The following is a 57,671-nucleotide window of genomic DNA, read 5'->3' on the forward strand; positions in this document are numbered from 1 at the left end:
CCGCCTGCCCCGCCAGCTGTCCGGCGTGGTCCTGCACCCACTTGACCCCTTGGTCGATCCACGCCGCGGTCTGCGCGTTGGTGACCTGGAACGGCAGCCGGCCGCTCTGCAGGAAGTCGATGATCTGCTGGATGCCGGTGCCGAACTGCTTCGACAGCTGCTGCCACTGGTTGGCGACGGAGTACACGACGTACGTCAGCATCCCGACGAACACCAGGATGCCCGTCAGCAGCGAGAGCGCCGTCGCCAGGCCGCGCGGCATGATGCGCGACATCGCGCTGACCAGCGGCCGCAGCACCGCGGTGAACACGAAGGCCAGGAACAGCGCGATGAACACGAGCTGCACCTTGGAGGTCGCGAAGAACACGACGGCGATGGCCGCGACGAGCACGAGCAGCCGCCACGACACCCCGGCGGCCTTCTGCAGCCAGCGCGGCGCGGTCTCGTCGTCACCCGTGACGTGCGGGTTGTGCCGGCCTCCCGCGACGCGCCGCGCAACGGGGTTGACCTGGGACGGCGCGATCCGCGGCCCTCGGTCGCCGGTGCTCGTGCTGTCCGTCATGAACCCCCCTGGAGGTGCGCCGACGCTCTGCGCGACCGGCGGCGATGCCGCAAGTCTGCACCGCCGGCCGGATGCGGGGGCGGCAGACGCTCCGTGCTATCTTTACCGCCGCACCCGGGCGCCGAGCGCTCGAGGTGTCCACCTGTCCGGGTGGCGGAATGGCAGACGCGCTAGCTTGAGGTGCTAGTGCCCGTATAGGGCGTGGGGGTTCAAGTCCCCCTCCGGACACTCGTTGAGACAGCGACCATCAAGGGCCTGAACCGCGCCACGTGCCGGTCCAGGCCCTTCGTGGTCTCCCGGTGAGCTCGGGGGCACGTCGCCCACCGCGCCGGCGGCCGTGCCGCCCGCGCGCCGCCAGGTGTTCACCTCCCGCCTGTTCACTTCTCCCCGTTTCGGTGCGACCGTGGGCGGCGTCGTGTGCAGTAACGGCCCCTCTTGCTGGATGAGGAGACACCTGTGACTCGCGTCTCGAAGCATCGGATCGTCTCGGCCGCCATGGCGGCGGCCGCTGGGCTGGCGCTCGTCGCGCCGGTCACCTCGGCGTCGGCGGCACCGCCCGCCCCGGCCGACGAGCGGCGCCCCGCCGTCGCGTCGGGCTGCGACCTGGGCAACGGCGTGAAGCACGTCGTGAGCCTGGTCTTCGACAACGTGCACCTGGCGCGGGACAACCCGGACGTCCCCTCGGACCTCGAGCAGATGCCGCACCTGATGGCCTTCCTGCAGGGCAACGGCACGCTGATGTCGAACGTGCACACCCCCCTGATCGCCCACACGGCCGACGACTCGTTGTCGATCTACACCGGTCTGTACGGGGACCGCCACGGGCAGCCGGTGACCAACTCGTACCGGACGTACAACCCGGACGGCAGCAGTGACCCGGCGGGCTCCTTCGCCTACTGGACCAGCCCCGTGTACGACACGGCTGCGACCCCGTCGCCGGGCCACGACACCACTCCGACGATGGTGTACTCCGACACCCCGGGCTCGACCGGCACCAGCCGGCAGACACCCGCCCCGTGGGCGGCGTTCACCAAGGCCGGCTGCTCCGTCGGCGACTTCTCGACGGCGAACATGGTCCTGGAGAACACCAAGCTGGACCTGCCGACGGTCTTCGGTGCCGGTTCGCCCGAGGTCGCGCAGTTCACCGCGAACCCCGACAGCTACAAGAACCAGGAGACGGCGGACTACGTCGGCGTCGCCCTGCACTGCGCAGCGGGCGACCGCCTGTGCGCGGACGCGACGGCCGTGAAGTACGGCCAGACGGCACCGTCCCCGAGCGCCGTCGCCGACTCGCTGCCGACCGAGCCCGGCGGGTACGCCGGCTTCAGCGCGCTGTTCGGCCACAAGTACGTGGCGCCGGTGCTCGGTGGGGGCACGGCGAACCTGACCAGCCACGGCTACCCCGTCACGGACTCGCAGGGCCGTCTGACCGACCTGGACGGCAACGCCCTGATCAACCAGTACTCCCACACGCCGGGGTTCCCCGGCTTCAACCCGACGGCCACCCAGTCGCTGGCCTACATGGCCGACATGCTCGAGGCGGGCGTCCCGGTCACCTACGGCTACATCTCGGACCTGCACGAGCGGAAGCCGGGGACCACCGGCTGCACCACCGCGACCGCGACGGCTGCCGGCAAGCCCGTCGGACCGGGTGACGCCTGCTACGTGGCCAACGCCAAGGCGTACGACGCGGCGTTCGCGAAGTTCTTCGACAGGCTGACCAAGGACGGCATCACCAAGGACAACACGCTGTTCCTGATCAGCTCGGAGGAGAACGACCAGTTCGCCGGCGCCAACGTGGGGCGCGCGACGGTCCCGACGCCCGCCGGGTGCGACGGCGTCACTGTCCCGTGCACGTACGCAGCGGGTCAGATCGGCGAGCTGCAGACCAACATCAAGGCCCTGCTCTCGACGACCGCCAGCGCCGGCACGCCGTTCCAGATCGAGCCGCAGGGTGCGTCGATCTACGTCGACGGCCGCCCGTCGCCCTCCGCGCCGGCCGTCCGGCAGCTGCAGCGGGACACCGCCGCGATGACGGCGGACAACCCGTACAGCGGTGCGACCGGTCAGAAGATCGTCACGTACCAGGCCGGCGCCGTGGAGCAGCGGATCCTGCACATGCAGACCGCCGACACGCTGCGCACGCCGACCTACTCGTTGTTCCCCGTGCCGGACTACTACTTCTCCACCTCCGGACCGGCGGTCAGCATCAACCCGAGCTACGCCTACGACCACGGCTACTACTCGCCGAACATCGACATCACGTGGGCCGGCCTGGTCGGGCCCGGCGTCGCGGCGAAGGGTCTGGACGGCCCGGCGCCGGCCGACGGCAACCAGGCGCACGACCCGAACTCCACCCGGACCGTGCCGGAGGCGAGCACGGTGGGCACCTGGGTCGAGGAGGTGGACCTGCGTCCCACCCTGATGTATCTCGCCGGCCTGCACGACGCCTACACCAGCGACGGCCGGGTGATCTCCGAGCTGCTCTCGCACCCGAGCCCGGCGCTCGTGGCGACGCAGGGGCTGGCGTCCGCCTACCACGCGATCAACTCGTCGGTCGGCCCGCTCGCCACCCTCACGCTGAAGGCGGACTCGGCCGCGCTGGCGAGCGGCTCCGCGACCGACGACGCCCGCTACCAGGCGACGGAGGCGGCGCTCAGCCGGATCCTGCGGGAGCGTGACGCACTGGCGACGCAGATGAAGGCGATCCTGGACGCGGCGGCGCGGGGGGACGACCGTGCCCGGGGGCCCGAGCCGGTGTTCGGCACGTCACGAAGCCTCACGGTCCGGGCGGACAACCTGCTGCGGGAGGCGGACCGGCTCGGCTGAGACGGTCCGGGCGGCGCGGCGGGTTCAGGCGGTCGGCTTGAACCCGTCGACCGTCGACCCGAGCCACGTCAGCGCCGTCGGCACCGCATCGGCCCACACGCTGATGCGGTGCCCGGCGCTGATGTCCACCTGGGACTGGATCGACAGCGGCGCGTGGGCGGCCTTCAGCATCGCCGCGCTGCTCGAGTAGGACAGCGAGTCCGCCTTGCTGGTCTGCAGCCACAGCGCCACCGGCGGGGGTGCCGTGGTGGCCAGCGACACGAGCTGGTACCGCTTCGCCGCGGGGTCGTTCGAGTGGAACGGGACGTAGCTGTTGCCGAAGATCGGCGCGAAGTACCCGCCGAGGATCACGCCGGCGCCGAAGACGTCCGGGTGCAGCATCGACGTCATCGCGGCGCACCAGCCGCCCGAGGAGAAGCCGAGCGTCGCCCAACCCGTGCGGTCGCGGGAGACCCGGAGCACGGAGGCGAGGTGCTGAGGCACGTCGTTCGCCAACCACGTCTCGACCTGGGGCTGGCCCGAACCGCCGTTGACGCACTCCGTGTCGGCTCCGGCCGGGAACTCGAGCTGCGGCGCGACGACGATGACGTCCGAGATCTTGTGCTGGCCCGAGAGCGAGTCGAGGGACGGCACGAGGTTGACCCCCTGCATCCACACGTCAGGCGCGCCCGGGTAGCCGTGGAACGCCATGACGACCGGGTACGTCTTGCGGGCGTTGGCCGGGTCCTCGTAGCCGACGGGCAGGCTGACCATCACCCGGCCGCTGAGGCCGCTGCGTGATCCGGTGAACGTGAACGTCTGGACGCGCTGCCCGGGCGAGGGCAGCGGCGGCAGGCTCGCGACCGGCACCGGGCTGCCGAGGCCGGGCCCCTTGGGCTTGTCCTGCAGGGCGGCCTCCGCACTCGTGCCGCCCGAGCTCTGCCGCACCGTCGACGTCCCGCCGGTCCCGAAGAGGTCGCCCCAGCTTGCGTACCACCCGTTCTGGTTGTTCATCACCACGGCGACGGACAGCAGCACGAGCGCGCTCACCCCCAGCTGCGCGAGCAGGCGGGTCAGGACGGTGGCGACGGTGCGTCGGCGCGCCGGCAGGCGGACGGCACCCCAGACGAGAGCGGCCACCGTCAGCACGAGGACAACCAGGAGGAACGGCAGACCAGTCAACGACATCAGCGAGTCCCGAGCAGGAAGGGCGTGAGGGCACGAGCGGCACGAGCGGCGGTCCGGACGGGCGACCTCCGGAAGGCTACGGGTCGGAGCCCGTCCCCGAGGCTCTCGCCGGCGCGCGCCGGGTGAGGACTCGGTGGACGCTCGGTGAAGTGCAGACGTCCAGGTCGGGCCGCCTCGCACGGCGAGACCTGTCGCCGCTGTGCGACGAAGGTCCTCGGACCGGCCGGTGACCAGGCGCTGCCCGGCGCGAGATCGGTCGGCGGCAGGGCAGCGCGGCGGCCGGACGACTCAGGGCCGACGCGCGTCGGCCGATCGAGTGGGTGATGCCGCCGCAGGGGAGGCCTCGAGCACCTGCAAGGGAGCACCATGTCGTCCACCGCGTCCGCGTCCTCGTCCCGTCTGCACGGCGCCCTGCGGTGGTGGACGGATCGCGGTGTCAGCACCCGCATCCTGACCGCCGTGCTGGTCGCCGCGCTGGTCGCGCTCGCGGTGGGCGTCGTGGGCATCGTCTCGATGGCGCGCAGCAACGCCGCGACGGCCGAGCTGTTCCAGAACCACGTCCAGGGCGTCGAGCAGGCCTCCACCCTTCGCCGCGCCATGGTGCAGATGCGCCTGGACGTCAGCAACCAGGCTCTGGCGCTGGGGGCGACGGAGAAGAAGGAGGACGAGCGGGCGGTCGCGGACGACGAGAAGGAGGCGACCGACGCCCTGGCGGCCCTGAAGGCCCTGGACCTGTCGAGCACCCAACGTGGGTACGTCGCCGACGTCGAGCAGCAGCTCGCCGCGTACGTCGCCGTCCGGGACGGCAAGCTCCTGCCGGCGGGCCGAGCCAACGACATCGCCACGTGGACCAACACGAGCAACGACCAGGCGACGGCGATCGTGATGGCGATGAACGCCGCGGTCACCAACCTGGTGGCGGACGAGAAGACCGCGGCGCAGGCGGCGACGGATGCCGTGGCGGCCGAGTACCGGACCAGTCGGCTGCTCATGCTCGGTGCGCTGGTGATCGGCCTGAGCGCTGCCATCGCCCTGGGGCTGTTCGTCGCCCGCGGGATCGTGCGCGGCCTCGGCCGGGTGAAGGCGGTGTGCACCGCGCTCGAGCGCGCCGACCTGACGGTGACGACGGGGCTGACCTCGCACGACGAGGTCGGGCGGATGGGTCATGCGCTGGACGCCGCGATCGCCACTCTGCGGATGACCGTCGGGACGATCGACGCGTCCTCCACCTCGCTGGCGAACGCGACGGAGCAGATGGCGGCGTCCGGCGAGCAGATCGGCTCCAGCGCCGACGAGACGGCGGCGCAGGCGGGCGTGGTCTCCGCGTCGGCCGGCGAGGTGTCGCGCAACGTGCAGGCGGTGGCAGCCGGGTCCGAGCAGATGGGTGCCTCGATCCTCGAGATCGCGCAGAACGCGACCGAGGCGGCGCGGGTGGCCGGCGAGGCGGTCGCGGCGGCTGCCGCGACCACGGAGACGGTGAGCCGGTTGGGCGACTCCTCCCGGGAGATCGGCAACGTGGTGAAGCTGATCACGTCGATCGCGGAGCAGACCAACCTGCTGGCCCTCAACGCGACCATCGAGGCGGCGCGCGCCGGTGAGGCCGGCAAGGGGTTCGCGGTCGTCGCCGGTGAGGTCAAGGACCTCGCCCGCGAGACGGCCAGGGCGACGGAGGACATCGCCCGTCGCGTGGAGGCGATCCAGGCGGACACCGACGGGGCGGTGACCGCGATCGAGGAGATCACCGCGGTGATCGGCGCGATCAACGACTACCAGACCACCATCGCCGCCGCCGTGGAGGAGCAGACCGCCACGACCAACGAGATGAACCGGGGCGTCACCAAGGCAGCCACCGGGGCTGAGGCGATCGCCGCCACGATCTCCGGCGTCGCCGACGCGGCCGAGCTGACGACGCAGAACGTCACGCAGGCTCAGCAGTCGGTGACGGACATCGCCCGCATGTCGGTGGAGCTGCGCGAGCTGGTCGGACGGTTCACCGTCTGACGTGCGCCTCTGATGCGCGGGGTGCCGGTTCAGGCTCCTGCCGTCGGCGCGCCGCCCGACGGCGGCTCGCCGGAAGGCGCCTTGCCGGAGGGGACCTCGTCGGACCGCACCTCCTCGGACCGCACCTCCTCGGACCGCACCTCCTCGGACGGCGCGCCGTCCGGCTCGGCCTCGCCCGTGGCGTCGTCGTCGCCTGCGCGGCCGTCCCCGGAACGCCACAGCAGCAGGAAGGCCACCGCACCGAGGAAGACGACCAGGCTGGTCCAGTCGTTCAGGCGCAGCCCCAGGAAGTGGTTCGCGTGGTCCACCCGCAGCGCCTCGACCCACGCGCGACCGACCGTGTAGGCCGCGACGTACAGCGCGAAGAGGCGCCCGCTGCGCAGCGTGAAGCGCCGGCCGGCCCAGACGAGCAGCACCGCGACGCCGACGTCCCACAGCGACTCGTACAGGAACGTCGGCTGGTAGGTCGCGACGTCGGGGGTGTCCGCCGGGCGGTGGGCCGGGTCGATCAGCAGTCCCCAGGGCAGCGTGGTCGGGCCGCCGAACAGCTCCTGGTTGAAGTAGTTGCCCCATCGGCCGATCGCCTGGGCCAGCACGAGCCCGGGAGCAACCGCATCGGCGAAGTCCGCGAGCCGGACCCCGTGCTTGCGGCACCCGATCCACGCGCCGACTGCGCCCAGCGCAACCGCGCCCCAGATGCCGAGCCCGCCGTCCCAGATGTACAGCGCCCGGATCGGCTGCCGCCCCGGCGCGAAGTACAGCTCGGGGTCGGTGATCACGTGGTAGAGCCGGCCGCCGACGATGCCGAACGGCACCGCCCAGAACACGATGTCGAGCACCTGCTCGGGGTCACGGCCCCGAGCCGCCCAACGTCGCTGGGTCCACAGCGTCGCGATGACGATGCCGAGCAGGATGCAGAGGGCGTAGGCCCTGATCGGCACGGGACCGAGGTACCAGACGCCCTGCGACGGGCTGGGGATGTACGTCGGTCGCATCGTTCCTCACCACGCTGAGCCTCGACCGTCGGGTCCGTCGGTCACCGGATGCTCGCACACCGACCTGCGAGCCCGAAACGCCGTCGGTCAGGGCAGCAGCGACCGGAGCGTGATGAAGGAGTAGCCGCGCTCGCGCAGCCCCTCGATCACGGAGCCGAGTGCTGCGGCGTCGAGGGTGCTGCCGTCGTCCGGGTTGGCACCGACGTGCATCAGGACGATCTCGCCTGGCTGCGCCGCGTCGAGCACCCGGGCCCGCACCGACTCCACCGACTGCCCACCGCTCGTGCCCTTCCAGCCCAGCGTGTCCACCGTCCAGCGGAACGGGACGTACCCGGCGTCGTTGACCACGTGGATGTCCTCCGCGGTCCGGGCGCCGTACGGGAAGCGGAACAGCGGCTTGGCGGCGTGCCCGGTCGCGGCACGGATCGACGCCTCCGCGGCCGCGAGCTGACGCTGGATCTCCACGGTCGTGGTCTGCGTGAAGTCCGGGTGCGAGTCGCTGTGGTTCCCGACGGGGTAGCCGGCGGCGCTGACGGCCCGGACGTCCGCCGGGTAGCGCCGGGCGAACTGACCGGTGACGAAGAACGTGGCCGGCACGTCGTAGCGGGCCAGCGTCGCCAGCACGGAGGCGACCCCCGCGTTCGACGATCCGGCGTCGAACGTCAGCGCCACCACGTTCCGGTCGGTGGCGACGCGGCTCACGTCCACACCGCGCCAGGCGGCGGGGACACCGGTCGGAGGCGCCGGGGGAGGGACGGTGGGCGACGCGGGGGGCTGCGGCGGCGGAGCAGGGGGAGCGGGAGGCGAGGGCGACGGCGGGACGGGTGTCGGGGACGCCGGCGGCGAGCTGGCGGTCGCTGTCGGCGTCCCTGGTCCGGCGCTCGGGGCGGGTGTCGCGGAGGCGGTCGGCGCCGGGGTTCCGGTCGGAGCCTGCGAGGGCGCCGTCGACGTCGTGCAGCCGGCCCCCAGCAGCACCGTCAGCACCAGCCCGACCAGGGGGAGCCTTCGGCCGCGCCCGCGGGAGGGACCGGCGCCGACGACGCCGGCATCGGCAGACAGGACGACCGTGTCGACGCCCATGACGACCTCCACGTCCAGGGTGTCGCGACCGGCGTGCGCAGTCCAGGGACCTCCGGCCGGTCGCGCGTCGCCGGCTCGACCACGGCGACCCGACGTGGCCGCTCAGAGCAGGACCGGGACCTCGTGGTGACGCAGCTCGGCGATCGCCTCGAACAGCGCGCGGTTGAACGCCGCCGGGGCGTGGCTGTTGACGTCGTGCCCGGCGCCGGGCCCGACCGTCAGGCGGGTGGCGGGACGGGCGCGCAGGGAGCGGCGCTCCGTCGAGCCGCAGGGGGTCGCGGGCGCCGTTGACCAGCCAGACGGGCAGCGTCAGCCGTCGCAGGTCGGCCAGGGGCGAGTAGCCCGCGACCGCGGTCAGCATCTCCGTCACCACGTGCCACGACTCCCCGCCGACGCTCAGCAGCCGGTTGGCGTGGTGCGCCAGCCGCCGGTAGGCCCCGATGGGCTTGCCGCGCAGCTCCGTCGAGCACCCGGCGAGCACCACACCGGCCAGCCGGTGCTCGTGACGACCGGCGTAGGCGAGGGACGTGTACCCGCCCAGCGAGAGCCCGACCAGGAGCGGCGGGGTGAGGCAGGCGGCGACGGCCTCGTCGATCGCCTGGATCGCACCCTCGAGGGTGAACCGCTCGCCCCGGCGTGTCCCGTGCCCGGGGAGGTCGACGGCGACCGTGTGGTGGCCGCGTGCGCGGAGCGCGGCGACCTGGGGGTCCCAGATGGTCGAGGACGTGCGGGTGCCGTGCACGAGCACGATGGGGTGCGAGATGACGTCTCCTGCGAGGTCAGGCGGCGCCGGGGCGGTCCCGGCGGTCACGCTCGGCGGTGAGCGTTCCGTCCACGGTACGTGCGGAACCTGGGAACCACCTTGGGAGGGTGGCTCGGCTCACAGGTGCCCTTGGTCACAGTCCCGGCACGCACGGCCCCGTGCCGAGCCGCGCCAGCCCGGCACGGTCGCCGTCGGCGAGGGAGGTGACGTTCACCGCCGCCGTGGGGTTCATCAGCTGGGTCGGGTCGTTCACGTGCCCCAGCCCCACGAGGTGGGCGAGCTCGTGCGTCACGACGCCCTGGGCGAGCGCGGTGCCGTTCGCTGAGCCGAGCAGCTGGGCGATCGCGGGTCCGTCGAGGACCACGATGCCGCTGACGTAGTGCGCCGTCCCGTGCAGCGTCACGGAGGAGGAGCCGGCGCTCCCGGCGACGTCGCCGGCGAGCTCCGGGGTCTCCGCCGGGGTCGACCAGGCGATCAGGACAGGTGCCCAGCGGCGCCCGTAGCGCTCGGGCTGGTACACCGGCCGGTGCTGCGTGGGCGCCTCGGTGGTGGTGCCGTCCGCGACGAACTGCAGCCCGGTCGCCTCGGAGATGCGGGCCAGCCCGGTGGCGATCAGCACGTCGCCGCCGGCCGGTGCGCCGTCGGTGCGCACGACGTAGTGGAGGGGTCGGCACGGGTCGTAGGTGACGGGAGCGACCCCGTCGGCCTGCGTCTGCAGGAAGCTGTAGGGCCCGGTGGTGGGCGCGCCGAGCGGCGGGCTGCCCAGCGGCACGGCCGCCTCCTCCCGTCCGGGCGGGGGCGCGTTGCGGGCTGCGGCGGCGGAGCCGAGCCGTCCGCTCAGCCAGACGGTCGTCAGCGCGAGCAGCACCACCAGGACGGCGGCCAGGGACCGGCGACGGCGACGTGGCCGCGTGCCGAGCCGGGCGGCGAGAGCCTCGTCGAGCTGCGCGTCGCTCGACGCTCCGGTCCAGGCCGATGGCGTGGCCTCGAACGACGTGCTCGGCCCGTGCTGCTCGTCGTGCGGCCGGCGCTCGGGCCACCACGGCGGCTCGCTCATCGCTCCTCCGCCCATGGGCCGACGAGGTGGCACAGCTGCTCCCGGTAGCCACCGCCGAACAGCAGCGCGTGCACGCCGACCGGGTACAGCTGGTGCAGCCCCACACGGTGCTGCCAGCCGCGACGCAGCGGATGGACCTCCTGGTACGCCGCGAGCACCAGGTCGAGGTACGGCAGGCCGAACAGCGCCAGCATCGCCAGGTCGGTCTCCCGGTGACCGCCGTGCGCGGCGGGGTCGACCAGCGTCGCGCCCGCGGTGGTCCACACGACGTTGCCGGACCACAGGTCACCGTGCAGGCGGGCCGGGGTGTCGTCGTCGTCCAGCGCACCGCTGCGCAGCCGGCCGGCGACCCGTTCGAGGCCGTCGAGGGTCGCGGCGTCGACCGTCGACGAGCGGCGCAGCTCGGCCGCGAGCGGGAGGAGGCGACACTCCGCGAGGAAGGCGCCCCACGACGCGTGGCGGCCGGACGCCATGGGCAGCGGGTGCTCGAGCGGACCGAAGAACCCGTCCCCGGACCACCCCTCGGGCGGCACCCCGAACGCGTCCGCCCCGGCATCGTGCAGGAGGGCGAGGCCGTGCCCCAGGTCACGTGCCGCGCCCGGCGATGCCGGTGCGGGTTCCAGCCGCACGAGGTCGAGGTGGTCCTCGGCGACGTCGAGCACCTCCACCACCGGCACGGCGTCGGCCGCGCGCAACCACCGCAGTCCCGCCGCCTCGCAGGCGAAGAAGCCGCTCGGCGCGCCCGCACGTTCCTTGCGGTGCACCCGTGCGGTCATCGGGTGTCCGACGGAAGGTGCAGGTGCTCGAACACCAGGCTGGTCTGGGTGTGTGCGACCTCCTGGCGGGTGGACAGGTGCTCCACGACGAAGGTGCGCAGCGCCTGCGAGTCCGCCACGGCCACGTGCACGAGCACGTCGTCCGAACCGCCCAGCAGGTACACGTCCTGGACCTCCGGTCGTTCGGCCAGGGCACGCGCGAACCGGCCGAGCCGCGCCCGGGCGGCCGCCTGCAGCCGGACGGCGATGATCGCCTGCAGCCCGCGGCCCAGCGCCTGAGGGTCCACCTGCGCGGTGAAGCCGCGCAGCACACCGGCCTCCCGCAGGGATCGGACGCGTGCGTGGCACGTGGACGGCGCGATCCCGACGCGGGCGGCGAGGTCCTTGTTGGACTGCCGGCCGTCGCGCTCCAGCTCGTGCAGGATCGCCCTGTCGACGTCGTCCAGGACCGCCGAGGATTCGGTCGACGCCGACCTCCGCGCAGGGCCCGATGACGACGATCCGACCGACATGGCGCGAACCTACCGAAGATCCTGCGGTGGTGACGCGCCGGAAACACGTGAAGTTCACAATCGTGTGTGACGTGAACCACACGGTGCACGTCCGGCCGGGACCACCCGGCCGCAGCCCGGGCGACCAGGAGCACGTCGATGAAGGTGGGCATCCCCCGCGAGGTCAAGAACCGTGAGTACCGCGTCGCCGCCACCCCCGCAGGGGTGCACCGACTCGCCGCCGCGGGCCACGAGGTGCTCGTCGAGGCCGGCGCCGGCCTCGGGTCGGCGATCGACGACGAGCAGTACCGGGCGGCCGGCGCCACCGTCGTGCCGGACGCTGCCGCGGTGTGGACCCAGGCGGACGTCGTCTGCAAGGTGAAGGAGCCGGTGGAGTCCGAGTACGGGTACCTGCGGGACGACCTCGTCCTGTTCACGTACCTGCACCTCGCCGCCGACCGTCCTGCCACGGACGCGCTGCTCGCCGCCGGGACCACGTCGATCGCCTACGAGACCGTGCGCCTCGCCGACGGCTCGCTCCCCCTGCTCGCGCCGATGAGCGAGGTCGCCGGCCGGCTCGCCACCCAGGTGGGCGCCTACCACCTGATGCGGAACGAGGGCGGCCGCGGGGTGCTGCTCGGAGGCGTGCCGGGGGTGGACGGCGCCCGCGTGGTGGTGCTGGGCGGCGGGACCGTCGGCTTCCACGCGGCGACGATCGCGGTCGGCATGCGTGCGCAGGTCACCGTGCTGGACGTGTCCGTGCCGCGGCTGCGGCGCCTCGACGTCGAGCTCGGGGGCGCCGTGCGGACCGTGGCCTCCAGCGCGTGGGCGGTGGAGGAGGCGCTGCTCGAGGCGGACCTGGTGATCGGTGCCGTGCTGGTGCCGGGCGCGCGGGCCCCTCACCTCGTCAGCAACGAGCTGGTGTCGCGGATGCAGCGCGGGTCGGTGCTCGTGGACGTCGCGGTGGACCAGGGTGGGTGCTTCGAGGACACCCGCCCCACCACGCACGACGAGCCGACGTTCGCCGTGCACGGCTCCGTGTTCTACTGCGTCGCCAACATGCCGGGTGCCGTGCCGGTCACGTCGACGCGCGCGCTGACCAACGTGACCATGCCGTACCTCGGCGCCCTGGCCGACGACGGTTGGCGCGCCGCGCTCGCGGCGGACCCGGCGCTCGCGGCCGGCCTGACCACGCACGCGGGCCGCCTGTACAGCGAGCCCGTGGGCCTGGCGCACGGCTACCCGGTGGCCTCGCCCGCCGACGTCCTGCGGAGCACCACGGTCTAGGGCGTCGACGGACGGTCGAGGCAGCACGCACGGCGTCGGCGCCGGCCCGTCGCGGCCGGACCACGGTCCGTGTCGGCCTGCTGCGACGATGGCGTCGTGACCGACGCGCCCCGCCCCACCGCCCACGACGCCGTGCTGGACCCGGCCAACCCGTTCGCGTCGCCGTCGGCGCTGCCCTACGGCCTGCCGGACTACCGCGCCATCCGCGAGGAGCACTACCGGCCGGCCCTCCTGGCGGGCATGGCGCTGCAGCGCGCGGAGCTCGAGGCGATCGCGACGGACGAAGCACCTCCGTCGATCGAGAACACGGTCGTGGCCCTCGAGCGGTCGGGTCAGCTGCTCGACCGGGTGATGGCGGCGTTCGACAACCAGCTCGGGGCCGACTCGACGGAAGCCCTGGAAGAGCTCGAGGAGGAGGTGGCGCCGCTGCTGGCGGCGCACCACGACGCGATGCTCCTCGACCGACGGCTCTACGACCGGGTCCGGACGCTGGCGCAGCAGGTGAACGACGGCCGGCTCGCGGTCGAGCCGGACACGCAGTGGCTGCTGCACCGGCTCGACCTCGACTTCCGCCGGTCCGGAGTCGGACTGGGCGCCGCGGACCGGGAGCGGCTCCGGGCGCTCAACGAGAGGATCAGCGCCCTGGACGCCCGCTTCGGCCGCGAGCTGCTCGCCGCCTCCAACGGCGCCGCGGTGCTGGTGACCGACGAGGCCCAGCTGGCCGGTCTCGCGCCGGACGCGGTGGCCGCCGCCGCGGCCGCAGCGGAGCAGCGGGGGCACGCCGGTGCGTGGCTGCTCGAGCTCGTCCTGCCCACCGCCCAGCCCATGCTGGCGAGCCTGCACGACCGGACGCTGCGCGAACGCGTGCACCGTGCGGCGATGACGCGTGGGCTCGGTCCCGGGCACGACACGCGGCCGATCCTGCTGGAGCTGGCCCGCCTCCGTGCCGAGCGCGCGCGGCTCCTCGGCTACCTGCACCACGCGGACTACGTCGCGCAGGACGGGACGGCCACCACGTCGGAGGCGGTGACGGACCTGCTCACCGGCCTGGCGCCCGCCGCGGTGGCGAACGCGCGGCGGGAGGCGGACGACCTCGCGGCCGCGCTGGCGGCGGACGTGCCGGGCGCCACCTTCGAGGCGTGGGACTGGTCGTACTACGCGGAGGCGGTCCGGCGCCGCCGTCGGTCGCTGGACGAGTCCCTGCTGCGCCCGTACCTCGAGCTCGACCGCGTGCTGGTGGACGGCGTGTTCTGGGCGGCGAACCGGCTGTACGGGCTGACGTTCACGGAGCGGAGGGACCTCACCGGCTACCACCCCGATGTCCGCGTCTTCGAGGTGCTCGACGCCGGTGGAGACGGCATCGGCCTGTTCCTGGCGGACCCGTGGGCCCGGGCGAGCAAGCGCGGCGGCGCCTGGATGAACACCCTCGTCGACCAGTCCCGCCTGCTCGGCCAGCGTTGCGTCGTCGTCAACAACGCCAACATCCCCCGCCCCGCGCCGGGTCAGCCGGCCCTGCTGACCTGGGACCACGTGATCACGCTCTTCCACGAGTTCGGCCACGCGCTGCACGCCCTCGTGTCGGACGTCCACTACCCGTCCCAGTCCGGCACCGCCGTGCCGCGCGACTTCGTCGAGTACCCGTCGCAGGTCAACGAGATGTGGGCGTGGGACCCCTCCGTGCTCCGGCGGTTCGCCGTGCACCACGAGACCGGCGAGCCCATGCCGGCCCAGTGGCTCGACACGCTGCTCGAGGGTCGGCAGGACGGCGAGGGCTTCGCCACCACCGAGTACCTGGCCGCAGCACTGCTCGACCAGGCGTGGCACCGCCTGGCGCCCGACGACGTCCCGGCGGACCCGGCCGACGTCGAGGCGTTCGAGGCCGCCGCGTTGGACGCGGCCGGCGTCGCGCTGCCGACGGTGCCGCCGCGCTACCGCAGCTCCTACTTCAACCACGTGTTCGGGGGCGGCTACGCCGCCGGCTACTACTCCTACCTGTGGTCGGAGGTCCTGGACGCCGACACGGTCGCCTGGTTCACCGCGAACGGCGGTCTGCGGCGCGCCAACGGTGATCGTCTGCGCGCGGCCGTGCTGTCGCGCGGCGGGTCCGTCGACCCGATGCACGCGTTCCGGGAGATGGTCGGCCACGAGCCCCGGCTGGAACCCCTCCTGGCGCGCCGTGGCCTGAACCCCTGACCCTCTGACGGTCCCGCGGAGCCGTGTCGTCGCGCTGACCGGTGCCCGCAGGCGCACCCCGGGGCGATGTCGTGCGTCCCCGGTACCGTGACCTCATGCCCGATCCGACCGCCGGCGACGCCTCCACCACAGCCTCCGGGACCCCGGCGGAGGCCGAGGTCGCCCGGATCTGCGCGGAGCTGATCCGGATCGACACCTCCAACTACGGCGACTCGAGCGGACCGGGGGAGCGGCTGGCCGCCGAGTACGTCGTCGGCCTGCTGGAGGAGGTCGGGCTCGAGCCGGAGCTCTTCGAGAGCACGCCCGGCCGCGCCAACGTGGTGGTGCGACTCGAGGGGCGCGACCAGGACCGTCCCGCGCTGGTGCTGCACGGCCACACGGACGTGGTGCCGGCGCAGGCGGCCGACTGGTCCGTCGACCCGTTCGCGGGCGTCGAGGTCGACGGCGTGCTCTGGGGCCGTGGGGCCGTCGACATGAAGGACATGGACGCGATGGTCCTGGCGGTGGTGCGCCAGATGGTCAGCGAGGGTCGCCGGCCGGCCCGGGACGTCGTGCTCGCGATGTTCGCCGACGAGGAGGCGGGCGGCGTGCACGGCGCCCACTGGGCGGTGGACAACCGGCCCGAGCTGTTCGCCGGCGCCACCGAGGCGATCAGCGAGGTCGGCGGGTTCTCGGTCGAGGTCGGCGGCCACCGCGCCTATCTGCTCCAGACGGCCGAGAAGGGCCTGGCATGGCTCCAGCTCGTCGCCGAGGGGCGTGCCGGCCACGGCAGCCAGGTCAACCCGGACAACGCGGTGACCCACCTCGCGGCGGCGGTCGCCCGGATCGGCGCCTACCGCTGGCCGTACCAGCTGACCCCGACGGTCCGTCGGCTGCTGGAGGGTGTTGCGGACCTCACCGGCCTGCCGTTCGACCCGGAGGACGAGGCGGCCGTCGACGCCCTGGTCGCGGCGCTGGGCCCGGCCTCGCGGTTCGTCGGCGCGACCCTGCGCAGCACCACCAACCCGACGCAGCTCGCCTCGGGCTACAAGGCGAACGTCATCCCCGGCTCGGCACGGGCGACGGTCGACGGTCGGTTCCTGCCCGCGCACGAGGCCGAGTTCGACGCCACGCTGCAGCAGCTCCTCGGTGAGCACGTCCGCATCGAGTCGCAGCACCGTGACATCGGCCCGGAGGCGCCCTTCGACACCGACCTCGTCGGCGCGATGACGGCCGCGGTCCAGGCCGAGGACCCGGGTGCGGTGGTCCTGCCCTACATGCTGTCGGCCGGCACGGACAACAAGTCGCTCGCCCGCCTGGGCATCCACGGCTACGGGTTCGCGCCCCTGCGGCTGCCTGCCGACCTCGACTTCCCGGCGATGTTCCACGGCGTCGACGAGCGTGTGCCGGTGGATGCCCTGCGCTTCGGCACTCGCGTGCTGGACCGCCTGCTGCAGACCTGCTGAGACCGCGCCCTCGACGGGCGTGGCCGCTCAGTCGTGGTCTGCGCGCTCAGTCGAGGTCGGCGCCGAGCGTGCTCTGCACCCGGATGATCTTGCGGCGCAGCAGCACGCGCCGCTCGCCGCCCACGTACATCCGGGTCCGCGCGAGCTCCCAGCGGCCGTACTCCGCCTCGTACGTCAGCATCCGTCGGGCGTCGTTCCCGTCGGTGGTCCGCGGGATCGTCAGGGTGCGGTACTCGTACTGGCCGCCTCGGGACAGGAAGTCGCCCCGGCCGGCCGTCGTTCGTTCGGCCACCCGCTCACCTCGTCTCTCGTCGCGTGGGTCGTACGGCGGTCGACCTCTGCCGGCGCTGCACCCGCGCAACGACCGGCGCGGTGCCATTGTGCCCTGCGCGGCGATACGGTCTACGGCATGACCGTCGACCCCCGCGCTGCGCTCGACCGGCTGATCGCCGCGCTCGAGGCCCACTACCACGCCGTGGAGAGCCGCCACGGCGAGGACGACCCGGCGGTCGACGACGCGTACGACGTCCTCGCCGACGCGTTCGAGGTCTACGACGACGCCCTCGGCACCGTCTTCGGGGAGGCGACCCCGTTCTACCTCGGCGAGGAGGAGGACGAGTCCGAGGAGGACGAGGACGACGACGACGCCGACGACGAGTCGGACGAGGACTGGTCAGCCGAGGACGAGGACGACGAGGCTCCCGTCTCCCGCTGACTCCGTGACGACGCGGCGGGACGTCAGCCGACCGGTCGCTAGCCGGCCGGTCGCTCGGGGTAGCCGACCGGCGGGGTGCTGACCTCGGTCAATGCCCGCACGATCTCGTCCGGCAGCGTCAGGTCGTCGGCAGCCAGGCACGCGCGCAGCTGTGCCGGCGTCCGCGCGCCGAGAACCGCGCACGCCAGTGCGGGACGCGTGCGCAGCCAGGCGAGCGCGACCTCAGCGGGGGAGCGCTGCAACCCGGTCGCCGCGGTCGCGGTCGCCTCGACGACGGCCGACGCCGGACGCGTGAGGTAGGGCTCGACGAAGCCCGCCAGGTGCGCGGACGCCGCGCGCGAGTCGGCGGGCACCGTCCGCCGGTACTTGCCGGTGAGGACGCCGCGTCCCAACGGTGACCAGGCGAGCAGTCCGGCGCCGAGAGCGGCGGCGGCCGGCACCACCTCGCGCTCGACGCCCCGCTGCAGCAGCGAGTACTCGGCCTGCAGCACCCCGAGGCCGACGTCGGGCTCGAGCAGCGTCGCCGCGCGGCCCACCTGCCAGCCGGCGTGGTTGGACAGGCCCACGTACCGAGCCCGTCCCGAGCTCACCGCGAGCCGGAGGGCCGAGCACGTCTCCTCCAGCGGGGTCCGGGGGTCGGGGTTCTGCACCAGCCAGACGTCGACGTGGTCCGTGCCCAGCCGCCGCAGCGACGCGTCCAGGCTGTCGAGCAGCGCGCCACGGGAGGCGTCCACCACCGAACCGTCGGGGGTGCGGCGGACACCCGCCTTGGTGCACAGCTGCACCTCGTCACGGGCGACCGCACCGCGCAGCAGGCTGCCGATCAGCTCCTCGGCGCCGCCGTCGGCGTAGGACGCAGAGGTGTCCAGGAGGGTGCCACCCGCCTCGACGAACTCCCGCAGCAGCTGGGCCGCGTCGTGCTCGTCGGTGTCCCGGCTCCAGGTCATCGTGCCGAGACCCAGCCACGACACGTGCAGGCCGGTACGTCCGACCCGGCGCTGCTCCATGACTGGTCACCCTAACCGCGGGGCGTCGGGGGCCCGGCACGCCGCGCAGGATATGGTGCGCCCCGTGGCGAGCGGCATGGGCGGCGGCGAGGCGATCCTGCTCGGACTGGTGCAGGGCCTGACGGAGTTCCTGCCGGTGTCGTCGAGCGCCCACATCCGGATCATCAGCGAGCTGATCGGCGGGCGGGACGCGGGTGCCGCGTTCACGGCGGTGATCCAGCTCGGCACCGAGTCGGCCGTGCTGCTCTACTTCCGCCGCGACATCGTGCGGATCGTCTCGGCCTGGTGGCGGGCGCTGCGTGGCGACCGCGGCACGGACTGGCGGTCGCGCGCCGGCATGCCCGACGGTGCCCGGCCCGACCACGACGCGCTGATGGCATGGTTCATCGCCATCGGCTCGCTGCCCATCGTCGTCCTCGGCGTGCTGTTCCAGCACTCGATCGAGAACGTGCTGCGCAACCTCTGGATCACGGTGCTCACGCTGGTCGGGTTCGCGCTGCTGCTCGGCTGGGCGGACCGGGTCGGTCGCAAGGAGCGCCCGCTCGACACGCTGACGCCCCGGCACGCGGTCCAGTTCGGCTTCTGGCAGGCACTGGCCCTGATCCCCGGCGTCTCCCGCTCGGGTGGGACGATCACCGGCGGTCTGCTGATGGGCTACACCCGCGAGGCCGCCGCCCGGTACTCGTTCCTCCTGGCGATCCCTGCGGTGTTCGGCTCGGGGCTCTATGAGCTGGTGACCAACCTCGACGGGTTCGGGCACGCCGGGGTACCGGGTCTGGGACTGACCTTGGTCGCGACGATCGTGGCGTTCGTCGTCGGGTACCTCGTCATCATCGTGTTCCTGAAGATCGTCTCGACCTACAGCTACCGGCCCTTCGTGCTGTACCGGATCGGGCTGGCAGCCGTCGTCGTCCTGCTGCTCGTCACTGGCGCGCTGGACCCGAGCGTGCCGGTCACGCCCTGAGCTCCCGCGTCGCGGCGGGAGCGCAGCGCGCCGCCGAGGCCTGGTCGCTACAGCCAGCCGCTGCGCTTGAACGCGCGGTACAACCACAGGCAGACGGCCCCCATCACCACCACCGCGAGCGGGTAGCCGTACGTCCAGCTCAGCTCCGGCATGTGGTGGAAGTTCATGCCGTAGAGCCCGACGATCAGCGTCGGGACCGCGATCATCGCCGCCCACGCGGAGATCTTCCGCATGTCCTCGTTCTGCCGGACCGACACCTGCGACAGGTGCACCTCGAGCATCGCTCCGAGCAGCGAGTCGTGGGCGTCGAGATGGCGGTCCAGACGGTCGACCGACGCCTGCAGCCGGTGCAGCCACTGGCTGGTGCGCGCCGCGTGACGGTCCTCGTCGTCCTCCAGCTCGGGGAGCACCGCCATCAGCGGGCTGAGGCTGCGGCGCGCCTCGGCGATCTCACGCTTCAGGTCGTAGATCCGCTCCACCGGGTCAGAGCTGCCCGAGCTGAACACCAGGCGTTCGGTGTGCGCCACCGCGTCGCCGAGCCCGAGCTCCACCTCGCTGGCGCGCGCGAGGACGGTGAACAGGAGTGCGGCCAGGGCCTCACGCACACCACGGTCCGGGGTGGGGGCGCCCGTGGTCAGCCGCTCGGCCGCGATCTCGTGCACGTGCGCGCTGCCCTGCTCGACGGACAGCATCAGGTCGTCGCAGGCCACGGCCGTCAGGTCGCCGGTGTGCACGTCCCTGGTCGTGTCGTCGTACCACATGGTCGGGATCGACAGCAGGACGTCACCCGTGCGCCCGTGGTCGACGTGCGCGAACAGCGCCGTGCTCGGGCGCCCGGTCTCCAGGCGGCGGACCCGGTGCTCCGCCAACGACACGGTCATCTCGTCCGCGCCCCACGCCCGTGCGGCAGGGGCGAGGTCGGCCAGCCGCTCGAGCACCACCCAGGTCGGTGTGCCGCGGCCCCCGGTGCGGACGACGAGCTGCGGATCCCACGGCACCCGCGTCCATGCCCCGTCCCGCTGCTGGTAGATCGCGAGCGGGACCACGCCGCGTCGCGGGTCGTCGGTGGCGGCCGTCACATGGGCATTCTGACCCGTCCGCCCGCGCGGGCGGCGCCGCCGAGCCGGTTAGGCTTCCGGGCGTGCTCACCTGGCCTGCCCCGCACGTCCCGCGGCTCCCGGGTGAGGGGCCCGTCGTCCGGGTCCACGACAGCTCGACCGGCTTGCTGGTGCCGGCGTCGTCCGGACCGACCGCGACCCTGTACGTCTGCGGCATCACGCCCTACGACGCGACGCACCTGGGGCACGCGGCCACCGCGGTCGCGTTCGACGTCCTCAACCGCGCGTGGCGGGACTCGGGCCTGAGCGTCCGGTTCGCCTCCAACGTCACGGACGTCGACGACCCTCTGCTCGAGCGGGCGGCCGCGACCGGCGTCGACTGGCGCTCGCTCGCCGACGACCAGATCGCCCTCTACGCCGAGGACATGACAGCGCTGGGCGTCATCCCGCCGGACGTCTACCGGGGCGTCGTCGAGGTGCTGCCGGACGTGGTGGTGGCGGTCGAGGCGCTGCTCGAGGCAGGGGCTGCCTACCGTGTGCCCACACCCGACGCGGTGGACGACGGGACCGGCCTGGGCGACGTGTACGCGGACCTCACGGCGGACCACGACTTCGGGGCCGTCGCCGGCCTCGACCGCGACACGATGCTCGCCCTGTCCGCCGAGCGGGGCGGGGATCCCGAGCGGCCCGGCAAGCGGGACCCGCTGGATCCGCTGCTGTGGCGGCGGGAGCGCGCCGGCGAGCCGGCGTGGGACGGCGGGACGCTCGGCAGGGGCCGCCCCGGCTGGCACATCGAGTGCGCGGTGATCGCGCGGGACGGCCTCGGGCTGCCCTTCGACGTCCAGGGTGGGGGGTCCGACCTGCTGTTCCCCCACCACGAGATGAGCACCTCGCACGCGCGGCTGCTGGACGCGGGCCACGGCGCACGGGTCCACGTGCACGCCGGGATGGTCGGTCTGGACGGGGAGAAGATGAGCAAGTCCAGGGGCAACCTGGTGCTCGTCTCCACCCTGCGGGACCAGGGCGAGGACCCGATGGCGATCCGGCTGGCGCTGCTGGCGCACCGGTACCGGCACGACTGGGAGTGGTCGGCGGACCAGCTCGCACAGGCGCGGGCGCGGTTGGCGTCCTGGCGGCGCGCGGTCTCCGGCAACGGCGGACCCGACGCGACCGCGACGCTGAGCGCCGTGCGCGCGGCCGTCGCGGAGGACCTCGACACGCCCATGGCCCTGCACGCGGTCGACGACTGGGCGGCACGTGCGGTGCACGGAGCCGAGGAGCCGGTGGAGGGAGCACCCGGGGTGGTGGCCCGCGCCGTGGACGCCTTGCTGGGCGTGCGCCTCTAGGGCCTGCAGCCGGACCGGCGTCCCTCAGCCGCCGTTGCCGGTGTCGCGCCGACGCAGGTAGCGCTCGAACTCCTGCGCGATCGCCTCACCGCTCGCCTCGGGCAGCTCGGCGGTGTCCTTCGCCTGCTCCAGCTGGCGCACGTAGTCGCCGATCTCGGAGTCCTCGCCCGCCAGCTCGTCGACGCCCGCCTGCCAGGCCGCGGCGTCGTCCGGGAGCTCGCCGAGCGGGATCGACTCCCCGAGAAGCTGCTCGACCCGGTGCAGGATCGCCAGGGACGCCTTCGGCGACGGAGGGTGCGCCACGTAGTGGGGCACGGCCGCCCACAACGACAGGGACTGCATGCCGCGCGCGGCCGCCTCGTGCTGGAGCACCCCCACGATCCCGGTCGGACCCTCGTAGGTGCTCGCCTCCAGGCCGAGGGCGGCGCGGACGGCGGCGTCCTCACTGGTGGCGTTCACCGGGATCGGGCGCGTGTGGGGCACGTCCGCGAGCAGCGCGCCGACGGTGACGACGGTCCGGACGCCCAAGCCCGCGGCGATGTCGAGCAGCTCGTTGCAGTAGCGCCGCCACCGCATCGAGGGCTCGATGCCGTGCACCAGCACCACCTGGCGTCCCGTGCGCGGGCCCCGCGCAACCGCGACGGACGTGCTGGGCCAGCTGATCCGGCGGACGCCGTCCTCGTCCACGGCGATGACCGGACGGTTCACCTGGAAGTCGTGGTACTCCTCGGGGTCCAGCTCGTCGATCTGCTCGGCGTCCCAGGCCTGGTGCAGGTGCGTCAGCGCCTCCGTCGCCGCGGAGCCGGCGTCGTTCCAGCCTTCGAACGCCGCCAGCATGACGGTGTCGTCACCGGGCAGGTCCGCCGTCACGTCGCTCACCCCGACAGCCTAGGCGGGGCGGCCCGGGCGCAGGGGGCCCGTGCGCTCCGGACCTCGACGGGAGGAGGCACGTCGACGGCTCCGTACGATGGTCCGGTGCTCGAGCTGCCCGCCGCCGTCCTCTGGGACATGGACGGCACCCTCATCGACACCGAGCCGTACTGGATGGCCGCGGAGGCCGAGCTGGTCGAGGCGTACTCCGGAGTCTGGACGGCCGCCGACGCGGTGGACATGATCGGGTCGTCGATGGCGGTGTGCGCCGCTGCCCTCCAGGCGCGGGGCGTCACCCTGACCGCGCTCGAGATCGCCGAGGCGCTGAACGCCCGCGTCGGGGCCGCGGTGGCCGCCGGCATCCCGTGGAAGCCGGGTGCGGTCGAGCTGCTCACGGAGCTGAACGCTGCCGATGTGCCGCAGGCCCTGGTCACGTCGTCGCAGGCCGTTCTCGCCGCTCCGTTCGCCGAGGCGGTGGGGCTGTTCGACGTCGTGGTCGCCGGCGACCACGTCGTGAACTCCAAGCCGCACCCGGAGCCGTACCTGACGGCTGCGCGCCTGCTCGGCGTGGAGCCGGGCCTGTGCGTGGCCGTCGAGGACTCGCCGTCCGGCGTGGCAGCGGCCCTCGCCGCGGGCGCCCGGGTGGTCGCCCTGGCGTCGCCGTCGACGGTGCCGCCGGCACCGGAGCTCAGCCGGGTCTCCGGGCTGACCGACCTCGACCTGGCCGCGCTGGCCCGGGTGGGTGCCGGGCACGTGCTCGACCTGCGCGCCGCCTGACCGTCAGGCGACGGCCACCCGTTCGGGCCGTACACCGGTCGCCCGCTCGACCGCGTCGTCCGACACCTCGGGCGTCGTGCCGCCGAAGGCCGGGCAGAGCTGCCGGAACGAGCACCAGTCGCACAGCTTCGAGGTCCGCGGACGCCAGTCTCCGCTGCGCGCCGTCTCCTGCACCCCGGTCCAGATGGACCGCACCCGCGACTCGAGCGTGAGCATCTCCGACTCGGTCGGTTCGTGCCGCAGGACGGTCCCGTCCCCGAGGTACTCCAGCTGCAGCAGGCGGGGGAGCGTGCCGCGCGTGCGCCAGACGACGTAGGCGTAGAACCGCATCTGGAACAGGGCGTCGCCCTCGTATCCCGGGCGGGGGGACCGGCCGGTCTTGTAGTCGACGACCCGCACCCACCCGTTGGGTGCGACGTCGACCCGGTCGATCACCCCACGCAGCTGCGGACCGCCTTCGAGCTCCGCGGTCACCTTCAGCTCGCGGGCGCGCGGTTCGAGGCGGGTCGGGTCCTCGAGCGTGAAGTAGGTACCGAGGAGGCCCTCGGCGGACACCAGCCAGGCGTCGCGGGCCGCGTCGTCGGCGAAGAGCCCGGCGTACGCCTCGGACCGTTCGCACAGCGCCGCCCAGCGCGGCAGCAGCAGCGCCCGGGCGGCGTCCATGGTCCGCTCGGACGCCGGCAGGTCGAAGAGGTGCTCGAGGACCGAGTGCACCAGCGTCCCGCGAGCGGCCGCCTCGGTGGTGGGCTCCGGGAGGCGGTCGACGACGCGGAGGCGGAACAGCAGAGGGCACTGCAGGAAGTCGTGCGCACGAGAGGGTGACAGCCCAGGCGGCACGCGAGACGCCGCCCGGTTCGAGGCGTCGGCCGCGTCCTCGATCGTCTCCTCGACCGCGACGTCCAGGGGGTCGACCGTGCCGTCGAGCTCCGTGATCTGCTCGGGAGCCGTCTCGTCCTGGTCGATGCTCACCCGCCGAGGGTAGGCGGCACCACCGACATCCCTACCTCGGCACGCGGCTCCCGCACGGTGCGCCGCGCCGGGCCACCTACGCTGGGCCGGTGAGCAGCCCGTCGGACCCGCGCCAGTCCCGCCAGCCCGGCTGGGTGATCGGCCACGTGGCCGGCGCGCCCGTGGTGCTGGCCCCCTCGTGGCTGCTCGCCGTGGTGGTGCTGACGGCGGCGTACGCGCCGTCCGTGCAGAACGCCACCCGGCTCGGCGCCGGCGCGTACCTCGTCGCGGCGGTGTTCGTCGTGCTGCTCTTCGCGTCCGTGCTGGTGCACGAGCTGGCGCACGGCATCGTGGCCAAGCGGCGCGGGCAGCAGCCGACGGCGTTCGTGCTGACCCTGTGGGGCGGGCACACCTCGTTCGTCGGCGGCAGCTCGTCGCCCGCGACGTCCGCCCTCGTCGCCGTCGTCGGCCCCCTGGCGAACCTGCTCCTCGCCGGGGCGTTCGCCGGCCTCAGAGTGCTAGCGCCGAGCGGGTCGCTGGCGGAGTACCTCGCGTGGGCCGGTGCGTTCAGCAACGGCTTCGTCGGCCTCTTCAACCTGCTGCCCGGCCTGCCGCTGGACGGTGGCCGCCTGCTCGAGGCCGCCGTCTGGGCCGGGACCCGTGACCGTTCGCGTGGTACGGAGGTCGCCGGCTGGGTCGGGCGAGCCGTCGCCGCAGGCCTGGTGCTGCTCGCCGTCGTGCTTCCCCTGGCGCAGGGCTCCACGCCGTCGGTCTTCACCGTGATCTGGGCTCTCCTGCTCGCGGCCTTCCTCTGGAGCGGCGCGACCGCGACGATCCGCTCCGCACGGCAGCAGCGGGTGGTGCACGGCCTGACCCTGGCGTCGGTCGCTCGGCCGGCGCTGGCCGTCGCGCCCGACGAGACGGTCGCCGTGGCCGGTCAGCACGCCGTCGCGGCCGGCGCGAGCGAGGTGGTGCTCGTCGCCCCGGACGGTCGGCCCGCGGCCTACGTCGACGTCGAGGCGGCGGGCCGTGTCCCGGTTGACGCCGCGGCGACGACCCCGGTGAGCGCCGTGGCGGTCCCGCTGCCCGTCGGGGCGTGGGTGGACGGAGGGCTGGCGGGCGAGGCGCTGCTCCAGGCGCTGTCCGAGGCGTCCCGGTTGTCCCCGGTCGTCGCCGTCCTGGTGGACGGCCGCGTCGCGGGGCTCGTCCGGACGGCGGACGTCGTGGCGATGCTGCGGGTCTAGCACCGGTCCGCCGGTCCGGGACGGTGGGTGCGCCGCCCTAGACTCGGGCGCCGTGACCGACCTCCCTGCACCCGGCGGACCGACGCCGACCGGCGCCACCCGCCACACCGGCCCCTTCCGGTACGGCGACCGCGTGCAGCTGACGGACCCGCGCGGGCACCTGCACACGATCACGCTGACCGAGGGTGGGACGTTCCACACCCACAAGGGCTGGTTCGCGCACGCCGGCCTCGCCGGTCAGCCCGAGGGGTCGGTGGTGCGCTCCTCCGGCGGCGTGGAGTACCTGGCGCTGCGGCCGCTGCTGGCGGACTACGTCGTCTCGATGCCTCGCGGCGCCGCGGTCGTCTACCCCAAGGACGCCGGGCAGGTCGTGGCGATGGCCGACATCTTCCCGGGCGCGCGTGTCGTCGAGGCAGGTGTCGGGTCCGGCGCCCTGACGCTCTTCCTGCTGCGCGCGGTGGGTGACGGCGGGCAGCTGCACTCGATCGAGCGGCGCGAGGACTTCGCGGCCGTCGCCCGGGGCAACGTCGAGGGCTTCTTCGGCGGCCCGCACCCGGCGTGGCGGCTCTCGGTCGGGGACCTCGCCGACGTGCTCCCGCAGGTGGCCGAGCGCGGCACCGTCGACCGGGTCGTGCTCGACATGCTCGCACCCTGGGAGAACATCGAGGTCGTCGCGGACGCACTCGTGCCGGGGGGAGTGCTGGTCTGCTACGTCGCGACGACCACCCAGCTGTCCCGGCTGGCCGAGGACCTGCGCACCGACGGGCGGTTCACCGAGCCCGCCGCCTGGGAGTCGATGGTCCGCACCTGGCACCTCGAGGGTCTGGCCGTGCGTCCGGACCACCGGATGATCGGCCACACCGGCTTCCTGCTGACGGCACGTCGCCTGGCGGACGGCGTGCAGGCCCCGCTGCGGCGCCGCCGCCCCGCCAAGGGCGCCTATCCCGTGGCGGCCGACGGGGCGCCTGTGGCCGACGCCGACCTGTGGACCGCCGAGGAGCTGGGCGAGCAGCCCGTGTCGGACAAGAAGGTCCGGCGGGCGCGTCGGGAGGTCGGTCAGCCCCCGGAGACGCCCGCGGCGCCCTGACGGACGCGGTCGGTCCGGCTGCTGAGACGGACCGGCCTGTGCGACGCGTCACGGGTGCGGTGTCCGGCCGTGTGGTTACTGTTGCCGGACCAGCAGGCACAGCGCCGTGCAGGATGGCTCCGAGCCAGACCAGCGACGTGCGAACGGAGGCCGACATGAGCGACCCGGTTGCTCCTGGACGCGACCTGCCCCGTGAGGTGGCGGTCCTCGCCGCGAAGAACGAGCGGCTGACCGAGGCTCTCGTCGCGGCACGGGAGCAGATCGTCGAGCTCAAGCGGCAGGTGGACGAGCTGGCCAAGCCGCCCGGCACCTATGCGGTGTTCCTCGGTGCCCGCGACGACGGGACGGTGGACATCATCTCCGCCGGCCGCAAGATGCACGTCGGGGCCAGCCCGTCGCTGGACGTCGGTCAGCTGCAGCCCGGCCAGGAGGTCATGCTCAACGAGGCCCTCACCGTCGTCGAGGCGGGTGGGTACGAGAAGGTCGGCGAGCTGGTCACCATCAAGGAGATGCTCGGCGAGGGGCGTGCGCTCGTCGTCGGGCGCGGCGACGAGGAGCGGGTCGTCCGCTTCGCCGGCCAGGTGGCGTCGAGCGGCGTGCGGGTGGGCGACGCGCTGACGATCGACTCGCGCAGCGGGTTCGTCTTCGAGGTGATCCCGCGGGCCGAGGTCGAGGAGCTGGTCCTCGAGGAGGTCCCGGACATCGACTACTCGGACATCGGCGGTCTCGGCGCCCAGATCGAGGCGATCCGCGACGCGGTCGAGCTCCCGTTCCTGCACCCTGAGCTGTTCCGGGAGCACGGGCTGAAGCCGCCCAAGGGTGTCCTGCTCTACGGCCCTCCCGGCTGCGGGAAGACGCTGATCGCGAAGGCGGTGGCTCACTCGCTGGCCGCCACGGCCGCATCGGCACGCGGTGACGACCCCAACGCCGCCCGGTCGTACTTCCTCAACGTCAAGGGCCCCGAGCTGCTGAACAAGTACGTGGGGGAGACGGAGCGGCACATCCGGCTGATCTTCGCCCGCGCCCGCGAGAAGGCGTCGCAGGGGCATCCGGTCGTCGTGTTCTTCGACGAGATGGAGTCGCTGTTCCGCACCCGCGGCACCGGCGTCTCGTCGGACGTCGAGACGACGATCGTGCCGCAGCTCCTCGCCGAGATCGACGGTGTGGAGCGGCTGGAGAACGTCATCGTCATCGGCGCGTCCAACCGCGAGGACATGATCGACCCCGCGATCCTGCGGCCCGGCCGCCTGGACGTGAAGATCAAGATCGAGCGTCCTGACGCGGAGGGTGCCCGCGAGATCTTCGCCAAGTACCTGACCCCCGACCTGCCGATCCACGCGGACGACATCGCCGAGCACGGCGGGTCCGAGGTCGCCGCCGTGGAGGCGATGATCGCGCGGGTCGTCGAGCGGATGTACTCCGAGAGCGACGAGAACCGGTTCCTCGAGGTCACCTACGCGAGCGGCGACAAGGAGGTCCTGTACTTCAAGGACTTCAACTCCGGGGCGATGATCCAGAACATCGTCGACCGGGCGAAGAAGTCGGCGATCAAGGACTTCCTCTCCACGGGACACCGCGGGATCCGGGTCGACCACCTGCTGGCGTCCTGCGTCGAGGAGTTCCGCGAGAACGAGGACCTGCCCAACACGACGAACCCCGACGACTGGGCGCGCATCTCCGGCAAGAAGGGCGAGCGCATCGTCTTCATCCGGACGATCGTGCAGGGCAAGAAGGGTGTCGACACCTCACGCACCATCGAGACGGTGACCAGCACGGGTCAGTACCTCTGAGCCGAGGGGCAGGGCACCGGGCGCTGTCTGCGCACCGGCGGCACCCGGTCGTCCGCGCCCCGCGCCCTAGGGTGAGGACGTGACCGTCCGGCGCATCATGGGGATCGAGACCGAGTACGGCGTCCTGCAGCCCGGGCGTCCGCTCGCCAACCCGATGCTGCTGTCGAGCCACGTCGTCGCGGTGCATGCCGCCGCCCGCGAGGGTGCCCGCGCGAAGGCGCGCTGGGACTACGACGACGAGGACCCGCTGCACGACGCGAGGGGGTTCCGGCTGCAGCGCGCCTCGGCGCACCCGTCGCTGCTGACGGACGACCCGGCCGCTCCGGCGCCGTCGGGCGACGCCCCCCACGCGATGCCGCGGTCGACCGTCGAGGAGTACGAGGACCCCGGCGCCGCGAACGTGATCCTGACCAACGGTGCGCGCCTCTACGTCGACCACGCGCACCCGGAGTACTCGAGCCCCGAGGTGACCAACCCGCTCGACGGCGTGAAGTGGGACCGTGCCGGGGAGCTGGTGATGCTCGCCTCCGTCCGCGCGCTGGCCTCCATGACCGCGATGCCGGACGTCGTCCTGTACAAGAACAACGTCGACGGCAAGGGCGCGACGTACGGGACCCATGAGAACTACCTGGTCGAACGGTCCGTCCCGTTCGCCGATCTCGTCCACCGCCTGACGCCGTTCCTGGTGACGCGCCAGGTGTTCACCGGGGCGGGACGGGTGGGGATCGGGCAGCGCGGCGAGCTGGCGGGCTTCCAGCTCTCGCAGCGGGCCGACTACATCGAGGCCGAGGTCGGGCTCGAGACGACGCTCCGTCGTCCGATCGTCAACACCAGGGACGAGCCGCACGCCGACCCGGCGCGGTGGCGTCGCCTGCACGTGATCATCGGCGACGCGACGATGCTGGAGCCGGCCACCTACCTCCGGCTGGGCACCACCTCCCTGGTCCTGTGGCTGATCGAGCAGGCGTTGGTGGACGGCGGTCCGGGTGCACTGGCCGCCGTGGACCAGCTCGCGCTCGCCGACCCGGTGGGCGCCGTGCACCTGGTCAGTCACGACCTGACCCTCACCGAGCGGTTGGAGCTGGCGGACGGTCGGCGGTTGACCGCCCTGGAGATCCAACGGGTCTACCTCGACTCGGTGCTCCGTGCCCTGGAACCGACGGGCCCGGTCGACCCGCAGACCCGTGACGTGCTGGACCGGTGGTGTTCGCTGCTCGACCGGCTCGGCACGGACCCCGCGTCGTGCGCCCGCGAGGTGGAGTGGCTGGCGAAGCTGCGGCTGCTCGAGGGGATGCGTCGGCGCGACCAGCTCGCGTGGGACCACCCTCGTCTGGCCGCCGTGGACCTGCAGTGGTCGGACGTGCGGCCGGAGCGGGGGCTGTACCACCGGCTCGCCGCCGCCGGCGCGGTCGAGCTCCTCGTGCCCGACGACGACGTCGTGGAGGCGGTGCGGCACGCACCCGAGGACACGCGCGCGTACTTCCGCGGCGAGGCGGTGGCGCGGTACCCGGGGCAGGTGTCGGCGGCGTCATGGGACTCCGTCGTCTTCGACGTCCCGGGATCGCACTCCCTGCAGCGGGTGCCGATGCGAGACCCGGCACGAGGGACGCGCGCCCACGTCGGCGACCTGCTCGACCGCAGCCCGGACGCCGCGACCCTGCTGGCGGCGCTGGGGGCCTGACCTCGCCACCCGCGGCCGCCGACCGACCGGTCAGCGCATCGTCGCCACGAACCGCACCGCCTCACGGGCCTGCGCGAGCCGGCGCTCGTAACGCAGGCCCAGTGCGAGCAGCAGCGTGCCGCAGACGGCCAGGAGCACCCAGCCCTGCGTCTGCACGAGCACCCGGCCTGCCCACGGCCCCACCTGCAGCGCCGTGACCAGGACCAGCGTGGCCGCGCCGACCACGAAGGGCGCCTGCCAGCGCAGGGTGGCGCCCAGCACGGTCGCGGCGACCGCGAGGACGACCACGACGACCGGCCGCCACGCGGCACCGTTCCCCGCGCTGACGAGCGCCGGGAGGACGACCGCCACGAGGAGGCCAGGACCGAGCGTCGGCCACGTACCGGCGGCCGCCTCCTGCGTCGTGCGGAGGAGCCCGAGCGCCATGAGGAGCAGGCCGAACGTGATGATCGGCACGTCCCACGACCACGGACCGACCGCCGCCGCGACGAACGCTGCGGCGCCCGCGACCGCTGTCCCGACGCCCACCCCCCAGCGTGCGTCCTCGGCAGACGACGACGGCCCGGACCGCCGCAGCTGGGCGATGACAGCGAGCGCACCTCCGACGGTCGAGACCGCCGCGAGCCGTACGGTCCCGGACGCGGTCGCGTCGGCCGCCAGCAACGTGGGCAGCGCCGCGAGGCCGAGCGCCGGTGTGGCGAGGGTCAGCCGGGACGGGATCCCGTCCCGCCGCGGCCAGCCCAGCAGGCTGGCGGCCAGCACCAGCACGGCCGCAGGAAGGGCCCAGCGCTCGGGCGGGCTGCTCGTCGGCCCGACCGAGTCCAGCCGGGGCGAGACGACGTACCACCACGGCCCGGCCGCCGCGAGTGCGGAGGCGAGCGCCGCGACGTGCCGCACCGTCGTGGCGCGCCGCTGCTGCGCCCGGACCAGCCATCCCGCCGTCAGGAGCACCGCCGCGACTCCGGTCCAAGCGGCCGGCCGCCATGCCTCCGACCTCGACAGCAGGCTCGGCACCAGCAGCAGAGCGCCGGCCAGCGTCCGGGCGAGGTCGGCCGGCACGGACCAGCTGGGTGGCCGTAGGAAGAGCGTCGTGACCAGCAGGAGGCCGAGTGCCGCCGGCACGACACCGCCGGGCACCGTGGGGAGGGTTCGCACCGCGACCAGAGCGCCCGCGGAGGAGACGAGGATGCCGACCCCCATCAGGTGCCGGGCCCAGGGTTCGTTCGCCCGGACCGCGACCGTGGAGCCTACGACCGCAAGACCTGCACCGACCACGGCGAGGACGCACAGCCGGAGGCGGCCGGCCGGATCCGGCTCGGCCGCGAGCACGCTCGGCAGCACCGCGGCGGTCGTCACGAGCCAGGGCTCGATCGCGCGCACCGGGCCTTGCACGGCACGGGGCGCGTCCGTCCTCGCCGCGCGGCAGGAGGTGAGCAGCAGGACGGCGGCGAGAGCCCCGAGCAGCTCGGGCAGCGCGCCGCTGCCCTTCGTACCGGCGGCGTCGACGGCCGCGCGTGCCGGGCCCAGGACGGTCAGGCAGAGGCCGAGACCGGCGAGCACAGTCGTCACCCCGGCCGGGCGTCGAGCGGAGCGGCGTGCGGCGAGGAGGACCAGGACGACGGCGGCTGCGGTGGTGAGGATGTCACGGTCGGCGTGCAGCCGTGCGGTCAGCGGAACGGCACCGCCCAGGACCGCCGTGGGGAGCAGGCTCAGGGTCAGACCGGCCGCCAGGAGCGTGACGCCGTCCGACCGGCCTCGTCGTGCACGCCGGGCGCCCACCACGGCGACGACCACCGCCGTGGGCGCGGTGAACAGCTCCGGGGTGCCCTGCCCGCTCGCGTGCAGCAGCGTCCACGACGCTGCCGTCGCCAGCGTGAGCGCTCCCCAGCGCAGCCCGGGGCGTCGGCCGCGGGCACCCGTGACCAGCGCCCCGACTGCCGCGACGAGCAGCACCGTGGCCGCGACCTGCGCAGACTGCTGGACTGCCGCGAGGAGCGCCGCCGCGAGCGTCGTCCAGCCTCCCGCTTCTGCGGCGCGACCGGCGCGGGCACCCCGGCGGTCGCGCGCGACGACCGAGAGCATGACCGCGGCCGCACCGCCGCTCGCGGTGACGAGGACGACGCCGTTCGCGGCGTGAGCCGGACGGAGCACGGCGGCCGTGGACAAGGCTGCGAGAGCCAGGACCAGAGGGGCCGCACCCGCGCCGAGCACGGCGCCCCACTCTCCGACGCGCTCGGCGCCTGAGACGAGTGCGAGCGCGACGAGGCCGCACGCCGCCACGACGACGAGGAGGACCGAGCGGTCCCACCACCCCGGCACGACGGCGAGCAGCGACCAGCCGATCCCGGCCGAGCACGCCGCCGCCATGAGGGCGACCTGGCGTTCGTGGCGGGGCCGGTCGGGTGCCACCACGACGAACGAAAGGAGCGCGGCGCCGCCCGTCGCCGCGATCGCGACGGCATCCTTGGCGCCCGCACCCGCGGCGTGCGCCGCCACCCCGATCGCGGCGACGGTCCAGGGCGCCGCTGCAGCGGTCGACCGTGCGGCCCAGGATCGAAGGACGCCCCAGGTGCGAGCCCACACGGCGACGACCGCGCACGCGGCGAGCCCGAGGGCGGTCGCCCAGCCCCCGCCGTGGGCTGCCACCAGCGCGACCAACGGGCTGCAGACCACCGCGACGCGGGCGGCCACGGCACGAGCACCGACGCCCAGGGCGTCGCCCGACCGGCGGTCGACGACTGCGGCCACGACGGTGAGCAGCAGGAGGAGGACGACCCCGAAGGCGTCGCCGGGAACGAGGGCCCCAGCGCCGACCGAGATCAGCAGAGCGGCGGCGGGCAGCAGCGTCACAGCGGGCCGACGGAGGATCGCACCAGCACCGGTCGCCCGGCTCGGTCCGGTGCCGACCGCGGCATCCCCGCGGCCGTCGCCGGACACGGCCGCGACGAGCCCGGACACGCAGCCGGCCGCGACGAGAGCCAGTGCGGCCCCGGTCGCAGGTCGCGCCACGGCGGCGCCCGCGACGACGTCCACGAAGGCTGCGCCGACGAACGCGCACTGCCAGACGATCGCCATCGACTCCTCGTGCCGTGCGGGAGCCGTCGCGCACAGCCAGGCCTGCAGGGCTGCGGCCACGGCCGCTGCACTGAGCAGCACGAGACCGTCCTTCGGTGTGGTGCCGAGCGATGCCAGCGCGATCAGCGTCGCGACGGCCCACGCGAGAACGGCGCCGCCGGAGAGGAGCAGGCTCGCCGTCACCTCTGCGTGGTCGTCCCTGCTCCGGGCGCGGACCTGCGGGACGTGCCGGACCCACCCCATCACGACGCTGCTCAGCAGCGCCCAGACCCAGCTCCGGGCCGACGGTGCCAGGGTCGCCAACGGGAGCGGGGCGATGGACCACAGCACCGCGGCCCCGATCGTTCCGACCCTCAGGCGCGCCGCCCGGCCCCATCCCGCCAGCAGGACGGCGCAGACGAGCGAAGCCACGCTGGCGTAGACACCTGGGGCGCCCGACTCGACGATCCCGGTGCTCCGCAGCGCCCAGGCGTCGAGGAGCAGCAGCACCGCCGCCACCGCCCCCACGGCTTCGGCGCCCTGCTTCAGACCCCGCCGTGCGAGCACCTGGGCGGTGCCGAAGACCACGACGGTCCCGAGCGCCACGATCGCCGCGCGCGCCTGAAGGTTCAGGACCCCCCAGGAGAAGACGAGGAAGACGATCCCGGCCGACGACAGGAGCCCGGCGCCGAGCGCCTGGAGCACCGACTGCACCCGCCATCGTGGGGTGCTGGCGGTGCGGCGCTCGTGCGGGGGAGGACCCCAGGTGGGAGCGGGTCGCGGGGCTCCTGGTGCGGGGTGCGCGATCCCTGCGGTCGGTGGCGCGACACGTCGTGCCGAGGGCGGTGGCGGACGGAGCGGCGAGCGCGAGGTCCCGGCCGGGCCGGACGCGGCGGTGAGCCCGGACGGCTGGCGGAACCGCGCGTCTCGCTCCGCGTAGAGGTCGCGGACCCCGACCTCACGGTTGGCGATGGCCTCCGCGGCCGCGACCGAGAGCCGCAGGACCGTCTGTGCCGCGGGCCCGTCCAGCGGGACGCCGCACCACAGGCAACGCGGCCCGGACAGCGGAGCACCGCAGGCCGGGCACAGCGAGCGGTCGAGCAGGCTGGCACGCACGGCGTCGAACCGGCCGGTCGTCGGAGCGGTCATGCCCGGATCCTCACAGGTCAGGCGACCCGCCGCGGGGCGTTGTGCACACGGGCAAGGGGTGTGTCCGCGGCCCACGGGCGGCGCGCGGCCGTCACCCGGCGCTGTCGGCGCCAGGGCCTAGGGTGGGCACGAGCAGGCCACAGCAGGAGTCCACCCCCGGGAGGTCACCATGGCGGGAACCGAGCACGTCAACCGGCACCAGGACGACGTACCGGGCGACGAGCCCGAGGCCCCCACGCCCGCGGCACCGTCGGCGCAGGCGCGGGACGCGGAGGTCGATGCCCTGCTGGAGGAGATCGACGACGTCCTCGAGTCCAACGCCGAGCAGTTCGTCCGCGGGTTCGTGCAGAAGGGTGGTCAGTGAGCACCGACGCCCATCCGGCCGGGAGGCTGCCGGCGGCGTTCACCACGCCGGGGACATCCTCCTTCGTCGAGTTCCTCGGCGGGTACGCCCCGCAGCTGCTGCCCGCCTCCCGAGCGGTCGATGCGAGCGCTGCCGGCGCCGTCCTGAACGCTCCGCACGGCACCACGATCGTCGCCCTGACCTTCGACGGCGGGGTCGTGATCGCGGGTGACCGCCGCGCGACCATGGGATCGATGATCGCCAGCCGGCACATCGAGAAGGTCTTCCCAGCAGACGAGTACTCCGCCGTGGGCATCGCCGGCACGGCCGGCCTGGCGGTCGAGCTGGTGCGGCTCTTCCAGCTCGAGCTCGAGCACTACGAGAAGATCGAGGGTTCGCTGCTCTCGCTCGACGGCAAGGCGAACCGGCTCGCCACCATCATCCGGGGACAGCTCCCGCTGGCGCTCCAGGGGCTCGCCGTCGTGCCGCTCTTCGCCGGTTTCGACCTCGACCGACGCGTCGGCCGGATCTTCTCCTACGACGTGACGGGCGGTCGGTACGAGGAGCAGGAGCACCACGCCGTCGGGTCCGGGTCCGTCTTCGCACGTGGCTCGCTGAAGAAGCGGTGGCGCTCCCGCATGACGGCGGACGAGGCGGTGCACGTCGCCGTGGAGGCCCTCGTCGACGCGGCGGACGACGACTCGGCGACGGGCGGTCCGGACAGCGACCGCGGGATCTACCCCGTCGTCGCGACGGTCACCGAGGCCGGCTACCTGCGGGTGCCGGACTCGGAGCTGGCGGCGGCGACGGACGAGGTCCGCGCGGCTCGGCGCGAGGGACGAGGAGGACCGGCCCGATGAGCATGCCCTTCTACGTCTCGCCCGAGCAGCTGATGAAGGACCGCGCGGACTACGCCCGCAAGGGCATCGCGCGGGGGCGGTCGGTCGTGGTGCTGCAGTACGACGACGGTGTGGCCTTCGCGACGGAGAACCCGTCCCGCGCGCTGCACAAGGTCTCGGAGATCTACGACCGGATCGCGTTCGCCGCCGTCGGCAAGTACAACGAGTTCGAGAACCTGCGGGTGGCCGGCGTGCGGTACGCGGACCTCCGCGGGTACTCCTACGACCGGGTCGACGTCACGGCGCGGGGCCTCGCTAACGCCTACGCGCAGACGCTGGGAACGGTCTTCACCACCGAGTCGAAGCCGCTCGAGGTCGAGCTCGTCGTCGTGGAGGTCGGTCGCGAGCCGGCGGGGGACCAGATCTACCGCCTCAGCTACGACGGCTCGGTCGCCGACGAGCACGGCTGGGTGGCGATGGGCGGGCAGTCGGACAGGCTGGCCGCGATCATCGGTGAGCACTGGCGGCCCGGCATGAGTCTCGCCGAGGTCCTGGAGCTCGGCGTCCGTGCCCTCGGTGCGCCGGCAGAGGACGGTGCACCGCCCCGAGCTCTCGGCGCGTCGAGCCTCGAGGTCGCGGTGCTCGACCGCACGCGACCGCGACGGGCGTTCCGTCGCCTGACGGGCGCGTTGCTGGAGGACGTCCTGGGTACCGGATCGACCGAGGCGCCCCTGCCGGGGCCGGGCTCGGCCGAGGCCGGCGCGGAGGAGCACCCGCCTGGTCCGGAGGGCGGACCGAGCGCGGAGCAGCCGGAGGACACCGCTCGCTGAGCGGGACGAGCAGTCCGGACCGACGAAGGGAGAGCCGCCGTGGACCGACGGATCTTCGGCCTGGAGACCGAGTACGGCGTCACGTGCGCCGCGGTGGACGGGCGCGGCCTCTCGGCGGACGAGGTGGCGCGCTACCTGTTCCGCAAGGTGGTGGCGTGGGGGCGCTCATCGAACGTGTTCCTTCGCAACGGGTCACGGCTGTACCTCGACGTCGGGTCGCACCCGGAGTACGCGACGGCGGAGTGCGACGACTGGCGGCAGCTGGTCACCCACGACCGCGCAGGGGAGCGGATCCTCGAGGGCCTGGTGCAGGACGCCCAGCAGCGGCTGGAGCACGAGGGGCTGCCCGGCAGCATCCACCTGTTCAAGAACAACACCGACTCCGCGGGCAACTCGTACGGCTGTCACGAGAACTACCTGGTACGCCGGCAGGGCGACTTCGCCCGGCTCTCGGACGTGCTGGTGCCGTTCCTGATCACCCGGCAGATCCTGACCGGGGCCGGGAAGGTGCTGGCCACCCCGCGGGGTGCGGTGTACTGCCTGTCGCAGCGCGCCGACCACATCTGGGAGGCGGTCTCCAGCGCGACGACCCGGTCCCGTCCGATCATCAACACCCGCGACGAGCCGCACGCCGACGCAGAGCACTTCCGCCGCCTGCACGTGATCGTCGGGGACTCGTCGATGGCCGAGACGACGACGATGCTCAAGGTCGGTGCGACCGACATGCTGCTGCGTCTGGTCGAGGCCGGTGTCCCCGTCCGTGACATGGCGCTGGAGAACCCCATCCGGGCAATCCGCGAGATCAGCCACGACATGACCGGGCGGCACCCCATCACGCTGGCGTCGGGCCGGACCGTGACGGCGATCGACCTGCAGGAGGAGTACCTGGCGCGGGTCGCCGACTTCGTCGGTTCGGAGGTGGGTCCCTCTCCCGAGACCAAGCAGGTGCTCGACCTCTGGGAGCGGGGGCTGCGCGCGCTGCGCACCGGCGACCTGTCGCTGGTGGACCGCGAGCTGGACTGGGCGATCAAGTACCGCATGATCGAGCGTTACCGCGCCAAGCACGGCCTGGAGCTGTCCGACGTGCGGGTGCAGCGCCTCGACCTCGCCTACCACGACATCTCTCGCACCGAGGGCCTGTACAACCTGCTCGCCGCCCGAGGCCTCGTCGAGCGGGTGACCACCGACGTGGAGGTGTTCGAGGCGACCGAGCAGCCGCCGCAGACGACGCGGGCCAAGCTTCGTGGCGACTTCGTGCGGGCGGCCCAGGACGCGCGGCGCGACTACACCGTGGACTGGGTGCATCTCAAGCTCAACGACCAGGCGCAGCGGACGGTCCTGTGCAAGGACCCGTTCAGGAGCATCGACGAGCGGGTGGACCGGCTCATCGAGTCGATGTGAGGACCCGTACAGTGGACGGCCGGGCCGCGAGGTGGCCGTGGTCCGCACGGTGGACGAAGGAGGGACGAGGTGCGCCTGCGCGCTGCGCTGCTCGCGCTCCTCGCACTGCTGCTCACGGCGTGCGCCGGACCCGCGTCGTCGGCGCCCGAGGTCTCGGTCTCCGGTGAGCCGGGCAGCAAGCCGATCCTGACCTACGTCGCCCCGCTCGATCCGGGGCGGACCTACCGCTCAACCATCTGGCCCGGTACAGGTCCTGAGCTGCACGACGGCGAGCCGGTGCTGCTCAACTACTGGGTGGAGAACGCCCGGACGGCCACCGTCGTCGCGGAGAGCTACTCGGCGAGCCCCGTGACACGCGAGCTGACCCCTGCCGCGCTCGGCGCAGACCTCTATCGGACGCTCTCCGGCGCGCACATCGGCGCCCGGTTGCTGCAGGTGAGCCCGCCCGGGACCGGGGCCGGCAACGACGTGCCCACCGTCACCGTGGTCGACGTGCTGTCGCTGCGCGCCACCGGCCAGCACGTCGACCCACCGCAGGGCCTTCCCACCGTGAAGCTCGCCGCAGACGGTGCGCCGACGCTGACGCCGACCGGGACGGACCCGCCCACCTCGCTGGTCGCCCAGCCGCTGATCCGTGGCTCCGGTCGCCAGGTGACGCGGAGCGACACCGTGACGGTCCAGTACGTCGGCTTCTCCTGGAAGACGGGCGAGGCGTTCGACTCCACCTGGAGCCGGGGCTCGCCGTCGTCGTTCTCCCTCGTGGACGTCCCGGCGTGGGCCGAGGGCCTGGCCGACCAGCCGGTCGGCTCGCAGCTGCTGCTCGTGGTCCCGCCGACGTACGCGCTCGGTGCGACGCAGAGCCAGGAGCTGTCCGGACAGACGGTCGTGTTCGTCGTCGACATCCTGGCGGTCGCCGCCGGAGGGAGCTCATGAGCCTCGCCCTGCGTGTCATCCCGTGCCTCGACGTGGACGCCGGCCGCGTCGTCAAGGGCGTGAACTTCGAGAACCTCCGCGATGCCGGCGACCCGGTCGAGCTCGCACGCCGCTACGACGCCGAGGGCGCCGACGAAATCACCTTCCTCGACGTGTCGGCGTCGTCGGCGGGGCGCGAGACGACGTACGACGTGGTCCGGCGCACCGCCGAGCAGGTGTTCGTGCCGCTGACCGTGGGCGGTGGGGTGCGCTCGGCGGAGGACGTCGACAGGTTGCTCCGGGCTGGCGCGGACAAGGTCGGCGTCAACACCGCCGCGATCGCCCGACCCGAGCTGATCGCCGAGATCGCGCAGCGCTTCGGCTCGCAGGTGCTCGTCCTGTCCGTGGACGCGCGCCGCTGCACCGGCGAGACGCGGACGCCGTCGGGCTACGAGGTGACCACCCACGGCGGTCGACGCGGAACGGGGATCGACGCGGTCGAGTGGGCCGCCCGCGCCGCCGAGCTCGGTGCCGGCGAGATCCTGCTCAACTCGATGGACGCCGACGGGACGGAGGCCGGGTTCGACCTCCGGATGCTGACCGACGTGCGTGCGACGGTCAGCGTGCCGCTGATCGCGAGCGGCGGGGCCGGCACGCCGGCACACTTCGTCGAGGCGGCGCGGGCGGGCGCTGACGCGGTCCTCGCGGCGAGCGTGTTCCACTTCGGGCAGCTCACGGTCCGCCAGGTCAAGGACGCGCTGCGCGCTGCGGGGGTCACGGTCCGCTGACGCGGGGTCGTCGGACACCCTGCGGATGGACCGGGACCCGGCAGCCCGGCGTCGCCGTGGCAGGATCCTGGGGTGCCCGCTGAGCCCCTCGCTGCCCCGGCCGTCCCTGGTTCCACCGGTCTCGACCCGGCCGTGTCGGCGCGCCTCGCGCACGACGCGGCAGGTCTGGTCGCCGCCGTCATCCAGCAGCACGACACGCACGAGGTGCTGATGCTGGGGTGGATGGACGACGAGGCGTTGCACCGGACGCTCACGACGGGACGCGTGACGTTCTGGAGCCGTTCCAGGCGCGAGTACTGGCGCAAGGGCGACACGTCGGGCCACGTCCAGCTGGTCCGTTCGGTCGAGCTCGACTGCGACGGTGACGCCGTGCTGGTGCAGGTCGAGCAGGTCGGCGCCGCGTGCCACACCGGCGCTCGTTCGTGCTTCGACGCAGGAGGTCCGCTGCCTGCCGTGGTGGGCGAATGAGCGCGCCGGACCCGGTGGTCCCGGGGGAGACGACCCCGGTCGACGCCGTCGAGGTGCCGTGGGGGTCCACCTGGCCGACGCTGGAGGGGTTCCGGGAGCTGGCGCGGGACAACCGTGTGATCCCCGTGGTCCGGAGGCTGCTTGCCGATGCGACGACGCCGGTGGGCCTGTACCGCGCGCTGGCAGGCGGGCGTCCTGGCACGTTCGTGCTGGAGTCGGCCGAGGCGGACGGCACCTGGGGGCGGTGGTCGTTCGTCGGTGTGCGGTCCCGCGCCAGCCTCGGGGTGGTGGAGGGCCGGGCCGTCTGGTCGGGAGACGTCCCGGTCGGCGTGCCGCGGGACGGCGACGTCCTCGACGTGCTGGGCACGACGCTCGAGGTGCTCCGGACGCCGCCCGTACCAGGTCTGCCACCGCTGACCGGTGGGCTCGTGGGTGCCCTGGGCTGGGACGTCGTGCGCCACTGGGAGCCGACCCTGCCGGCGGAGGCGCCCGACGAGCTCGACGTCCCTGAGGTGACGCTGCTGCTCGCCACGGACCTGGCGGCGGTCGACCACCAGGACGGTTCGGTCTGGCTGGTGGCCAACGCGATCAACTTCGACGCGACGGACGACCGAGTCGACGAGGCCTACGCCGACGCGGTCGCCCGCCTCGAGGCGATGCAGGCCGGCCTCGTCGGAGCCGCGGAGCCCGCCGTCGCGGTGCTCGACCCCTCGCTGCCGGAGCCCGAGCTCCGCTTCCGCACCAGCCGGCCCGACTTCGAGGCGGCCGTCCGCACGGGGAAGGACGCCATCAGGGACGGTGAGGTGTTCCAGGTCGTGCTGTCGCAACGCCTCGACCTCGACTGCCCGGCCGAGCCCCTCGACGTCTATCGCGTGCTGCGGACCGTGAACCCGAGCCCCTACATGTACTACCTGCAGCTCCAGGACCCTCGGGGCGACGACTTCGCCGTCGTGGGCTCCAGCCCGGAGACCCTGGTCAAGGTGACCGACGGCCAGGTGGTCACCTTCCCGATCGCCGGGTCGCGTCCCCGAGGGCGGACCCCCGACGAGGACAGGGCCCTGGCGGACGAGGTCCTCGCGGACCCGAAGGAGCGCGCCGAGCACATCATGCTGGTCGACCTGGCGCGCAACGATCTCGCGAAGGTGTGCGAACCGACGTCCGTCGACGTGGTGGACTTCATGTCGGTGCGCCGGTACTCGCACATCATGCACATCTGCTCGACGGTGGTCGGTAGCCTCCGGGCCGGAGCGACGGCGTTGCAGACGTTCGTCGCGACCTTCCCCGCCGGCACCCTCTCCGGTGCGCCGAAGCCCCGTGCGATCGCGCTGATCGACGCGGTGGAACCCGCCCGGCGGGGGATCTACGGCGGCACGGTGGGCTACTTCGACTTCGCCGGAGACATGGACATGGCGATCGCGATCCGCACGGCTCTCCTGCGGGGCGGCACCGCGAGCGTCCAGGCGGGAGCGGGCATCGTGGCGGACTCCGTCCCGGAGGTCGAGTACGCCGAGACCCGGGCCAAGGCCGCCGCCGCCGTCCGAGCGGTGCAGATCGCGGCACGGCTACGTCCGGCGCAGCGGTGACCGCCCGCGCGGGACGCGGGCGGTGGGTGGTAGCGCTGCTGCTCCTCGCCGTCCTCGTCTGGGTCGCCGCCGTCCCCACGTGGGTGAGCGCCGCAGGAACCTCTGTGCTGACGGGCACCGTGCAGGTGCACGTCCCGGGCACGAGGGCCGCACCGGGGATGGTGGGCGCTGCGCTGGCCCTGGCGGCCGCCGGTGCCGCGCTCGCACTGGCCGGTCGGCTCGGCCGGTGGGTCGTCATGGCGGTCGTGCTGCTGTGCGGTGTCGTGGTCGCCTGGTCGGCCGTCGCGCTGCTGGCGGACCCGGGCCCCGTGGCCCGGCAGGCGGTCGCGGCTGCGACCGGTGTGGACCACCTCGTCGGGACGCCCCGGACGACGGCCGCCCCGTGGGTCGCGACGCTGGTCGCCGCCATCGTGGTCGTGTGCGGTATCGCCCTGGGCCGCGCTTCGGCCCGATGGTCCGGGACGAGCGGCCGCCACGAGCCGGCACCTGCGCGTGCGGCGACGCAACGCGAACTCGGGCCGATGCCGCCCGGCGCCGCGGCTGTCGTCCCGCAGAGCCAGGAGCCGACGGCTGCGCCCACCGTCGCCGGCGCGCCGGAGCGCGTGCTGCCACCGTCGCAGGCGGAGCCCGGCCGGCGGTCCGACGCGCCCGGCGAGCGGTCCCACGAGCCGGACGAGCGGGCCGACTGGGATGCTCTGACCCGCGGGGAGGACCCGACGTGATCACCGCCGGCTCCGCCGGTGGGCGTCCCAGCTCTCCGCTACTGTGTCCGACAGCCGAGCACGAAGGGTATGAACCGATGGCAGACCAGCCTCTCGACGACCAGCCGGGCAACCGCATGCTCGGCGCCGGCCGCACCGAGGCGGTCCATCTGCCACCGGCGGCGGCGCCCCGCAACCACGGCCGCACGGTCGCGGCGTGGACGACGACGCTGATCGTGGTGGTGGGTGCCGTGGTGGCAGGCCTTGGAGTCGCTCTCGCGGAGCCCTGGTTGGCGTGGGTGGGCGGCGGGGTGGTCCTCGCCGGGCTGATCGTCGGCAGGGTGCTCCAGATGATGGGCCTGGGCCAGCCGGGCAGCGCTCGGGCCCGCGGCGGCCACTGAGCCACCGCATCGGCGCAGCGGCCGGGGAACGTCCGGCCGAGGACGAGCAGGAGGACGAATGTCCAGCCCCGAGGGACCCGGCGGCACCGCCGGTTCCGACCAGCCGCCCGCGGTGCCGGCCCAGCCCCAGGCGCCCACCTCCGGACCTCAGCACCCCGAGGCCCCAGCGCAGCCACAGCCTGGGTCGTCGGCCCCGTACCCCGGTCAGCACGCGCCGGGATACCCCGGCGAGGCACAGGGTGCGGAGGGCCCCTATGGCGGCGGCTACCCTGCCCCCGGTCAGGCCTACGGGACCGAGCCGTACGCGGCCCAGCCGGCCCAGCCCTACGGGGCTCAGCCGTACCCAGCCCAGCCGTACCCAGCCCAGCCGTACGGTTCGGCCCCCTACGGCGCTCCCTACCCGGGGTACCCGGGCTACGGCCAGGTGTACCCGCGCAACGATCTGGGGATCTGGTCGCTCGTGCTCGCGCTGGCGGGCATCGTCCTCGGCTTCACCCTGCTGACCGGCATCCCCGCCGTGATCCTCGGCAGGCGAGCCCGTCAGGCCGTGGCTCGCGGTGAGGCGAACAACGACGGGATCGCGGTCGCCGGCATCGTGATCGGCTGGATCGCCACGGCGCTCGGGGCGCTCGTCGCCATCCTGGTCATCGGAGCGATCGTCTTCGGCATCTTCGCCTCGACGTCCGGTCGCACGTACTGATCACGCACCCGCCGCACTCGGGCTGACCCGGCTCACCGGCCACGCGGACGCGCCGCCGTGGCCCGCGCGCGCCCCGGCGCCTCGCGGCAATCGTGTGGTCCGCACCGTTCCATCCCATGACCGGCGGACGGGCCCCCGGCGGGCCACCTTTACGATGGCCGCAACCGGACCGACCGGGCGGGAGGGGTGGGGGCCATGACCGTGCTGGACGACATCGTCGCCGGTGTCCGCCAGGACCTGGCCGAGCGCCAGGCGCTGACGTCGCTGGACGAGCTCAAGGAGCGGGCGCAGCGTCGACCCTCAGCGCTCGAGTGCGTCTCTCGGCTGAAGGTCGAGGACGCCGTCACGGTCATCGCCGAGGTGAAGCGCTCGAGCCCGAGCAAGGGTGCGCTCGCCAGCATCGACGACCCGGCAGCGCTGGCCGCCGAGTACGAGAAGGGCGGAGCCGCCGCGATCTCGGTACTCACCGAGCAGCGGCGCTTCCGGGGCTCGCTGGCGGACCTGGACTCGGTGCGGGCACGGGTGGACATCCCCGTGCTGCGCAAGGACTTCATCGTCACGCCGTACCAGGTGTGGGAGGCGCGCGCCCACGGCGCCGACCTGCTGCTGCTCATCGTCGCCGCGCTGGAGCAGACGGTGCTGGAGTCGCTGGTCGACCGGGTGCACTCGTTGGGCATGACGGCGCTCGTCGAGGTGCACGACTCCGAGGAGGCGCGCCGGGCGGTCGACGCCGGCGCCCGCGTGGTCGGGGTGAACGCGCGCGACCTGCGGTCCCTCGAGGTGGACCGCGGCACGTTCGCACGAGTGGCGCCGAGCATCCCGAACCACGTCGTCAAGGTCGCCGAGTCCGGGGTGCGTGGACCGCACGACGTCATGGACTACGCGCGAGCGGGCGCCGACGTCGTGCTCGTGGGGGAGGCCCTGGTGACGGACGACGCCCCCCGCCGGTCGGTGGCGGACCTCGTCGCGGCAGGTGCCCACCCCTCCCTGCGGGCGGTCCGGCAGTGAGCCCGTCCAGCGGCGGCCGCCCGGTTCCCTCGGACGCTCATGGCCCCGCCACCACCGGGCCGCTGTCCACCCATCAGGGCCCGTACTTCGGTCAGTTCGGCGGCCGCTTCGTCCCCGAGGCGCTGATCGCGGCGCTCGACGAGCTGGACACCGCCTACCACAAGGCGCAGGCGGACCCGGCGTTCGCCGCCGCGCTGGCGCGGTTGCACCGCACCTACACCGGGCGGCCGAGCCCCCTCACGGAGGTCGAGCGGTTCGCGCGGCACGTGGGCGGCGGGGCGCGGGTCTTCCTGAAGCGCGAGGACCTCAACCACACCGGGTCCCACAAGATCAACAACGTGCTCGGCCAGGCCCTGCTGGTGAAGCGCATGGGCAAGACCCGGGTGATCGCGGAGACCGGTGCGGGCCAGCACGGCGTCGCCACGGCGACGGCAGCGGCGCTGATGGACCTCGAGTGCACCGTCTACATGGGCGAGGAGGACACGCGCAGGCAGGCGCTGAACGTCGCACGGATGCGCCTGCTCGGGGCCGAGGTCGTGCCGGTCCGCCAGGGCAGCCGGACCTTGAAGGATGCGATCAACGAGGCGCTGCGGGACTGGGTCACCAACGTCGAGACGACGCACTACCTGCTCGGCACGGTGACCGGCCCGCACCCGTTCCCCGAGATGGTGCGCGACTTCCACAAGATCATCGGCGAGGAGGCGCGCGCCCAGCTGTTCGACGAGATCGGGCGGCTGCCGGACGCCGTCGCCGCGTGCGTCGGCGGGGGGTCCAACGCGATGGGCATCTTCAACGCGTTCCTCGACGAGCCGTCGGTCCGGCTGTTCGGCTTCGAGGCCGGCGGTCACGGGATCTCGTCCGGCGAGCACGCCGCCCGGTTCTCCGGTGGTGAGCCCGGCGTGCTGCAGGGAGCGCGGTCGTACCTGCTGCAGGACGACGACGGTCAGACGCGCCCCAGCCACTCGGTCTCAGCGGGGCTGGACTACCCGAGCGTCGGGCCGGAGCACGCGTGGCTGCACGACATCGGGCGGGCCGAGTACCGGCCGGTGGACGACGACCAGGCGATGGAGGCGTTCCGCCTGCTGTGCCGCACGGAGGGGATCATCCCGGCGATCGAGTCGGCGCACGCCCTGGCGGGAGCCCTGCAGCTGGGGCGTGAGGTCGAGCAGTGGGGCGTCGACGAGCCGGTCCTGCTGGTGAACCTCTCCGGGCGTGGGGACAAGGACGTGGCGACGGCGGGTGCGTGGTTCGGGCTGCTGGACGAGGAGCCCACGGTGCTGGCGGACGAGGGAGAGCAGCTGTGACCGGCACGGACGTCGTCTCGTCGACCGGAGCGCTGCTCGACGCGCTGGCGGAGCGGGAGAACCGTGCGGCGCTGGTCGGCTACCTGCCGGTCGGCTACCCGAGCGTGCCGGCGTCGGTCGACGCTGTGCGGACGATGGTCGACGCGGGTGTGGACGTCGTCGAGCTGGGCATGCCCTACTCCGACCCGGTGATGGACGGACCGGTGATCCAGCACGCGGTCGAGGCCGCCCTCGCCCGCGGCACGCGTGTGCGCGACACGCTGCTGGCGGTGGAGCAGGTCGCCGGCCGCGGAGCCCCGATCCTTGTCATGACGTACTGGAACCTGGTGCTGCGGTACGGCGTGGAGGCCTACGCACGTGATCTGGCCGCAGCCGGCGGTGCCGGCCTGATCACCCCCGACCTCGTCCCGGACGAGGCCGGTGAGTGGATCGCGGCGTCGGACCGCCACGGGCTCGACAGGGTGTTCCTCGTCGCACCCAGCTCGACCCCGGAGCGCCTCGCGCTGACCGCCGCGTCGTCTCGCGGGTTCGTCTACGCGGCCTCGACGATGGGTGTGACGGGCGAGCGGTCGACGGTCGGCTCGCGGGCGCAGAAGCTGGTCTCAGACACCCGCGCGGCAGGCGCTCGCCACGTGTGCGTGGGGCTTGGTGTCTCCCGTGCGGAACAGGCGGCCGAGGTCGGCGCCTACGCGGACGGCGTCATCGTCGGCTCGGCCCTCGTCAGGGCCCTGGTCGACGCACCCGACGAGCGGGCCGGGCTCGCGGCGCTGACCGCGGTCACGCAGAGCCTGGCGGCAGGTGTGCGGAGCGCGAGGTGACCCTCGCCGCCGTGACGGCGGCGATCCCCAGCCCGTCGCGCGGCGTGTGGTACCTCGGACCGCTGCCTCTGCGTGCCTACGCGTTCGCCATCCTGCTCGGCATCGTCGTCGGCGTGGTGATCACCCGACGTCGCTGGGTGGAGCGCGGTGATGACGGCGACACCGCCCTCGAGATCGTCTACTGGGCGGTGCCGTTCGGGATCGTCGGAGGTCGGCTGTACCACGTGATCAGCTCTCCCGACGCCTACTTCGGCCGCGGGGGTGACCCGGTCCGCGCCCTGTTCGTCTGGGAAGGTGGCCTCGGGATCTGGGGGGCTGTCGCGCTCGGCGGCCTCGGTGCGTGGATCGGAGCCCACCGGCAGGGGGTCAGGCTCGCGCCGTTCGCCGACGCCCTGGCACCCGGACTGCTCGTCGCGCAGGCGATCGGGCGGCTCGGCAACTGGTTCAACCAGGAGCTGTTCGGCGGTCCGACGACGCTGCCCTGGGGTCTGCGCATCGACGACGCGCACCTGCCCGCCGGCTACCCGTCCGGGACGCTCTTCCACCCGACCTTCCTGTACGAGCTGATCTGGGACCTGCTGGCAGCGGCGCTCCTGGTCTGGCTGGACCGGCGCTACCGGTTCGGCCACGGGCGTGCGTTCTGGCTCTACGTCGCGCTGTACTGCGCGGGCCGGCTGTGGGTCGAGCTGCTCCGGATCGACCCGGCGCACCACGTCCTGGGGCTGCGGCTCAACGTCTGGACGGCCATCGTGGTCGGCCTCGGTGCGCTGGTAGCGTTCGCGGTGGTCGGCCGCCGGCACCCCGGGCGCGACACGACCCTCCTGCTGGCCTCACCGGTGCGGCAGGACGACGAGAGGAACGCGTCGGACCCGACGCGGTGACCGCACCGCACCGTGGGACCACGCCTTGGTGTGCGATGCGGCCGCGGTCCGACCGGTTGGTAGTGTCACCCCACGCATGCGGGCCGACGACGTCCCACACGCACCAGCTGTACGTGCGACCTTGTGAGGACGGTTTGATGTCGACATCGCACGTGACCCCAGGGAGCCTGCGGGCACCCCTGGCCCACGGGCTGTACGACCCCGACGCCGAGCGCGACGCCTGCGGCTTCGCGTTCGTCGCCACGCTGCGCGGCACGCCGGGGCGCGACATCGTCGACGCCGGGCTCACCGCGCTGCTCAACCTCGACCACCGAGGTGCGGTGGGCGCCGAGGAGGACAGCGGCGACGGGGCGGGCATCCTCACGCAGATCCCGGACGCGTTCCTGCGCGACGTGGTGGACGCCGAGCTGCCGCCGGCCGGTCACTACGCGATCGGTCTGGCGTTCCTGCCCGTCGACGCGAACGAGCGCGAGCGCGTCGTCGCCGCGGTCGAGGCGATCGCTGCGGAGGAGAAGCTCGACGTGCTCGCGTGGCGCGACGTCGTGATCACCGCAGACCTCGTCGGCCCCACGGCACGTGCCTCGATGCCGGTGTTCCGTCAGCTCGTCGTCGCGGACCCCGCGCGTGAGCTCTCCGGGATCGACCTCGACCGTCGCACGTTCCGGCTGCGCCGGCGTGCCGAGCGGGAGGCCGGCCTCTACTTCGCCTCGCTGTCCGCCCGCACGCTGACGTACAAGGGCATGCTGACCACCGGGCAGCTGGAGCCGTTCTTCGCGGACCTGTCGGACCCGCGGTACGCCTCGGAGATCGTGCTGGTCCACTCGCGCTTCTCCACCAACACGTTCCCGTCCTGGGAGCTCGCGCAGCCGTTCCGGATGATCGCCCACAACGGTGAGATCAACACGGTGCGGGGCAACCGGAACTGGGTCGCCGCCCGCGAGGGCATGATGCACAGCGACCTGCTGGGCGACCTCGCACCCCTGTTGCCGGTCTGCACGCCCGGCGGTTCGGACTCGGGCAGCTTCGACGAGGTCCTGGAGCTGCTGCACCTCGCCGGCCGGTCGCTGCCGCACGCGATGATGATGATGATCCCCGAGGCGTGGGAGAACCACGCCCAGATGGATCCCGAGCGGCGCGCGTTCTACGCGTACCACTCCACGCTGATCGAGCCGTGGGACGGCCCGGCGGCGATGACGTTCACCGACGGCACGCTGATCGGCTCGATGCAGGACCGCAACGGCCTGCGTCCCGGCCGGTACTGGGTCACCGAGGACGGGCTCGTCGTCTGCGCGAGCGAGGCCGGCGTGCTCGACCTCGACCCGGCGACGGTGGTGGCCAAGGGCCGCCTCGAGCCCGGCAAGATGTTCCTGGTCGACACCCGCCGTGGCCGGATCGTGGCGGACGAGGTGATCAAGGGCGAGCTGGCGGCCCAGCGGCCCTACGCCGAGTGGATGCGGGACAACGCGGTCCACCTCGAGCAGCTGCCCGAGCGCGAGCACGTGGCCCACTCGACCGCCTCCGTGCGTCGCCGCCAGCGGACCTTCGGGTACACCGAGGAAGAGCTGAAGATCATCCTGGCGCCGATGGGCACCAACGCCGCCGAGCCGCTCGGGGCGATGGGGTCGGACACGCCGGTTGCCGTGCTGTCGTCCCGTCCGCGGCTGCTGTTCGACTACTTCACGCAGATGTTCGCGCAGGTGACCAACCCGCCGCTGGACGCGATCCGCGAAGAGCTGGTCACGGCCATCGGTGGGGCCATCGGTCCGGAGCCGAACCTGCTGACCGACGGACCGGAGCACGCGCGCAAGCTGGTGCTGCCGTTCCCCGTGATCGACAACGACCAGCTCGCCAAGATCGTGCACGTCGCACGGCAGCCGGACCTCGGCTTCCGGGCGACGACGATCCGCGGCCTGTACCGGGTCGACGGCGGCGGTGCCGCGCTGCAGGCCCGGCTGGAGGAGATCTTCGCCGAGGTCGACGCGGCGATCGCCGACGGCGTCAGCTTCCTCGTGCTGTCCGACCGCAACTCCGATGCGGACCACGCGCCGATCCCGTCGCTGCTGCTCCTCTCGGCCGTGCACCACCACACGCTGCGCCGGCACACCCGCACGCAGATCTCGCTGGTCGTCGAGGCCGGCGACGTCCGCGAGGTGCACCACGTGGCGCTGCTGATCGGCTACGGCGCCGCTGCGGTGAACCCGTACCTGGCGATGGAGACCGTCGAGGACATGGCGCGCCGCGGCTACCTGCCGGGGGTCGCCCCGGAGAAGGCCGTCGCCAACCTGATCAAGGCGCTGGGCAAGGGCGTGCTCAAGGTGATGTCCAAGATGGGCATCTCCACCATGGCGTCCTACCGCGGCGCGCAGGTGTTCGAGGCGATCGGTCTGTCCCACGCGCTGGTCGAGCGGTACTTCACCGGCACGACCAGCCGGCTGGACGGCGTCGGGCTCGACGTCATCGCGGCGGAGGTCGCCGCACGGCACGCCGACGCCTACCCCGCATCGGGCAACCGGCAGCCGCACCAGTCCCTGGCCGTGGGCGGCGAGTACCAGTGGCGCCGCGGCGGTGAGGAGCACCTGTTCGACCCCGAGACGGTGTTCCGCCTGCAGCACTCGACGCGGACGCGGCAGTACGACGTCTTCCGGCAGTACACCCAGCGGGTCGACGACCAGTCCTCGCGGCTGATGACGCTGCGCGGTCTCCTGCGGTTCAAGGAGGGCGTGCGCCAGCCGGTGCCGATCGACGAGGTCGAGCCGGTCGACTCGATCATCAAGCGGTTCTCGACGGGCGCCATGTCGTACGGCTCCATCTCGGCGGAGGCGCACGAGACGCTCGCGATCGCGATGAACCACCTCGGCGCCCGTTCCAACACCGGTGAGGGCGGCGAGGACCCCGAGCGCCTGCACGACCCGGAGCGTCGCTCCCGCATCAAGCAGGTCGCATCCGGACGTTTCGGCGTGACGAGCGAGTACCTGACCTTCGCGGACGACCTGCAGATCAAGCTCGCCCAGGGTGCCAAGCCCGGCGAGGGCGGTCAGCTGCCGGGTCACAAGGTGTACCCGTGGGTCGCGCAGACGCGGCACTCCACACCCGGTGTGGGCCTGATCTCGCCGCCCCCGCACCACGACATCTACTCGATCGAGGATCTCAAGCAGCTGATCCACGACCTGAAGAACGCCAACCCGAAGGCCCGAGTCCACACCAAGCTCGTCAGCGAGTTCGGCGTCGGCACGGTGGCCGCGGGGTGCGCGAAGGCGCACGCGGACGTGGTGCTCATCTCGGGCCATGACGGCGGCACGGGCGCCTCGCCGCTGACGAGCCTGAAGCACGCGGGTACGCCCTGGGAGATCGGCCTCGCGGAGACGCAGCAGACGCTGGTGCTCAACGACCTGCGCGACCGTGTCGTCGTCCAGGTGGACGGGCAGCTGAAGACGGGTCGCGACGTGGTGATCGGCGCGCTGCTCGGCGCCGAGGAGTTCGGCTTCGCCACCGCGCCGCTGGTCGTCTCGGGCTGCGTCATGATGCGCGTCTGCCACCTCGACACCTGTCCGGTCGGCGTCGCCACGCAGAACCCCGAGCTGCGCGCCCGGTTCACGGGCAAGCCGGAGTTCGTCGAGACGTTCTTCGAGTACATCGCCCAGGAGGTGCGCGAGCACCTCGCGTCGATCGGCTTCCGGTCCATCGAGGAGGCGGTCGGTCACGTCGAGCTGCTCGACACCACGGCGGCGGTCGACCACTGGAAGGCCGCCGGGCTGGACCTCGGCCCGGTGCTGGCGGTCCCCGAGCCGAAGCCGGGGTCCTCGTTGCACCACGTCAAGGACCAGGACCACGGCCTCGAGCGGGCGCTGGACAACCAGCTGATCGCGATGGCAGCCGACGCCCTGGACCACGGTGAGCCCGTCCGCATCGCGCTGCCGGTCCGCAACGTCAACCGCACCGTCGGCACGCTGCTCGGTCACGAGGTGACCCGGCGGTACAGCGGAGCCGGCCTGCCGGACGACACGATCGACGTCACGCTGACCGGGTCGGCGGGTCAGTCCTTCGGCGCGTTCCTGCCCAAGGGTGTGACCCTGCGCCTGTTCGGCGACGCGAACGACTACGTCGGCAAGGGTCTGTCGGGTGGGCGCCTCGTCGTCCGGCCGCACCGCAGCTCGGTGCTGTCGGGCCGGAACAACGTCGTCGCGGGCAACGTCATCGGGTACGGCGCGACGTCGGGCGAGATCTTCCTGCGCGGTCTGGTGGGCGAGCGCTTCGGCGTGCGCAACTCCGGCGCGACGCTCGTAGTCGAAGGCGTGGGCGACCACGCCTGCGAGTACATGACGGGCGGGACCGTCGTCGTCCTCGGCCCGACGGGGCGCAACCTCGCGGCCGGCATGTCGGGCGGTACGGCGTACGTCCTGGACCTGCAGCCGGCCCTGGTGAACACGCAGGCGGTCGCCAGCGGTGAGCTCGCGCTCCAGCCGCTCGACGACTCCGACGTCGTGCTGGTGACGGGCCTGCTCCGCCGGCACCTCGACGAGACCGGTTCGCCGGTGGCTGCGCAGCTGCTCGAGGACCCCGAGGCGGTGCGCGCACGGTTCACCCGGCTGCTGCCGACCGAGTACGCACGTGTCCGCGAAGCCTTGTCCAAGGCGGCGGCCGAGGGGCTCGACCCGACGGCCCCGGGCGTGTGGGAGCGGATCCTGGAGGTGGCGCATGGCTGACCCGCGGGGGTTCCTCAAGGTGCGCGACCGTCAGCTGCCACCGAACCGGCCGGTCGAGGTCCGGATCCAGGACTGGAAGGACGTCCACGAGCAGCTGCCGGAGGGTCAGCCGTTCCTGCGTGCCCAGGCGGGTCGCTGCATGGACTGCGGCATCCCGTTCTGCCACAACGGCTGCCCGTTGGGGAACCTGATCCCCGAGTGGAACGACCTGGTGTGGCGAGGTCAGTGGGCGGACGCGATCGAGCGCCTGCACGCGACCAACAACTTCCCGGAGTTCACGGGTCGCATCTGCCCGGCCCCCTGCGAGTCGTCCTGCGTGCTGGGCATCAGCCAGCCGCCGGTCACCATCAAGAACGTCGAGGTCTCGATCATCGACGAGGCGTTCGAGCGCGGCTACGTCACCCCGCAGGTGCCCCAGCGCCTCACCGGCCACACGGTCGCGGTGGTCGGCTCCGGGCCGGCCGGCCTCGCCGCCGCCCAGCAGCTGACGCGCGCCGGCCACACCGTGGCCGTGTACGAGCGCGACGACGCGATCGGCGGCCTCCTGCGCTACGGGGTGCCGGACTTCAAGCTCGAGAAGCGGCACATCGACCGCCGGCTCACCCAGATGACCGCGGAGGGCACCCGGTTCCGGCCCAACGTCGAGATCGGTCGCGACATCACCTGGGACGACCTGCGCGCGCGGTACGACGCGGTGGTCGTGGCCACGGGCGCGACGGTGCCCCGCGACCTGCCGCTGCCGGGCCGTGAGCTCGACGGCATCCACGTCGCGATGGACTACCTGCACCAGGCCAACGTCGTGGCCGCCGGTGGGACCGTGCCGGACCAGATCACCGCCGCGGGCAAGCACGTGGTGATCATCGGCGGTGGCGACACCGGCTCCGACTGCCTCGGCACGGCCCTGCGGCAGGGCGCCGCCTCCGTCACGACGCTGGCCATCGGCAAGCGTCCGCCGACGCACCGGACCGTCGACCAGCCGTGGCCGACGGATCCGGTCCTGTTCGAGGTCTCCTCGTCGCACGAGGAGGGCGGCGAGCGCGCCTACCTGGCCTCGACCGTCGCCTTCATCGGCGGCGAGGGTGACGACGCCGGCGCCGTCCGTCACCTGCGCCTGGCCCGTACCGAGTACCTGCCGGACGGGACCCGCGCTCCGACCCCGGGGACCGAGCAGGACGTGCCGGCAGACCTGGTGCTCATCTGCATGGGGTTCTCCGGTCCGGAGACGGGTGCGCTCGTCGACCAGATCGGCGTGCGGGTGACGCGGCGGTCCACGGTCCAGCGGTCCGCCGACTTCGCCGTCGGCGTACCGGGCGTGTTCGTCGCCGGCGACGCCGGCCGGGGGCAGTCGCTCGTGGTGTGGGCGATCGCCGAGGGCAGGGCCGCAGCGGCGTCGGTGGACGCCTACCTCAACGGCCTGTCGGAGCTGCCGGCACCGATCGAGGCGAGCACCCAAGCACTGCGTCCTTGACCAGCAGACGAACGCCGCACGACCAGCAAGTGACACATCGCACCCGCGACCGCGGATAACCCCTGCCCACAAGGCGGGGCCAGGACGTTCGGCTGCGGCCCGAAATCCGAGAGGGAATAGGCTCGAACCATGCGTAGAGCGAAGATCGTCTGCACCATCGGCCCCGCGACGGAGTCGCCCGAGCAGATCCAGGCACTGGTCGACGCGGGTATGGACGTGGCGCGACTGAACCGCAGCCACGGTGAGACCGAGGTGCACCAGCGGGTCTACAACAACGTGCGCGCCGCGGCGAAGGCCTCGGGCCGCTCGGTGGCGGTGCTGGTCGACCTCCAGGGGCCGAAGATCCGCCTCGGCCGGTTCGTCGAGGGCAAGCACTTCCTCGAGGTCGGTGACGTGTTCACCATCACCACCGAGGACGTGGAGGGCACCAAGGACCTGGTCTCCACCACGTTCAAGGGCCTGCCCGGGGACGTGAAGCCCGGTGACCCGATCCTCATCGACGACGGCAAGGTGCTGGTCCGCGTCACCGAGGTCGACGGCCCGCGCGTCGTGACCCGTGTCGAGGTCCCCGGCCCCGTGTCGAACAACAAGGGCCTGAACCTCCCCGGCGTGGCGGTCTCCGTCCCGGCGCTGAGCGACAAGGACGAGGAGGACCTGCGCTGGGCGGTTCGCGTCGGTGCCGACCTCATCGCGCTGTCCTTCGTCCGCAACGCCCGCGACTACGACGACGTGCGCCGGATCATGGAGGAGGAGGGCCGGGTCGTCCCGGTCATCGCCAAGATCGAGAAGCCGCAGGCCGTCGAGAACCTCAACGAGATCGTGCAGACGTTCGACGGCATCATGGTCGCCCGCGGCGACCTGGGCGTCGAGCTGCCGCTCGAGCAGGTGCCGCTGGTCCAGAAGCGGGCCGTCGAGCTGGCGCGCCGCAACGCCAAGCCGGTGATCGTCGCGACGCAGGTCCTCGAGTCGATGATCACCAGCCCCCGGCCGACGCGCGCCGAGGCCTCCGACTGCGCCAACGCGGTGCTCGACGGTGCTGACGCGGTGATGCTGTCCGGCGAGACGAGCGTCGGTGAGTACCCGATCGAGGCGGTCCGCACGATGGCTCGCATCATCGAGGTCACCGAGGAGCTGGGCCGCGAGCGCATCGCACCGCTCGGCTCGACGCCCCAGACTCGCGGCGGCGCCATCACCCGGGCCGCCGCTGAGGTCGGCGACGCGCTCGGCGTCAAGTACCTGGTGACCTTCACGCAGTCCGGTGACTCCGCCCGGCGGATGTCGCGCCTGCGGTCGGCGATCCCGCTGCTCGCCTTCACCCCGCTGGAGGCCGTCCGGAACGTGCTGTCCCTGAGCTGGGGCGTGCAGACGTACCTCGTGCCCAAGGTGGAGAGCACGGACGTGATGGTCTACCAGGTGGACCAGACGCTGCGGGCCCAGGGTCTCGCCGAGATCGGCGACGTGGTCGTGGTCGTGGCGGGTACGCCGGTCGGCGTGACCGGGTCCACCAACTCCGTGGTGGTGCACCGCATCGGCGGCGAGGAGCCGGAGCGCCTGCGCGTCCTGTGACGTCGGCGTCCTCCGACGCACCCACAGCAACGAGAAGAGCTCGCCGCACGGCCCCGGACGGGGCGCGTGCGGCGAGCTCTTCTGGTTCAGCGTCCGCTGAGAGCGACCGGGCGGTGGGCGTCGATCGACACGCAGTACTCGCACCGCGGGCGTTCGTCCGTGCCCAGCTGCTTGTTCCACCAGGGGATCTCGCGGCCCGCAGGGCACTCGTCGTCGTCGTGGAAGACCTGGGGGTCGGACGGGTGTGCCGAGTGGTACGCCTTGACCTTCATCGCGCCGGCCTCCTTGCCGTCGAGACGTCTGACCTGCACGGCCAGTGGATGGGACGACGTTAGGGCCCTCTGTGGAGCCGGGCTGAGACTTAGGGCCCTGGTCCGGTGGACGGCCCGCGCGGGGGAGGTCGGGTCGCCGCACGGCGGGCATGCCGAGAGGATCTCGGCATGGGTGGCGATGGTGGGACGGGGGCGCGGGTGAACGACATCGACGTGCGAGACGCGGCGACGGAGCAGCGCTACGAGGCGCGGCAGGGTGCGACGGTGGTCGGGGTGCTCCTCTACGAGCTGGACGGTGACGTGGTCACGTTCACCCACACCGAGGTGGACCCGCAGGCCGAGGGGATGGGCGTGGGTTCCGCTCTGGCACGCCGGGCACTGGACGACGCGCGGGCCTCGGGGCGGCGGGTGGTCCCGGCGTGCCCCTTCGTCAAGGCGTGGATCGGCCGTCATCGCGAGTACGCGGACCTGGTCGAGTCCCCGGGCCCGCAGCGCTGACCGACGGGGGCCCGGTCCGTCAGGCCCGGACGGTGAACGTGGCGCGCAGCAGGTCGCGGTCCCGTGAGGACGGGCCGACGAGCAGCTCGAACTCGCCGGGCTCGACGACCCGCGTCGCCTCCGCGTCGACCAGCGTGCAGTCGCGTACGGGCAGCTCGAGCTCGACGACCCGTCGCTCACCGGGTGCCAGCGCCACCTGGCGGTAGGCCTTGAGCTCCTGCTGCGCCCAGGTCACCGACGTGACGACGTCGTGCAGGTAGACCTGGACGGTCTCGAGGACGGGCCGGGCACCGGTGTTCGTCACGGACACCTGGGCGCGCACGACGTCGTCCGGGCCCACCACGGGCGCGGAGACCACGAGGTCGTCGTACGCCACGCTCGTGTAGCTGAGGCCCTCGCCGAATGCGAACGCGGGGTCCTGGGTCAGGTCGGCGTACCGGGTGCCGTGCTGGCCGGGCAGCTGGTTGTAGTAGGTGGGCTGCTGGCCGACGTGCCGGGCGAACGAGATCGGCAGCCGGCCGCTCGGCTCGACCAGACCGAGCAGCAGCTCGGCGATCGCCTGTCCGCCGCGCATGCCGGGGTTCGCCGCCCACACGAGCGCGGCGGCCTCCAGGGCGGAGGGCGGCAGGACGAGCGGCTTCGAGGCGACGAGGACGACGACCATCGGTGTCCCCGTCGCCGCGAGCGCGTCGAGCAGGGCGATCTGGCCGCCGACCAGCTCGAGGGTGGCCGTGGAGCGACCCTCGCCGACCAGCTCGATCCGGTCGCCGACCACGGCGACGACCACGTCGGCGTCACGGGCCGCCTGGACCGCCTCGGCGATCAGCGCCTCGTCGGGCGGGCAGGGCACCGCGACCGCCGGACGCGGCTGACCATCCGGGAAGAACGCCCCCTCCGGGTCCGGGCCGACGGTGACGACGTCGGCACCGCGGGCGTGCGTGACGGTCCACCCGGCCGGCACGTGCGCGCGCAGACCGTCGAGCACCGTCGCGGTCAGGTGCCGTGGGTGGCCGTCGGGCAGCCAGTCCGCCTGTCCGGAGGCCCCGGCCCAGTCACCGAGCTGTGCGTGCTGGTCGTCGGCGTTGGGGCCCACGACCGCGACGCGGTACGGGTGGTCGCTAGGGTCCACCGCGCGTCCGGTCGCGTCAGCGGTGAACCCACCGGCGAGCGGCAGCGTGCCGTCGTTGCGCAGCAGCACCAGCGACCGGCGGGCCGTCTCGAGGTTGACGGCGGTGTGCTCGGATTCCCCCACGACGGCACGCTGCCGTGCGGGCTCGGGGCGGCGCGGGTCCTCGAAGAGGCCGAGCTCGAACTTCAGCGTGAGGATGCGCGCGACCGCGGCATCGATGTCGCGCTCGGCGAGCAGGCCCTGCGCCACCGCGTCCTGGGCGCCGGCGAAGAACTGCGGGGTCGTCATCACCATGTCGTTGCCCGCCCGGACCGCGCGGGCCGCGGCGTGGGTGTGGTCCGGCTCGATCCGCTGCTCCCAGACCATGCGGCCGACGTTGTCCCAGTCGGTGACCAGGGTGCCGGTGTACCCCCACTCGCCGCGGAGGACCTCGTTCAGCAGCCAGTGGTTGACGGTGATCGGCACGCCGTCGGTGGACTGGTAGCCGAGCATGAACGTGCGACAGCCCTCACGTGCCACCCGCTCGAACGGCGGGAGGAACCAGGACCGCAGCTTGCGGCGGGAGATGTCCGCCTCGCTCGCGTCCCGACCGCCCTGCGTCTCGGAGTAGCCGGCGAAGTGCTTGGCGGTGGCCAGGATCGCGGTCGGGTCCGTCAGGCCGTCGCCCTGGTAGCCGCGGACCATCGCCGACGCGAGCTCTCCGATGAGGAAGGGGTCCTCGC

At 73.2% G+C, this 57,671-nt stretch carries 47 protein-coding genes, 1 tRNA gene and 1 pseudogene (2 of these 49 running past the window's edge); 33 read left to right on the forward strand and 16 right to left on the reverse strand.

Annotation, left to right across the window (positions count from 1 at the left end; genetic code table 11):
* On the reverse strand, window positions 1-562 hold the 5' portion of the coding sequence (locus N0B34_RS05860; RefSeq protein ID WP_263730376.1) for an AI-2E family transporter. Its footprint begins 686 nt before the window's first position; the window shows 562 of its 1,248 coding nt (coding positions 1-562); it begins with the start codon at window positions 560-562; the stop codon falls past the left edge of the window.
* Window positions 563-706: 144 nt separating this feature from the next.
* Between N0B34_RS05860 and N0B34_RS05865 the strand changes: the two genes are divergently transcribed.
* Both N0B34_RS05865 and N0B34_RS05870 read left to right on the forward strand, forming a co-directional pair.
* Window positions 707-790 (forward strand) — tRNA-Leu (locus N0B34_RS05865).
* A gap of 228 nt (window positions 791-1,018) precedes the next feature.
* Window positions 1,019-3,391, forward strand: coding sequence for an alkaline phosphatase family protein (locus N0B34_RS05870; RefSeq protein WP_263730377.1), 2,373 nt, complete (start codon window positions 1,019-1,021; stop codon window positions 3,389-3,391).
* 24 nt (window positions 3,392-3,415) lie between these two features.
* Here the strand turns inward: N0B34_RS05870 and N0B34_RS05875 are convergent, their stop codons facing one another.
* On the reverse strand, window positions 3,416-4,558 hold the full coding sequence (locus N0B34_RS05875) for an alpha/beta hydrolase (protein WP_263730378.1): 1,143 nt from the start codon (window positions 4,556-4,558) through the stop codon (window positions 3,416-3,418).
* A gap of 366 nt (window positions 4,559-4,924) precedes the next feature.
* Between N0B34_RS05875 and N0B34_RS05880 the strand changes: the two genes are divergently transcribed.
* The gene (locus N0B34_RS05880) at window positions 4,925-6,559 is read left to right on the forward strand and encodes a methyl-accepting chemotaxis protein (protein ID WP_263730379.1); all 1,635 of its coding nucleotides are present in this window, start codon (window positions 4,925-4,927) and stop codon (window positions 6,557-6,559) included.
* A gap of 29 nt (window positions 6,560-6,588) precedes the next feature.
* Here the strand turns inward: N0B34_RS05880 and lgt (N0B34_RS05885) are convergent, their stop codons facing one another.
* The 6 genes and pseudogenes from lgt (N0B34_RS05885) to N0B34_RS05910 all read right to left on the reverse strand — a co-directional run bounded on the left by lgt (N0B34_RS05885) (window position 6,589) and on the right by N0B34_RS05910 (window position 11,742).
* Window positions 6,589-7,554: a prolipoprotein diacylglyceryl transferase gene (gene lgt / locus N0B34_RS05885; RefSeq protein ID WP_263730380.1), complete on the reverse strand. Its 966-nt coding sequence runs from the start codon at window positions 7,552-7,554 to the stop codon at window positions 6,589-6,591.
* Window positions 7,555-7,641: 87 nt separating this feature from the next.
* Window positions 7,642-8,256, reverse strand: a complete 615-nt coding sequence (locus N0B34_RS05890; protein ID WP_263730381.1) for a polysaccharide deacetylase family protein — start codon at window positions 8,254-8,256, stop codon at window positions 7,642-7,644.
* 841 nt (window positions 8,257-9,097) lie between these two features.
* Window positions 9,098-9,445: pseudogene (locus N0B34_RS05895) on the reverse strand (alpha/beta fold hydrolase); the annotation flags it as partial.
* An 85-nt stretch (window positions 9,446-9,530) separates the two neighbouring features.
* On the reverse strand, window positions 9,531-10,454 hold the full coding sequence (locus tag N0B34_RS05900) for a M10 family metallopeptidase domain-containing protein (protein WP_263730382.1): 924 nt from the start codon (window positions 10,452-10,454) through the stop codon (window positions 9,531-9,533).
* Window positions 10,451-11,230, reverse strand: coding sequence for a fructosamine kinase family protein (locus N0B34_RS05905; RefSeq protein WP_263730383.1), 780 nt, complete (start codon window positions 11,228-11,230; stop codon window positions 10,451-10,453). Before N0B34_RS05905 ends, N0B34_RS05900 begins: the two co-directional genes overlap by 4 nt.
* A complete protein-coding gene (locus N0B34_RS05910; protein WP_263730384.1) occupies window positions 11,227-11,742 on the reverse strand; it encodes an Lrp/AsnC family transcriptional regulator in 516 nt (171 codons plus the stop codon). Before N0B34_RS05910 ends, N0B34_RS05905 begins: the two co-directional genes overlap by 4 nt.
* Window positions 11,743-11,880: 138 nt before the next feature.
* Here N0B34_RS05910 and ald point away from each other — a divergent pair, with 138 nt between their 5' ends.
* The 3 genes from ald to N0B34_RS05925 all read left to right on the forward strand — a co-directional run bounded on the left by ald (window position 11,881) and on the right by N0B34_RS05925 (window position 16,646).
* The gene (gene ald, locus N0B34_RS05915) at window positions 11,881-13,008 is read left to right on the forward strand and encodes an alanine dehydrogenase (protein ID WP_263730385.1); all 1,128 of its coding nucleotides are present in this window, start codon (window positions 11,881-11,883) and stop codon (window positions 13,006-13,008) included.
* Window positions 13,009-13,104: 96 nt separating this feature from the next.
* On the forward strand, window positions 13,105-15,201 hold the full coding sequence (locus tag N0B34_RS05920; RefSeq protein WP_263730386.1) for a M3 family metallopeptidase: 2,097 nt from the start codon (window positions 13,105-13,107) through the stop codon (window positions 15,199-15,201).
* A gap of 95 nt (window positions 15,202-15,296) precedes the next feature.
* A complete protein-coding gene (locus N0B34_RS05925) occupies window positions 15,297-16,646 on the forward strand; it encodes a M20/M25/M40 family metallo-hydrolase (RefSeq protein WP_263730387.1) in 1,350 nt (449 codons plus the stop codon).
* Window positions 16,647-16,692: 46 nt separating this feature from the next.
* Here N0B34_RS05925 and N0B34_RS05930 read toward each other — a convergent pair whose 3' ends face one another.
* Window positions 16,693-16,938 (reverse strand): DUF5703 family protein, encoded by a 246-nt coding sequence (locus tag N0B34_RS05930; protein WP_263730388.1) that lies wholly within the window; start codon window positions 16,936-16,938, stop codon window positions 16,693-16,695.
* Window positions 16,939-17,055: 117 nt separating this feature from the next.
* Here N0B34_RS05930 and N0B34_RS05935 point away from each other — a divergent pair, with 117 nt between their 5' ends.
* The gene (locus tag N0B34_RS05935) at window positions 17,056-17,361 is read left to right on the forward strand and encodes a primosomal protein (protein ID WP_263730389.1); all 306 of its coding nucleotides are present in this window, start codon (window positions 17,056-17,058) and stop codon (window positions 17,359-17,361) included.
* 38 nt (window positions 17,362-17,399) lie between these two features.
* Here N0B34_RS05935 and N0B34_RS05940 read toward each other — a convergent pair whose 3' ends face one another.
* Window positions 17,400-18,368, reverse strand: coding sequence for an aldo/keto reductase (locus N0B34_RS05940; protein WP_263730390.1), 969 nt, complete (start codon window positions 18,366-18,368; stop codon window positions 17,400-17,402).
* A gap of 76 nt (window positions 18,369-18,444) precedes the next feature.
* On the opposite strand from N0B34_RS05940, the gene N0B34_RS05945 reads away from it, so the two are divergent.
* Entirely contained in the window at window positions 18,445-19,332 is an 888-nt protein-coding gene (locus N0B34_RS05945; RefSeq protein ID WP_263730501.1) for an undecaprenyl-diphosphate phosphatase, read from the forward strand.
* Between the two features lie 47 nt (window positions 19,333-19,379).
* On the opposite strand, the gene N0B34_RS05950 is transcribed toward N0B34_RS05945, so the two are convergent.
* A complete protein-coding gene (locus N0B34_RS05950; RefSeq protein WP_263730391.1) occupies window positions 19,380-20,411 on the reverse strand; it encodes a magnesium and cobalt transport protein CorA in 1,032 nt (343 codons plus the stop codon).
* Window positions 20,412-20,473: 62 nt separating this feature from the next.
* On the opposite strand from N0B34_RS05950, the gene mshC reads away from it, so the two are divergent.
* Window positions 20,474-21,736, forward strand: coding sequence for a cysteine--1-D-myo-inosityl 2-amino-2-deoxy-alpha-D-glucopyranoside ligase (gene mshC / locus N0B34_RS05955; RefSeq protein WP_263730392.1), 1,263 nt, complete (start codon window positions 20,474-20,476; stop codon window positions 21,734-21,736).
* A gap of 24 nt (window positions 21,737-21,760) precedes the next feature.
* On the opposite strand, the gene N0B34_RS05960 is transcribed toward mshC, so the two are convergent.
* A complete protein-coding gene (locus N0B34_RS05960; protein WP_263730502.1) occupies window positions 21,761-22,573 on the reverse strand; it encodes a PAC2 family protein in 813 nt (270 codons plus the stop codon).
* A 138-nt stretch (window positions 22,574-22,711) separates the two neighbouring features.
* Between N0B34_RS05960 and N0B34_RS05965 the strand changes: the two genes are divergently transcribed.
* The gene (locus tag N0B34_RS05965; RefSeq protein WP_263730393.1) at window positions 22,712-23,383 is read left to right on the forward strand and encodes an HAD family hydrolase; all 672 of its coding nucleotides are present in this window, start codon (window positions 22,712-22,714) and stop codon (window positions 23,381-23,383) included.
* Between the two features lie 3 nt (window positions 23,384-23,386).
* Here the strand turns inward: N0B34_RS05965 and N0B34_RS05970 are convergent, their stop codons facing one another.
* Window positions 23,387-24,352, reverse strand: a complete 966-nt coding sequence (locus N0B34_RS05970; RefSeq protein WP_412175698.1) for a RecB family exonuclease — start codon at window positions 24,350-24,352, stop codon at window positions 23,387-23,389.
* 89 nt (window positions 24,353-24,441) lie between these two features.
* Between N0B34_RS05970 and N0B34_RS05975 the strand changes: the two genes are divergently transcribed.
* From N0B34_RS05975 to dop, 4 genes are all read left to right on the forward strand, one after another.
* Entirely contained in the window at window positions 24,442-25,575 is a 1,134-nt protein-coding gene (locus N0B34_RS05975) for a site-2 protease family protein (protein WP_263730394.1), read from the forward strand.
* A gap of 52 nt (window positions 25,576-25,627) precedes the next feature.
* Window positions 25,628-26,662, forward strand: a complete 1,035-nt coding sequence (locus tag N0B34_RS05980) for a tRNA (adenine-N1)-methyltransferase (protein WP_263730395.1) — start codon at window positions 25,628-25,630, stop codon at window positions 26,660-26,662.
* A gap of 155 nt (window positions 26,663-26,817) precedes the next feature.
* Entirely contained in the window at window positions 26,818-28,452 is a 1,635-nt protein-coding gene (gene arc / locus N0B34_RS05985; RefSeq protein WP_263730396.1) for a proteasome ATPase, read from the forward strand.
* A gap of 79 nt (window positions 28,453-28,531) precedes the next feature.
* The gene (dop, locus tag N0B34_RS05990; protein ID WP_318529964.1) at window positions 28,532-30,133 is read left to right on the forward strand and encodes a depupylase/deamidase Dop; all 1,602 of its coding nucleotides are present in this window, start codon (window positions 28,532-28,534) and stop codon (window positions 30,131-30,133) included.
* Window positions 30,134-30,163: 30 nt separating this feature from the next.
* Here the strand turns inward: dop and N0B34_RS05995 are convergent, their stop codons facing one another.
* Complete coding sequence (locus tag N0B34_RS05995; RefSeq protein ID WP_263730397.1) at window positions 30,164-34,336, reverse strand: SCO7613 C-terminal domain-containing membrane protein; 4,173 nt, start codon at window positions 34,334-34,336, stop codon at window positions 30,164-30,166.
* A gap of 169 nt (window positions 34,337-34,505) precedes the next feature.
* On the opposite strand from N0B34_RS05995, the gene N0B34_RS06000 reads away from it, so the two are divergent.
* The 18 genes from N0B34_RS06000 to pyk all read left to right on the forward strand — a co-directional run bounded on the left by N0B34_RS06000 (window position 34,506) and on the right by pyk (window position 55,050).
* Window positions 34,506-34,700 (forward strand): ubiquitin-like protein Pup, encoded by a 195-nt coding sequence (locus tag N0B34_RS06000; protein WP_263730398.1) that lies wholly within the window; start codon window positions 34,506-34,508, stop codon window positions 34,698-34,700.
* The gene (gene prcB, locus N0B34_RS06005; RefSeq protein ID WP_263730399.1) at window positions 34,697-35,539 is read left to right on the forward strand and encodes a proteasome subunit beta; all 843 of its coding nucleotides are present in this window, start codon (window positions 34,697-34,699) and stop codon (window positions 35,537-35,539) included. Before N0B34_RS06000 ends, prcB begins: the two co-directional genes overlap by 4 nt.
* Entirely contained in the window at window positions 35,536-36,348 is an 813-nt protein-coding gene (prcA, locus tag N0B34_RS06010) for a proteasome subunit alpha (RefSeq protein ID WP_263730400.1), read from the forward strand. The genes prcB and prcA overlap by 4 nt, the downstream gene beginning before the upstream one ends.
* Before the next feature lie 39 nt (window positions 36,349-36,387).
* On the forward strand, window positions 36,388-37,749 hold the full coding sequence (gene pafA / locus N0B34_RS06015) for a Pup--protein ligase (protein WP_263730401.1): 1,362 nt from the start codon (window positions 36,388-36,390) through the stop codon (window positions 37,747-37,749).
* Window positions 37,750-37,818: 69 nt separating this feature from the next.
* On the forward strand, window positions 37,819-38,682 hold the full coding sequence (locus N0B34_RS06020; protein ID WP_263730402.1) for an FKBP-type peptidyl-prolyl cis-trans isomerase: 864 nt from the start codon (window positions 37,819-37,821) through the stop codon (window positions 38,680-38,682).
* Window positions 38,679-39,449, forward strand: coding sequence for an imidazole glycerol phosphate synthase subunit HisF (hisF, locus tag N0B34_RS06025; protein WP_263730403.1), 771 nt, complete (start codon window positions 38,679-38,681; stop codon window positions 39,447-39,449). The genes N0B34_RS06020 and hisF overlap by 4 nt, the downstream gene beginning before the upstream one ends.
* 72 nt (window positions 39,450-39,521) lie before the next feature.
* Window positions 39,522-39,917 (forward strand): phosphoribosyl-AMP cyclohydrolase, encoded by a 396-nt coding sequence (hisI, locus tag N0B34_RS06030; RefSeq protein ID WP_412175699.1) that lies wholly within the window; start codon window positions 39,522-39,524, stop codon window positions 39,915-39,917.
* Entirely contained in the window at window positions 39,914-41,500 is a 1,587-nt protein-coding gene (locus tag N0B34_RS06035; protein ID WP_263730404.1) for an anthranilate synthase component I, read from the forward strand. Before hisI ends, N0B34_RS06035 begins: the two co-directional genes overlap by 4 nt.
* Window positions 41,501-41,526: 26 nt before the next feature.
* Window positions 41,527-42,222, forward strand: a complete 696-nt coding sequence (locus N0B34_RS06040; protein WP_263730405.1) for a Trp biosynthesis-associated membrane protein — start codon at window positions 41,527-41,529, stop codon at window positions 42,220-42,222.
* A gap of 77 nt (window positions 42,223-42,299) precedes the next feature.
* Window positions 42,300-42,602 (forward strand): HGxxPAAW family protein, encoded by a 303-nt coding sequence (locus N0B34_RS06045; RefSeq protein ID WP_263730406.1) that lies wholly within the window; start codon window positions 42,300-42,302, stop codon window positions 42,600-42,602.
* A 58-nt stretch (window positions 42,603-42,660) separates the two neighbouring features.
* Window positions 42,661-43,302 (forward strand): DUF4190 domain-containing protein, encoded by a 642-nt coding sequence (locus tag N0B34_RS06050; protein ID WP_263730407.1) that lies wholly within the window; start codon window positions 42,661-42,663, stop codon window positions 43,300-43,302.
* A gap of 195 nt (window positions 43,303-43,497) precedes the next feature.
* Window positions 43,498-44,310, forward strand: coding sequence for an indole-3-glycerol phosphate synthase TrpC (trpC, locus tag N0B34_RS06055; RefSeq protein ID WP_263730408.1), 813 nt, complete (start codon window positions 43,498-43,500; stop codon window positions 44,308-44,310).
* Window positions 44,307-45,614 (forward strand): tryptophan synthase subunit beta, encoded by a 1,308-nt coding sequence (gene trpB / locus N0B34_RS06060; protein ID WP_412175700.1) that lies wholly within the window; start codon window positions 44,307-44,309, stop codon window positions 45,612-45,614. The genes trpC and trpB overlap by 4 nt, the downstream gene beginning before the upstream one ends.
* Window positions 45,611-46,432, forward strand: a complete 822-nt coding sequence (gene trpA / locus N0B34_RS06065; protein ID WP_263730409.1) for a tryptophan synthase subunit alpha — start codon at window positions 45,611-45,613, stop codon at window positions 46,430-46,432. Before trpB ends, trpA begins: the two co-directional genes overlap by 4 nt.
* On the forward strand, window positions 46,429-47,313 hold the full coding sequence (gene lgt / locus N0B34_RS06070; protein WP_263730410.1) for a prolipoprotein diacylglyceryl transferase: 885 nt from the start codon (window positions 46,429-46,431) through the stop codon (window positions 47,311-47,313). The genes trpA and lgt (N0B34_RS06070) overlap by 4 nt, the downstream gene beginning before the upstream one ends.
* A 137-nt stretch (window positions 47,314-47,450) precedes the next feature.
* Entirely contained in the window at window positions 47,451-52,016 is a 4,566-nt protein-coding gene (gene gltB / locus N0B34_RS06075; RefSeq protein ID WP_263730411.1) for a glutamate synthase large subunit, read from the forward strand.
* The gene (locus N0B34_RS06080; protein ID WP_263730412.1) at window positions 52,009-53,484 is read left to right on the forward strand and encodes a glutamate synthase subunit beta; all 1,476 of its coding nucleotides are present in this window, start codon (window positions 52,009-52,011) and stop codon (window positions 53,482-53,484) included. The genes gltB and N0B34_RS06080 overlap by 8 nt, the downstream gene beginning before the upstream one ends.
* Window positions 53,485-53,613: 129 nt before the next feature.
* Entirely contained in the window at window positions 53,614-55,050 is a 1,437-nt protein-coding gene (gene pyk, locus N0B34_RS06085) for a pyruvate kinase (protein WP_263730413.1), read from the forward strand.
* A gap of 86 nt (window positions 55,051-55,136) precedes the next feature.
* On the opposite strand, the gene N0B34_RS06090 is transcribed toward pyk, so the two are convergent.
* Window positions 55,137-55,361, reverse strand: a complete 225-nt coding sequence (locus tag N0B34_RS06090) for a hypothetical protein (RefSeq protein WP_263730414.1) — start codon at window positions 55,359-55,361, stop codon at window positions 55,137-55,139.
* Window positions 55,362-55,490: 129 nt separating this feature from the next.
* Between N0B34_RS06090 and N0B34_RS06095 the strand changes: the two genes are divergently transcribed.
* Window positions 55,491-55,820: a GNAT family N-acetyltransferase gene (locus N0B34_RS06095; RefSeq protein WP_263730415.1), complete on the forward strand. Its 330-nt coding sequence runs from the start codon at window positions 55,491-55,493 to the stop codon at window positions 55,818-55,820.
* A 19-nt stretch (window positions 55,821-55,839) separates the two neighbouring features.
* Here the strand turns inward: N0B34_RS06095 and N0B34_RS06100 are convergent, their stop codons facing one another.
* Window positions 55,840-57,671: the 3' portion of a glycoside hydrolase family 3 N-terminal domain-containing protein gene (locus tag N0B34_RS06100; RefSeq protein ID WP_263730416.1), read on the reverse strand. 457 nt of this gene lie beyond the right edge of the window; only the last 1,832 of its 2,289 coding nucleotides appear in the window; its start codon lies off the right edge, out of view; it ends in the stop codon at window positions 55,840-55,842.

It is taken from the genome of Cellulomonas sp. SG140, assembly GCF_025770785.1.
Classification (GTDB): Bacteria; Actinomycetota; Actinomycetes; order Actinomycetales; family Cellulomonadaceae; genus Cellulomonas.

What these genes read in the sequence shown, in the direction of transcription:
- N0B34_RS05875 (WP_263730378.1), bottom strand. Translation starts at nt 4,558, where the DNA reads ATGTCGTTGACTGGTCTGCCGTTCCTCCTGGTTGTCCTCGTGCTGACG.
- N0B34_RS05880 (WP_263730379.1), top strand. Translation starts at nt 4,925, where the DNA reads ATGTCGTCCACCGCGTCCGCGTCCTCGTCCCGTCTGCACGGCGCCCTG.
- lgt (WP_263730380.1), bottom strand. Translation starts at nt 7,554, where the DNA reads ATGCGACCGACGTACATCCCCAGCCCGTCGCAGGGCGTCTGGTACCTC.
- N0B34_RS05900 (WP_263730382.1), bottom strand. Translation starts at nt 10,454, where the DNA reads ATGAGCGAGCCGCCGTGGTGGCCCGAGCGCCGGCCGCACGACGAGCAG.
- N0B34_RS05905 (WP_263730383.1), bottom strand. Translation starts at nt 11,230, where the DNA reads ATGACCGCACGGGTGCACCGCAAGGAACGTGCGGGCGCGCCGAGCGGC.
- N0B34_RS05910 (WP_263730384.1), bottom strand. Translation starts at nt 11,742, where the DNA reads ATGTCGGTCGGATCGTCGTCATCGGGCCCTGCGCGGAGGTCGGCGTCG.
- ald (WP_263730385.1), top strand. Translation starts at nt 11,881, where the DNA reads ATGAAGGTGGGCATCCCCCGCGAGGTCAAGAACCGTGAGTACCGCGTC.
- N0B34_RS05925 (WP_263730387.1), top strand. Translation starts at nt 15,297, where the DNA reads ATGCCCGATCCGACCGCCGGCGACGCCTCCACCACAGCCTCCGGGACC.
- N0B34_RS05935 (WP_263730389.1), top strand. Translation starts at nt 17,056, where the DNA reads ATGACCGTCGACCCCCGCGCTGCGCTCGACCGGCTGATCGCCGCGCTC.
- N0B34_RS05940 (WP_263730390.1), bottom strand. Translation starts at nt 18,368, where the DNA reads ATGGAGCAGCGCCGGGTCGGACGTACCGGCCTGCACGTGTCGTGGCTG.
- N0B34_RS05945 (WP_263730501.1), top strand. Translation starts at nt 18,445, where the DNA reads ATGGGCGGCGGCGAGGCGATCCTGCTCGGACTGGTGCAGGGCCTGACG.
- N0B34_RS05960 (WP_263730502.1), bottom strand. Translation starts at nt 22,573, where the DNA reads ATGCTGGCGGCGTTCGAAGGCTGGAACGACGCCGGCTCCGCGGCGACG.
- arc (WP_263730396.1), top strand. Translation starts at nt 26,818, where the DNA reads ATGAGCGACCCGGTTGCTCCTGGACGCGACCTGCCCCGTGAGGTGGCG.
- N0B34_RS05995 (WP_263730397.1), bottom strand. Translation starts at nt 34,336, where the DNA reads ATGACCGCTCCGACGACCGGCCGGTTCGACGCCGTGCGTGCCAGCCTG.
- N0B34_RS06000 (WP_263730398.1), top strand. Translation starts at nt 34,506, where the DNA reads ATGGCGGGAACCGAGCACGTCAACCGGCACCAGGACGACGTACCGGGC.
- prcA (WP_263730400.1), top strand. Translation starts at nt 35,536, where the DNA reads ATGAGCATGCCCTTCTACGTCTCGCCCGAGCAGCTGATGAAGGACCGC.
- hisF (WP_263730403.1), top strand. Translation starts at nt 38,679, where the DNA reads ATGAGCCTCGCCCTGCGTGTCATCCCGTGCCTCGACGTGGACGCCGGC.
- N0B34_RS06035 (WP_263730404.1), top strand. Translation starts at nt 39,914, where the DNA reads ATGAGCGCGCCGGACCCGGTGGTCCCGGGGGAGACGACCCCGGTCGAC.
- N0B34_RS06045 (WP_263730406.1), top strand. Translation starts at nt 42,300, where the DNA reads ATGGCAGACCAGCCTCTCGACGACCAGCCGGGCAACCGCATGCTCGGC.
- N0B34_RS06050 (WP_263730407.1), top strand. Translation starts at nt 42,661, where the DNA reads ATGTCCAGCCCCGAGGGACCCGGCGGCACCGCCGGTTCCGACCAGCCG.
- trpC (WP_263730408.1), top strand. Translation starts at nt 43,498, where the DNA reads ATGACCGTGCTGGACGACATCGTCGCCGGTGTCCGCCAGGACCTGGCC.
- gltB (WP_263730411.1), top strand. Translation starts at nt 47,451, where the DNA reads ATGTCGACATCGCACGTGACCCCAGGGAGCCTGCGGGCACCCCTGGCC.
- N0B34_RS06080 (WP_263730412.1), top strand. Translation starts at nt 52,009, where the DNA reads ATGGCTGACCCGCGGGGGTTCCTCAAGGTGCGCGACCGTCAGCTGCCA.
- pyk (WP_263730413.1), top strand. Translation starts at nt 53,614, where the DNA reads ATGCGTAGAGCGAAGATCGTCTGCACCATCGGCCCCGCGACGGAGTCG.
- N0B34_RS06095 (WP_263730415.1), top strand. Translation starts at nt 55,491, where the DNA reads ATGGGTGGCGATGGTGGGACGGGGGCGCGGGTGAACGACATCGACGTG.